We start from the raw sequence: 56,987 nt of genomic DNA, 5'->3' as shown, positions 1-56,987 counted from the left end.
AGATTCTGCAGCTGATTCGCGTGCTGCAAAAAGAGATGCAGATGGGCGTCATCTTTATCACGCACGATATGGGCGTGGTGGCGGAGATGGCCGATCGCGTGCAGGTGATGTATCGCGGCGATGTGGTTGAGCGCGCGCCGGTGCAGCAGTTGTTCGATGCGCCGCAGCAGCCGTATACCCGCGCGCTGCTGGCGGCCGTGCCAAAGCTCGGGGCGATGAGTGGCCAGCCGCTGCCGGCGAAGTTTCCGCTGCTGCATACCAACGGCCGCGAAGAAGCCAGCACGCCGCAGGATACCGTGCGTCACGATCGTCCGCCGATTTTACAGGTGCGCGATCTGGTTACGCGCTTTGATATTCGCGGCGGGCTGCTCAATCGGGTTAAGCGTCGCGTCCACGCGGTGGAAAAAGTCAGTTTCGATCTTTATGCAGGCGAAACCCTCGCGCTGGTGGGCGAGTCCGGCTGCGGCAAATCCACCACCGGACGCTCGCTGCTGCGGCTGGTCGCCAGCCAGGGCGGCAGCATCACCTTTGACGGCCAGCGCATTGATGCACTGCAGGGCAGGGCGCTGGCCACGCTGCGCCGCGATATTCAGTTTATCTTTCAGGATCCGTATGCGTCGCTCGATCCGCGCCTTACCGTCGGCTTTTCAATTATGGAGCCGCTGCTGGTGCATCGCAGCATGGGGCGCGCGCAGGCAGAGAAACGCGTCGCCTGGCTGCTGGAACGCGTTGGTCTGCTACCCGAACACGCGCAGCGCTACCCGCACGAATTTTCTGGCGGTCAGCGCCAGCGTATCTGCATCGCACGCGCGCTGGCGCTCAATCCTAAAGTGGTGATCGCCGACGAATCCGTCTCCGCGCTGGATGTGTCGATTCAGGCGCAGATCATCAATCTGATGCTGGATTTACAGCGTGAATTTGGCATCGCCTTCCTGTTTATTTCGCACGACATGGCGGTGGTGGAGCGCATCAGCCATCGCGTGGCGGTGATGTATCTCGGACAGATTGTGGAGATGGGACCGCGTCAGGCGGTGTTCGAACAGCCGCGCCATCCTTATACCAGAAAACTGATGGCCGCGGTGCCGGTGGCCGATCCGGCGCATCGGCACCGCGAGCGGGCGCTGATGGTGGATGAGATCCCCAGCCCGATTCGCCCGCTGGGTGATGAGCCGGAAGTGGCACCGTTACTGGAAGTGGCACCGGGCCATTTTGTCGCCCGCCATGCCATTAGCGGCGCCTGAGCAGCAACCAACCGCGCCCTCCGCGCAGGGCGCGCAAGACAGGGACTACAGGAGAACGATAACGATGCACCATATCATGCGAAAAGGGGTTATCACTGCCGGGTTGTTGAGTTCGGCGCTGGCGCTGCCCGCCTGGGCGGCCAAAGATGCGGTGATTGCCGTGGCGTCGACCTTCACCACGCTGGATCCGTACGACGCCAACGACACGCTGTCGCAGGCGGTGGCCAAGTCTTTCTATCAGGGCTTGTTCGGCTTCGATAAAGACATGAAGCTGGTCAACGTGCTGGCGGACAGCTACCAGGCCAGCAGCGATGGTTTGACTTACACCATCAAGCTGCGTCCGGGTGTGAAATTCCAGGATGGCACGGATTTCAATGCCGAAGCGGTGAAGGTCAACCTCGACCGCGCCAGCAATCCGGAAAATCATCTCAAGCGCTATAACCTGTTTAAATATGTCGCCACCACCGAAGTAGTCGATCCGTCCACGGTGAAAATTACCCTGAAGCAGCCGTTCTCAGCGTTTATCAACAATCTGGCACACCCGGCTGCGGTGATGATCTCGCCAACCGCGCTGAAAAAATATGGCAAGGACATCGGTTTCCATCCGGTAGGCACCGGACCTTATACCTTTGACACCTGGAACCAGACCGATTTTGTCAAAGTGAAAAAGTGGTCGGGCTACTGGAAACCGGGCTATCCAAAACTCGACAGCATTACCTGGCGTCCGGTGGTGGATAACAACACCCGCGCGGCGATGCTGCAAACCGGCGAGGCCAGCTTTGCCTTCCCGGTGCCGTTAGAGCAGGCCAAACTGTTGCAGGGCAATAGCAAGCTGGATGTGGTGACCACACCATCGATCATGCAGCGTTACATCAGCCTCAACGTGACGCAAAAGCCGTTCGATAACCCGAAAGTGCGTGAAGCGCTGGAGTACGCCATCAATCGCCAGGCGCTGGCGAAAGTGGCCTTTGCCGGTTACGCCACGCCAGCCACCGGCATCGTGCCGCCGCGCATTGATTTTGCCCAGAGCTATCCGGCCATCAAATACGATCCGGCCAAAGCGCGCGAGTTGCTGAAGGAAGCGGGCTACCCGAATGGTTTTGAAACCACGCTGTGGTCATCGCATAACCACAGCACCGCGCAGAAAGTGCTGCAGTTCACCCAGCAGCAGCTGGCGCAGGTAGGCGTGAAGGTAAAAGTCACGGCGATGGATGCCGGCCAGCGCGCGGCGGAAGTAGAGAGTAAAGGGCAGAAAGAGAGCGGGGTGCGCATGTTCTACACCGGCTGGTCAGCCTCCACCGGCGAAGCCGACTGGGCGCTGACGCCGCTGTTCGCCACCAGCTCGTGGCCACCGGCGATCTTCAACACCGCGTTCTACAGCAACCCGCAGGTGGATAAAGACCTGGCGGATGCGCTGAAGACCACCGATCGCGACCAGAAAGCCAGACTGTATAAAGACGCGCAGGACCGCATCTGGAACGATCACCCGTGGATTCCGCTGGTGGTGGAGCAGCTGCTGTCTGCGAACAATAAAAACCTGACCGGTTTTTACGTCATGCCCGATACCTCATTCAATTTTGATGAGGCGGATCTGAAGTAACAGACGCGGCCAGCCTTACGGGGCTGGCCGATGCTGCGCGGGATTTCGCATGCTCAACTATTTTCTTAAACGCCTGCTCGGGCTGATTCCCACGCTGCTGATTGTCGCAGTGCTGGTGTTCCTGTTCGTGCATCTGCTGCCGGGAGACCCGGCGCGCCTGATTGCCGGACCGGAAGCGGATGCCTCAGTGGTGGCGCTGGTGCGTCAGGAGCTGGGACTCGATCAGCCGCTGATTCAGCAGTTCTGGCACTTTATCCTCAATGCTTTGCAGGGTGATTTTGGTCAGTCGATGGTGTCAAAGCGGCCGGTCTCTGCCGAAATTGCCGCGCGCTTTTTTCCTACTCTGTGGCTGACGCTGAGCAGCATGGTGTGGGCGGTGGTGTTTGGCATGGCGATCGGCATCGTTTCGGCGGTATGGCGCAATCGCTGGCCGGACCGCATCGGCATGACGCTGGCGGTTTCCGGCATCTCCTTTCCGGCGTTTGCGCTGGGTATGCTGCTGATGCAGGTCTTTTCGGTCGAGCTCGGCTGGTTGCCAACGGTGGGCGCCGACAGCTGGCAGCACTACATTCTGCCGTCGATTACGCTCGGTGCCGCCGTGGCCGCGGTGATGGCGCGCTTTACCCGCGCTTCGTTCGTTGAGGTGATGCAGGAAGATTATATGCGCACCGCGCGGGCCAAAGGGGTGCGCGAATCGCTGGTGGTGGTCAAACACGGGCTGCGCAATGCCATGATTCCGGTGGTCACCATGATGGGGCTGCAGTTCGGCTTTCTGCTCGGTGGCTCGATTGTGGTGGAAGTGGTGTTTAACTGGCCCGGACTGGGCCGTCTGCTGGTGGATTCGGTGGAGATGCGCGATTACCCGGTGATTCAGGCCGAGGTGCTGCTGTTCTCGCTGGAGTTCATTCTGATTAACCTGATCGTCGATATGCTTTACGCGGCGATCAACCCGGCTATTCGCTACAGGTAAGGAGTCGCAATTGAAGAACTGGCGACGCGAGGCGGCACTGAAATCCCTGCCGCTGATGACGGAAAACCGGGTTCGCACGCCGTGGCGTGAATTCTGGCGGCGCTTTCGCCGTCAGCATGTGGCGCTGCTGGCGGGCGCATTTGTGCTGCTGCTGATTGTGGTGGCGTTTATCGCCCCGTGGATCGCCCCGTTTGATGCCGAAAACTATTTTGACTACGACCGGCTCAACGAAGGTCCGTCGTGGATGCATCTGTTTGGCGTCGATTCCCTTGGGCGCGATATCTTTAGCCGGGTGCTGGTCGGGACGCGCATTTCGCTGATCGCCGGCTTCTTCTCGGTGGCGATTGGCACGGTGATCGGCACCGTGCTGGGGCTGCTGGCGGGCTATTACGAAGGCTGGTGGGATCGCATCACCATGCGCATCTGCGATGTGTTGTTTGCGTTTCCCGGCATCCTGCTGGCGATCGCGGTGGTGGCGATCATGGGCAGCGGCATGAGCAACGTGATTGTGGCAGTGGCGATTTTCAGTATTCCGGCATTTGCCCGTCTGGTGCGTGGCAATACGCTGGTGCTGAAACATCAGACCTATATCGAGTCGGCGCGCAGTATTGGTGCCTCCGACTGGACTATTATCATGCGTCACATTTTGCCCGGTACGGTGTCGTCGATTGTGGTCTATTTCACCATGCGTATCGGTACTTCGATCATCACCGCCGCCAGCCTGTCCTTTCTCGGCCTGGGCGCACAGCCGCCGACGCCGGAGTGGGGCGCGATGCTCAACGAAGCGCGCGCCGATATGGTGATTGCGCCGCACGTGGCGATCTTCCCCAGCCTGGCGATTTTTCTCACCGTGCTGGCGTTCAATCTGCTGGGCGACGGCCTGCGCGACGCGCTGGACCCCAAATTGAAGAGCTGATTTTCGAGCTGGCAGGCGTGAACCGGAGCCACAGTGCCGCCATTCAGGGGAAATATTTGTCCGTGCAGTATTTGGGTCACCATAAATGGCGACCCTACAAGGTCATTGCGTAATATATTGTCGGCTGCACATTGAGATATGAGGGCATTGCGCGTTTTTTACCGCTCGCACATTAATGTCCAGCGGCATTACTTGTTGTAGGGTGCGCATTCATGCGCACCGGTATCCTTTTACGCCTCAGCGCATTAAAACGTTTCCCAGTTATCGTTACCGTGGCTCACCGCCGCGGGCAGGGCGCGGGTCGGGGCGGGCACCACCGGTTTCACCATCCGCTCGGTTACCGCAGCGGTCGGGCGTGCGCCGGTGTTGAAACGCGCCACCGCCGATGACAATCGGCTGGCCTGCTGCTCCAGCGATGCCGAGGCGCTGGCCGATTCCTGCACCAGCGTGGCGTTCTGCTGCGTCACGCGATCCATCTCATTCACCGCCTGGCCAATCTGGTCGATACCGCGGCTCTGCTCATCAGAGGCCGAGGCAATCTCGCCCATGATATCGGTGACGCGCGTCACCGCGCTGACAATCTCCTGCATGGTATCGCCAGCGCTGCTGACCTGCTGCGAACCGAGATCCACGCGCTGCACGGAGTTTTCAATCAGCAGTTTGATCTCTTTCGCCGCCTGCGCGCTGCGCTGGGCCAGGTTGCGCACTTCGCCCGCCACCACCGCAAAACCGCGCCCCTGCTCACCGGCACGCGCCGCTTCTACCGCGGCGTTAAGCGCCAGAATGTTGGTCTGGAAAGCGATACCGTCGATGACGCTGGTAATGTCGGCGATTTTTTTCGAGCTGTCCGCAATGTCACGCATGGTTTTCACCACGCCTTCCACCACGCTACCGCCTTTATCGGCGGTGTCCGACGCGGTTTTCGCCAGCTGCGTGGCCTGACGCGCGTTGTCAGCATTCTGCTTCACGGTCGCGGTCAGCTGTTCCATGCTGGCGGCGGTCTCTTCCAGTGAGGCAGCCTGCTGTTCGGTGCGCGCCGAGAGATCGTTATTACCGTTGGCGATGGCACTGGCGCTGCCAAAAATGGCATCCGCGCTGTCGCGCACGTTATTAATGGTACCAAGCAGCGCCTGCTGCATATGATTCAGGCTGGCGGCAATGGCCGCCATTTCACTGCGGCCTGCCACCTGCAGGCTGGCTGACAAATCGCCTTCGGCAAAGCGCTCGATCTGCTGCTGCACCTGCTGCATCGGTGCCAGCAGCACGCGGCGTACCAGCGTCCATACCGCCGCCACCATCAGCACCACCACCAGCGCGATGACGGCAATCATGATCAGCACCTGCTGATAGTTGCTGTCATTTTGCAGGCTGCGCTGATTAATCAGCTGCATGTTTTCATCGCGCCACTGCTGATAAGCCTGTTCCAGTTCATCCTGCGCCTGCTGCGCATCGAGGTTGCCGTAGGCCGCGTAGTTATTGGCTTTCAGAAACACGGCGGACTGCTGCAGCAGCGCGGCAAACGCTTTGAATTTATTGTCGATCAGATCGGCGGTCGACGCACTCTGGCCGTCGATGCGCGGATAGCTTCTATACTGATTGAAGTGCTGCTGCGCCGCTTCCAGCGAGGCACCGGCTGCCAGCAGCAGCTTGTTGATCGCCGCCAGCGACTGCTCGTCAGTCTGATTTTTCAGAATACGGATCGCCACGCGGTTGATGGTGACGCGGGTTTTCACCAGCGTTTGCCAGCCGTCGCCCAGCTCGCGCTGCTGATGAGACAACTGATTGCTGGCGGTGAAATTATGTTGTCCCGCGCGCAGCGAGGAGAAAAAGAGCGAGCCGGATATGGCCTGCATGGCTGTGAATACCACCAGAATAACCACAATGGCGGTCACAATTTTCATCTTGTTGAACATGTGAGCATCTCTTAGCAAATGAGCCGGTAGTTATGTTATCGGTGGAAAAAAGCATCACTAAAGTGCGGCAGCGAAATAATTCACCGCAGTAATGGTTACGGACAGGAGGCCAGGGGATGAAACCCTTCAATTACCAGCAGGATTTTAAACAGCTCGACTTCCGTCAGCATCCGGAGCTGTATCAGGTCGGGCGCGGCGAGCAGGGGGTGCTGATGGTGGAACCTTATAAGAGCGAAATTCTGCCGCACTGGCGCTTTCGCACCGTCGAGCTGGCGCAGCAGTCATCAGAAAAAATCATGCAGCTGTTCGAGGCGTATCGCGCGCAGGATGATTTTGTCGGTATGGATATGGCGCGCAAATTTATTCAGATGGGTTACACCCGCGCGCGCCGCTACAGCAATCATCAGGGCGGACGGAAATACGGTGCCGACGGCAAAGAGCTGCCGCGTACGGTAGAAAAAGAAAAGGCCGCTGCGGCGGCCGTGTTCAAAGCGTGCTGGGACCGGCTGCGCGCCGATAACGATTATCTGGCGCGCAAAAAAGCGCACCAGCAAAAGTACGGTTAAACGCGCGAGCCCCACAGGTCGTATTCGTCGGCGTGTTCGACTTTGACCCGCACCACCTCGCCGACCTTCACCTGGCGATCGCCATTCAGGTACACCGCACCGTCGATTTCCGGGGCGTCGGCCATGCTACGGCCGACCGCGCCTTCTTCATCCACTTCATCGATGATCACCAGAATCTCGCGACCGATTTTCTCCTGCAGACGCTCTGCGGAGATCTGCTGCTGCAGCTGCATGAAGCGGTCAAAACGCGCCTGCTTGACGTCGTCCGGGACCTGATCCGGCAGCTGGTTAGCCGTGGCGCCTTCAACCGGGCTGTACTGGAAGCAGCCAACGCGATCGAGGCGCGCTTCACGCAGGAAGTCGAGCAGCATCTGGAAATCTTCTTCGGTTTCGCCCGGGAAACCCACGATGAAGGTGGAACGCAGCGTCAGCTCCGGACAGATTTCACGCCAGCGTTTGATGCGCTCCAGCGTGCGCTCAACCGCGCCCGGACGCTTCATCAGCTTCAGGATGCGCGGGCTGGCGTGCTGCAGTGGAATATCGAGGTAAGGCAGGATTTTGCCTTCGGCCATCAGCGGGATCACGTCATCGACGTGCGGATACGGATAAACGTAGTGCAGACGCACCCAGACGCCGAGTTTCGCCAGCTGCTCACACAGGCTGACCATGCTGGTTTTCACCGGCGAACCGTTCCAGAAACCGGTACGGTGTTTAACATCGACGCCGTACGCGGAGGTGTCCTGCGAGATCACCAGCAGCTCTTTTACGCCGGCTTCCACCAGACGTTTAGCTTCATCAAGTACCGCGCCAATCGGACGGCTGTCCAGATCGCCACGCATTGACGGGATGATGCAGAAGGTGCAGCGATGGTTACAGCCTTCGGAAATTTTCAGGTAAGCGTAGTGGCGCGGCGTCAGTTTCACGCCCTGTTCCGGCACCAGGCTGAGGAACGGGTTATGCTCGGGTTTTGGCACGTAAGTGTGCACGTGCGACAGCACCTGCTCGTAGCTGTGCGGGCCGGTGATCTCCAGTACTTTCGGATGCACTTCGCGGATCTGATCCACTTTGGCGCCGAGGCAGCCGGTGACGATCACTTTGCCGTTCTCGTTCAGCGCTTCACCAATCGCTTCCAGTGATTCCTGTACGGCACTGTCAATAAATCCACAGGTGTTAACGATGACGATCTCCGCATCATCGTAGCGTGGCACCACGTCGTAGCCTTCTGTCCGCAGCTCCGTCAGGATGCGTTCAGAGTCGACGAGGTTTTTTGGGCAGCCGAGAGAGACGAAGCCTACACGCGGCGGATTTTTGACATGGCTCATAAGGATAAAAATTCATCATAATTAAGGTGGACAGGAGCGCGATTGTACAGAGGTTGACGGGGAAAATGTATAGGGAAGCGCTGTCGAAATCAGAGAAAAAGGCCACGCAAACGGTGGCCGGGGGAATTACAGCAATAATTGTTCCGGACGGCAGCTGTAGAGTCGGGCTAAGCGCTCGCGCGTTTTTTTCTGTGGTTTACTCTCTTTGCGTTCCAGTTGGGAAATTGCACTTTGCGTGGTCCCTAATTGTTCGGCAACATACTGCTGCGAGAGGTTACGGTAAACACGCCAGGCCGCCTGCAGACTGATATCCTGGCTGAGCATAATGCCAACCACGTCATGCGGCACGGTTTCATCATCATGTTCATCCGCTTCAATCGCGAGGGTTGTCCAGTTGCTTTCCGCATCTGAAAGCAGCTTTTCATACTCCGCGACAGGCAGAACCACGAATTGCGGTTCGCCTGCTTCATCATAAATATACTGTTTTGACATACGTTATCCGGGTAGCGTCAGGTCGCGGCCAATGTCATCAGGTGCATAGCTGCGGGGTTTCCCCCGCAGAGTATCAGTAAGTATGAGAGGTTCTGCGTGCAACTTCTACAATCTCAAGAACGACAGGCTCTCCCTCTATCAACGCAAAGATAACCCGATAATCGCCCACCCGCAGACGGTAACGATTATCACTCTGCTGCAGCTTCCTGATGTCCAGGGCGACGGCCGGAAAGGCGATCAGCTGGGATGTCTTTTCAAAGATGCTTTTTTGATAGCGTTTGTCGATCTTCATCAGGTGTTTCAGGGCACGTTTAGACCAGGATACTTCAACCACAATGCACCTCTTTTCACCTGCCATCCCTGCAAGGGATAATTAGAAAATAAAGAGTAAATCTAATATTGTCAATCTAATAATCTTATATGTCAGGGCAGGGCGGTTACCTGGCGCAACATTTTGTTTGGTGTACGCTTAGTGAGCATGGCGGACATCCGGGTTGTGCAAGCGGGTCGATTTTGCTTAAATATCGGGTTGGTAATTGTAAGTTATTATCGACATTACAGAATTTTAAAGCGCGCCAGCGGTGAGTTTCTCTCTGCCGGGGCTGAAGTGGATAATGTGAGAGCAGACAAATGCAAGAGATCGTCAAAGGTTTTCTGAATTTTCAACAGAATGTGTTTCCTGAAAGGAAGGATCTTTTCAAGAGTCTGGCGTCCAACCAGAATCCTAAAGCTTTATTCATCTCCTGTTCGGATAGCCGTCTGGTGCCAGAGCTGGTGACTCAGTCGGAGCCGGGCCAGCTGTTTGTGATCCGTAACGCCGGTAATATCGTCCCGCCGTTTGGTCCGGAGCCGGGTGGCGTGTCGGCAACCATTGAGTATGCGGTGGTCGCGCTGGGCGTAACCGAGATTATTATTTGTGGTCACTCCAACTGTGGTGCGATGAACGCGATTGCGTCCAACGCCGATCTCGAGAGCATGCCGGCGGTTGATCACTGGCTGCACTACGCCAATGCGGCAAAAGCGGTGGTGGAAGAGCGCAACTACGAATCGGTTGAGAAACGCCTCAACGAAATGGTGAAAGAGAACGTGATTGCCCAGCTCAACAATATCAAAACGCATCCTTCCGTTTCGGTCGCGCTGCGTAAAGGCAAGCTGCGCCTGCACGGCTGGGTTTATGATATTGAAAGCGGCGGCATTATTGCCCTGACCAAAGGCGGTGAATCCTTCATTTCACTGTCGGAAAACCCGGAAACCTGCTTCGAATAATCCTGCCTGCTATCCGCCCGGCCACTGCGCCGGGCTTAATGTTTTGTAAATCCTGCACATCCTTTCTTACTGGCTGACTACCCTTAACGGCAGACTGTGAAAAGGAGAATCCCATGCGTTTATGGCGTGTTGCGCTGCTGGCTGGCGCGCTCAGCGGTTCCTTTACCGCGCTGGCGGCCGATGTCCAGGTGCAGGTGTTACAGGACAAGCTCGATCATCCGTGGTCGGTGGCGTTTCTGCCCGACCAGCAAACCCTGCTTATTACCGAACGTTCCGGACAGCTGCGCAGCTGGCAGCCGGGCCGGGGGCTATCGCAGCCGATTAGTGGCGTACCCGACGTGTGGGCCAACCGCCAGGGCGGTCTGCTGGATGTGGTGCTGGCGCCGGACTTCGCGCAAAGCCGTCGGGTGTGGCTTAGTTATACCACCGCCGATGACACCGGCCGCGCGGGCGGCGTGGTGGGTTACGGCACGCTCAGCGCAGATCTCCGTCATCTGCAGGATTTTAAGGTGGTGCTGGAGCAAACGCCGAAACTGTCCGGCGGTGCCAACATCGGCACGCGACTGGCGTTTGATCGCCAGGGCTATCTGTACATCGCGTTCGGCGATAACTTTGCCAGCCGCAGCGCGCAGCAGCTGGACAAACTGTCGGGCAAAATTGTTCGCCTGACGCAGGACGGCAAGGTGCCGGCGGATAATCCGTTTAACCATCGTCAGGGCGCACGCGCGGAGATCTGGTCTTACGGCGTGCGCAACCCGCAGGGGCTGGCGCTCAATCCATGGACGCAGCAGATGTGGGAGAGTGAACACGGCCCGCGCGGCGGCGATGAGGTGAATCTGGCGGCGAAGGGCAAAAATTATGGCTGGCCGCTGGCGACATACGGCATTGATTACAGCGGGCAGAAAGTGCCGGAAGCGCAGGGCAGCGCCGTTGCCGGCACTGAGCAACCGCTGTTTTACTGGCAGCAATCGCCGGCCATCAGCGGCATGGCGTTTTACAATAGCGCGCGCTTTCCCCAGTGGAAAAACTCGCTGTTTATCGGTGCGCTGAAAGATAAAAGTCTGATCCGTCTGCGCGTTAACGGCGAGAAGGTCGAAGAGGCGCAGCGGCTGCTGGGCGACCGTGGCGAACGCATCCGCGATGTTCGTCAGGGGCCGGATGGTTATCTGTATGTGCTGACTGATGAGGCCAATGGCAAGCTGCTGAAAGTCGGGCTGGCGGATGCCGCCAGCGCCGCGCGCGGTTAATCAGCGCACCCAGTTACACACCTGCCAGCCGCGCTGCTGCGCTTCCTGCTGCAGCAGCGCGTCCGGGTTAATCACCCATGCATGATCGGCATGCGACAACAGCGGCAGATCGTTCATCGAATCGCTATACGCCCAGGTGCGCTCAAAACGTTGATCCTGCTGCAGCGCTCGCCAGTCGCTGAGGCGTGAAACTTTGCCTTCACGGTAAGTGGCGGTGCCGTAAATCTCACCGCTGTAGCGTTCATCGACCACTTCCACGCCAATCGCCAGCGCGCCGTGTACGCCCAGCCGTTCCGCAATCGGCACGGCGAGGTGATCGCCGCTGGCGGTAATAATCATTACCGTGTCGCCACGCTGCTGATGCCACTGAATGCGTTCGCGCGCGGCGGGAAAGACGCGCGGCAGGATATCGCGATGAATAAAGCGCCGCACCCAGCCTGCGACGGTGAGGGTCGCCATACCGGTGAGCGGTGAGAGCGTGGTGCGCATGTACTCTTCAATCGACAGGCTGCCGGCGTGGTATTGCGCCATCAGCGCCTGCTCCTGACGAATGATCTCTTCCGGTGCAAACCCCTGCGAAACCAGCCAGCGCAGCCAGAGGCTGGTGCTGTCTTCACAAATCAGGGTTTCATCCAGATCGAAAACGGCTAAGTCCATCATGATTCTCCTCGGGCTGACTGGCATCAGGTTAGCGGAATTTTGTGACTGGCTTAACTGTTCTGCGAAAATTCGGAATTTCTCGCAATTTTTCCTCTGCCCTGACGCCCGCGCACTGGCAGCGCAGCGGCCTTAATGCCAGGGTTACTCTAACAAACTCTAAAAAACTTTACGGTTTGGCGGTTTTTTTCACCGGCGTGAACCGTTAGCGTTTGGTAAGACATGTCTTACCTGCACAAATCCGTGATTTTACAAGGACAATTGGGTCACGCTCATGAGAAAAACTTCCCTGACTTCGGTCTGGCGGCCAGTGGCGGCCACTTCATTATTATTGCTTTTCGTTCCCGTCACCACTCAGGCCGAGCAGGCACCTCCGCCACCGCAGATTGAGGCCAAAGCGTGGATTCTGATGGACTACAGCAGCGGCAAAGTGCTGGCGGAGTCCAATGCCGATCAGCGTCTCGATCCCGCCAGTCTGACTAAAATGATGACCAGCTATGTAGTGGGTCAGGCGCTGAAATCCGGCAAAATTACTAACAACGATATGGTCACTATCGGCCAGGACGCGTGGGCCACCGGCAATCCGAAACTGCGCGGATCGTCGCTGATGTTCCTCAAGCCGGGCGATCGCATCCCGGTCTCGGAACTGAATAAGGGCGTGGTGATTCAGTCAGGGAATGATGCCTGTATCGCGCTGGCGGATTATGTCGCCGGCAGTCAGGATGCCTTCATCGGCCTGATGAACAATTACGTTAAAGCCTTTGGCCTGCAAAACACCCACTTCATGACGGTGCACGGTCTGGACGCCGAAGGCCAGTACAGCACCGCACGCGACATGGCGATCATCGGCCAGCGCCTGATTGGTGATGTGCCGGAAGAGTATGCGCTGAACAGCGAAAAAGAATTTACCTTTAATAATATCAAACAGATGAACCGCAACCGCCTGCTGTGGAGTAGCAACCTTAAGGTTGACGGCATCAAAACCGGGCATACCTCAGGGGCGGGCAACAATCTGGTTGCTTCAGCGGTCGATGGCGATATGCGCCTGATTTCGGTGGTACTGGGCGCGCAGACCGATGCCATTCGCTTTCGCGAGAGTGAAAAGCTGCTGACGTGGGGCTTCCGTTTCTATGAAACCGTTACGCCGATTAAAGCGGATAAACCGTTTGCCCAGCAGCGCGTGTGGTTTGGCGAAAACAGCCAGGTCAACCTCGGCGTGGCGAAGGATGCGGCGATCACTATCCCGAAAGGGCAGATGAAAAATCTCAAGGCCAGCTTTACCCTCAACACACCGCAGCTGGAAGCGCCGCTGAAAAAGAATCAGGTAGTGGGCACTATCGATTTCCAGCTGGATGGCAAAACCATTGAGCAGCGTCCGCTGGTGGCGATGGAGGATGTACCAGAAGCCGGCTTTATTGGCCGCATCTGGGATTTCATTATGATGAAATTCAACGGCTGGTTTGGTAAGTGGTTCAGTTAATCTCAGGACGGCGGGTCAGCCCGTGGCTAACCCGCCTGCCGGCTGAGTTTATCCGCGCACCCAGCCTTTTTTAATCGGCATCGCGAACAGGGCGCGGTAGAGTTGATGCGTCAGCGCCAGCATGCGCTGACCGTACAGCTGCCACGCCAGATGCGAAGCCAGACAGCCAAGCAACCCCACCAGAAAACCGCCCAGCATATCCAGCGGCCAGTGCACGCCGAGATACACGCGTGACCAGGCAATAGCGCTGCCAATCGCCAGCAAAACCACCCCGGACCACAGACGGTGCCAGAAAATAAACGCCAGCGCGAAGGTAAAAATCGTGGTGCCGTGATCGCTGGGATAGGAGTCATCAGCAGCGTGTGACAGGAACTGGTGACCAAAGCCAATGGCGAACGGGCGCGGGTGTGGCAGCAGCTGGCCCACGCACCAGGAGATGCTCAGCGCATAAATCAGCGCCATGCCGGTTTTCAGCACCAGCGCGCGCTGCGACTGCAGCTGATCGCGCGGTCCCCATAGCCACAGGGCGACAATCAGCAACGGTACAATCGCAATCACATCTTTGGCGATAAAGGTCGCCAGGCTGAGCAGCCACGCGGGTGAATCCGGCGTGGCGTTAATCCATAAAAAGAGGGTGTGGTTAAGAGCTTCCATCACGTTTCCTCGTCCTCGTCTTGTTTACCCAAAAAGAAATTGCGGCAAAAATCAGCAGCTGGCTGAGCCACACCCACCAGCCCGCCCACAAATTGTGGGAGAAAAAGTGCGCACCACGCATCACCTGGCCATAGCCCATCAGCAGGCCACAGGCGATTCCCACTGCCAGCGCCAGCAGCGCGCGGCGTGGACGCTCCGGCCACCACAAAAAAAACAGCGCCATCAACGCAAAGCCGCTGGAAGCATGGCCGCCCGGAAAGCACTGGCCGGGGCCACTGTTGGCCGGCACCGCCGCCAGCAGCGGAAAGCTCGCGGCATTGCCGCCGAACAGCGCCAGATCCCACGGACAGGAGTGCGCGCTGTGCGCCTTCAGCATGCCCACCACCAGCGGCCCCATACCAAACAGCAGGGCCACCAGCACACGCCGGGCGTCGCGCTGTTGCAGGCCGCGCAGTAACAGCAGCACCGCGCCAGCGATAATCACATCCTTCATCAGCCGATGGTTAATCAGGTCCAGCCAGCGGTTGTGCTGCCACGGAAAACGCCGGGTGAGCGGATCAAACCAGCGCTGGCTGATGGCGATGTCGAGGCTTTCGTGGCGCGACCACCACAGAAACGCCAGCGCCAGAATTGCCAGCAAAATAAGGTTGATAGCGTAGAAGCGCGCGGACAGAGAATAAATAGCCGCGCTCCGAATCTCACTGCGGGTTGTTGGAGTGTTTAACTTTGATGAAAGTTGCATGAATATTTGCAAATAGCGAAACCAGAGTCACAGGGTGGCAAATCACGCTTAGGGAAACCTTAAGGGGAGCGCGTAGCAGGCATAAAAAAACCCGCTAGCAGAAGGCTAACGGGCTCCTCAATTTGGGGATTTCAAAGAAAAGCAGTGGCACTTATTCAGACTGCATCGCGTCCGATTAGTTCTGACGCGTGTAAAAATATTTTTAAACAGGCAAAAGCGGCCAGATGATGACGATCAGCGTCCCCGCCAGCGTCAGCAAGACGTTGGCAATGGCGTAGGTGCCGGCATAGCCGAGCGCCGGAATGCTGCTGCGCGCGGTATCGCTGATGATCTCCATGGCCGGTGCGCAGGTGCGCGCGCCCATGATGGCACCAAACAGCAGCGCGCGGTTCATGCGCAGCACGTAAGCGCCGAACAGATAGCAAATCACCACCGGCAACAGACTCACCAGCAGGCCGCTCAGCAGCATCAGCGCGCCCGCACTGCCGAGACCGTGCTGCAGCCCGCTGCCGGCGCTCAGACCAACCCCGGCCATAAACACCATCAGGCCAAACTCTTTCACCATGGTCAGTGCGCCCTGCGGGATGTAGCCGAACGTCGGGTGGTTGGCGCGCAGGAAGCCGAGCATGATGCCTGCGAACAGCAGCCCGGCGGCGTTGCCCAGGCCAAAGCTGAAGTTGCTGAACTGGAAGGTGATCATGCCGATCATCAGGCCGATGATAAAGAAGGCGCAGAACGCCAGCAGATCGGTCATCTGGCTGTGAATAGCAATGAAGCCGATGCGATCGGCCAGGCTTTTCACCCGGCGCGCTTCGCCGCTCACCTGCAGCACATCACCTTTGTTAAGCATAATGCTGTCGTCGATCGGCATCTCAATCTGGCTGCGAATTACCCGGTTAAGGAAGCAGCCGTGATCGGTCAGTTTTAAATGGCTCAGGCGTTTATTCACCGCGTTGTGGTTTTTCACCACGATCTCTTCGGTGACGATGCGCATGTCGAGCAGATCGCGATCGAACACCTCTTTACCATTACGGAAACTGGCGTCGAGACGCGCATGCGCATCCGGATAGCCCACCAGGGAAATCTCGTCGCCGAGCTGCAGCACGGCATCACCGTCCGGGCTGGCGAGAATGCCGTTACGCCGCAGGCGCTCAATGTAGCAGCCGGTCTGACGGTGAATCCCCAGCTCGCGCAGGTTTTTGCCGCCGCTCCACTCAACCAGCTCCGGACCAACGCGATAAGCACGAATTACCGGCAGGAACACTTTACGCTGGCTGTCCGCATCCAGACCGCGCTCGCGCGCGATTTGCTGGGCGCAGGTCGGCAAATCCTGATGCTGCAGGCGCGGCAGGTAGCGTGCGCCGAAAATCAGGCTGACCAGCCCAATCAGATAGGTGAGGGCGTAACCCAGGCTGAGGTTATCCTGCATGCGACCCAGCAGCTGCGTGTCGCTGATGCTTTGCCGCAGCGTATCGCCTGCGCCCACCAGCACCGGCGTTGAGGTCATCGAGCCGGCCAGCATGCCGGCGGTGAGGCCGATATCCCAGCCAAAAAGTTTGCCGAGCGTCAGCGCAATCAGCAGGGCGCTGACCACCATGACGATCGCCAGAAAGAAATAGTTCTTACCGTCGCGGAAAAAGATGGAGAAAAAGTTGGGACCGGCTTCCACCCCGACACAAAAAATAAACAGCATAAAGCCCAGACTTAAGGCGTCAGTATTTATCGCGAAGTGTTGCTGACCCAGAATCAGCGAAACCACCAGCACACCAATAGAATTACCGAGTTGTACGGAGCCAAGGCGTAATTTACCCAGGCACAGGCCGAGGGCTAATACGACAAATAATAACAGAACGTCATTTCCGCTTAACAATTCTGCGACGTTAATGTTCACGGTTTAACTTCTTATTTACCTGTAACGGGTTGATGGAAGGGGATTTTTTCGCTATCTTGTGACGGCAGCGCACGGCCCGGTCACCGAATGTTCTTAATCTGTGACCCACATAAAGCGGCGCCATTCTAATCATAATTAACACCCTCAGCTATCAGCAGTTTTCATTCCTTCTGCCTTCAGCTGTTTCTTTTTATTTCCACGTAAGCGCATCAGGGCAGTTAAAAGTTTCAATATTGTTAACGTCAAAGTTGAGGAGAGGTATGTTGCAGCGCAATAATCGCTGGCCAGCATCGGTTCTGGGCGTGATGCTTTATACGCTGGTGTTTATTTTTGCACATCATTTTTGGTCCGCCGCCGCGACGCAGGCGGTGCGTGGACAGCCGGAACTGCTGCTGTTTCTGCTGCCGGGCATCGTGATGGCGCTGCTGCAGCCGGACAGTCCGCTGATCGGCACACTGTGGATCGCGCTGGGCGGGACGCTGCTGGGCATGATGTGGGTGTGGCTGGTGATGCCGATGACGCACAGCTTGCTGCTGGTGACGGCGTGGAGCCTGAGTGCACTATTCTGGGCGGGGTGCGGTGCGCTGCTGGTGCGCCTGTTGCGCATTATGCTGGCGATGCGGACCAGCTGAGTGAAGCGAAGACGGGCCCGCAGGCCCGTCAGGTCAGGCTTCGATGCCGAGGTTTTCTTTGGTCCACGCAGCAAATTCGGTGTAACCACCGATGTGCTGGTCGTCGAGGAAGATCTGCGGCACGGTAGAAACCGGTTTGCCGGCACGCGCTTCCAGGTCGGCTTTGGTGATGCCGGTCGCCTGGATATCGACGTACTGATAATTAAAATCGTCGCGCTCGCTGGTTAACTTCGTGGCTAACTCTTTTGCTCGTACGCAGTAAGGGCAGCTGGAACGGCCAAAAATCACTGCAATCATTGCTTCTCTCCTTCCGCTGCTGTTTTGTGACTTGTCTCACATCACAGCGTGAATAATGCGTCACATCATGCCCGCCCATCCTGCTTAAGAAAAGCAGAAATTGCCTGTTACTCTAATGCGCGCTGTCTATACCCGGTCACAATGCCGTACTACAGTATTCGGGTATCACCTGCAGCAGAAACAGATGAACACTGAGGAGCTCTGAACCATGCGTAATCTGGCGACGTTGCCCAAACCCGTGCTACTGCTGGAAGCGCTGGGCGTGCTGGCAGTGATTGGCGCGCTGCTGCTGGTCAACGACTGGCTGGCGGCACCGGCATTCATGGCGAAAAAACCGCTGGCAACGCTGCTGTTTTTCCTAGGCATTGCGCTGATGTTGCCGGCAGCGTGGCTGATGATGTGGCGCACCGCAAAGGCGATGGCACCGCAGTTGTTCAATCACAACCACAAAAAGAAGTAACCGGAGAGGATTATGACGCCGACTATTGATTTGCTTTGCAGCCACCGTTCCATTCGCGCCTTTACTGAGCAGGGGATTGATGACGCCCAGCGCAGCGCGATTATCGCTGCGGCGCAGGCGGCCTCGACCTCCAGTTTTTTACAATGTTCTTCCATTGTCCGTATCACCGACCGCGCCCTGCGCGAGCAGCTGGTGCAGCTCACCGGCGGGCAGCCGTGGGTCAGCGCCGCAGCGGAGTTTTGGGTGTTCTGCGCCGACTTCAACCGCCACCAGCAAATCTGCCCTGAGGCTCAGCTGGGCCGTGCCGAACAGCTGCTGCTGGGTTGTGTCGATACCGCGCTGATGGCGCAGAACGCCATGGTGGCTGCGGAATCGCTCGGTTTAGGCGGCGTGTTTATTGGCGGCATTCGCAACAGCATCGCGCAGGTGACGGAGCTGCTGGGGCTGCCGAAGTTTGTGCTGCCGCTGTTTGGCTTCTGCATCGGCCATCCCGACGCGTCACCGGACGTCAAGCCGCGCATGCCGCAGGCGATGCTGGTGCATGAAAACCGCTACCAGCCACTGGATAAAGCGGTGCTGGCGCAATATGACCAGCAGATCACCGCTTACTATCAGCAGCGCGACAGCAATCAGCGCTCGGAAAACTGGAGCGAACTGATTCAGCGTTTGATCATTAAAGAAACGCGACCGTTCATGCTGGACTACCTGCATCAGCAGGGCTGGGCAACGCGCTAAGCACAGGGACCGCTGCAATGAAGATGGCCATTCTCACCCGTGACGGCGCGCTCTACTCCTGTAAACGCCTGCGTGAAGCCGCGGAAGCGCGTGGCCATCAGGTGCAGATGATCGATCCGCTCTCCTGCTACATGAACATCAACTCCGACTCGCCGGCGGTGCACTATCGCGGTGAGGCGCTCGGCCATTTCGACGCGGTGATCCCGCGCATCGGCACCGCCACCACCTTTTACGGTACGGCGGTGCTGCGTCAGTTCGAGATGCTCGGCAGCTATCCGCTCAACGAGTCGGTGGCCATTACCCGTGCACGCGACAAGCTGCGCTCGCTGCAGTTGCTGGCGCGCGAGGGCATCGACATGCCGGTTACCGGCTTTGCCTCGTCGCCGGATGATACACAGGATGTTATCGCCATGGTCGGCGGCGCGCCGCTGGTGGTGAAACTGGTGGAGGGGACGCAGGGGATCGGCGTGGTGCTGGCGGAAACCCGCCAGGCGGCAGAGAGCGTGATCGATGCGTTTCGCGGTCTCAATGCGCATATTCTGGTGCAGGAGTTCATCAAAGAGGCGCGCGGGCGCGACATCCGCTGCCTGGTGATTGGCGACGAAGTGGTGGCGGCGATTGAGCGGGAAGCGAAAGAGGGCGATTTCCGCTCTAATCTGCACCGCGGCGGCAGCGCCCGCGCCGTCACCATTACCGATCAGGAGCGCGAGATCGCGGTCAAAGCGGCCACGACGCTGGGATTAGCCGTGGCGGGCGTGGATATTCTGCGCGCCAACCGGGGTCCGCTGGTGATGGAGGTCAATGCTTCTCCGGGGCTGGAGGGCATCGAAGGCAGCACCGGTTTAGACATTGCCGCCATGATGATCCGCTGGATTGAGCAGCACGCCTGTCCCGGCTATCGTCCGAAAACCGGGGGCTGAACCGCGCTTTTGCGCGGTTTTCGTGGCATCCGCGACTGTTTTTCCGTAAGCTAAGGCGCTTATTTATTCACCCCACAGGATACAACGATGGATTCACTGGTCGTTCCTGACATCGACATGCTGCGTCGCTGGCTGGATCAACAAAATATCACCTGGTTCGAATGCGATGCCTGTCAGGCTTTGCATCTGCCGCATATGCAGAATTTTGACGGGGTGTTTGACGCGAAAATCGACCTGGTGGATAACGTTATCCTCTTCTCGGCGCTGGCAGAAGTAAAGCCCACCGCGCTGATCCCGCTGGTTGGTGAACTGTCGCAAATCAATGCCAGTTCGCTGACGGTGAAAGCCTTTATCGATATACAGGATGACAACCTGCCGAAGCTGATCGTCTGCCAGTCAATCAGCGTAAGCGCCGGCATCACCTTTGGTCAGTTCACCCACTTCATGAAGCAGAGCGAAGAGGGGATTTCGATGGTGATCATGGAAGCGTTCGCTAATCATCTGCTGATGATGGGCGAAGACGAGGAGCGTCCGCCGAGCGTCAGTAGCCACAGCATGCTGCACTGATTTTTCCCCTCCTGCTAACTGCCGCTTTTTGCGGCAGTTTTCATTTCAGGCCCACCACTTTTTATTCTGCATTTTGCCCTTTATTGCCAGATATTAGTCGTGCTTTATGCCGCTAGTGCCAGAGTGCATAGCAGAAACATGCATAACTTATCGCAAAAAGGCGTTTTTTAAGCTGGGATCTGGCACGCAGGAATCAGGGGGGCTATTCTTGCGGGGCTGTCTGATACGTGCAACTACGGCGCAGCTATAGGTTTTTGCTATTAAACTCCCGCTGAATATTGATTCATTGTGTGGCTGTAATTTAACAGACAACGCAACGACCGGATCGCGTGTATGCAGCGTTGTGATGACCCGCTCAGGAGGAAGAAAAACATGATCAACCAGTCAAAAAAATGGTTGCCAGGTGTGGTTGCAGGTGTGCTGATGGCTGCGGCCGTGGGCGCTCAGGCAGAGGATAAAACGCTGCACGTTTATAACTGGTCCGATTATATTTCGGCCGACACCGTGCCCAATTTTGAAAAGCAGACCGGCATCAAAGTGGTCTACGACGTGTTTGACTCCAACGAAGTGCTGGAAGGCAAACTGATGGCCGGCAGCACCGGTTATGACGTGGTGGTACCGTCGTCGAGCTTCCTCGCGCGTCAGCTGCAGTCTGGTGTGTTCCAGGAGCTGGATAAGAGCAAGCTGCCTAACTATAAAAACCTCGATCCCGATCTGATGGCGAAAGTGGCCCAGCACGATCCGGGTAACAAATACGCCATTCCTTACCTGTGGGGCACCACCGGTATTGGCTATAACATCGATAAAGTCAAAGCGGCACTGGGCGCCGATGCGCCGGTGAACAGCTGGGATCTGGTGCTGAAGCCGGAAAACCTGGAAAAACTGAAGAGCTGCGGCGTTTCGTTCCTCGATGCGCCAGAAGAGATTTTTGCCACCGTGCTGAACTACCTCGGCAAAGATCCGAACAGCTCTGACGCGAAAGATTACACCGGTGCGGCAACCGACCTGCTGCTGAAGCTGCGGCCGAATATCCGCTACTTCCACTCTTCGCAGTACATCAATGACCTCGCCAACGGCAACATTTGCGTTGCCATCGGCTGGTCTGGCGATATTCTGCAGGCGAAAGATCGCGCGGTGAAAGCCAACAACGGTGTCCATCTCGGTTACAGCGTACCGAAAGAGGGCGCGCTGGCGTTCTTCGACATGATGGCCATTCCAAAAGACGCGAAAAACCTGGATGCGGCTTATCAGTGGCTGAACTACATCATGGATCCGAAAGTGATTGCCGACGTCTCCAACAAGATGAACTACGCCAACGGCAACAAAGCGTCGCTGCCGCTGATCAATGCGGATGTGCGCAACAATCCGGGTATCTTCCCGACGCCGGAAGCGATGGCCAAACTGTTTGTGCTCAAGGTCCAGGATCCGAAACTGGATCGTGCGCGTACCCGTGCATGGACTAAAGTAAAAAGTGGTAAGTAATTCGTTCTGAACGGATTCCCTTATCGGTAAACGACAACAGAGGCGCGGTGCTGGCCTCTGTTGTGTCATTTAGCGGCTGGCTGTGCCGCGCTATCCCGCTTAGCGCCGGAGACATGTGAGTGAACGACGCGATTCCCCGCCCCCAAAATAAAACGGCTAAGGCGTTAACGCCGCTGCTGGAAATCCGCAACCTGACGAAATCGTTTGACGGCCAGCACGCCGTGGATGATGTCAGCCTGACCATTTACAAAGGCGAAATTTTCGCACTGCTGGGCGCTTCCGGCTGTGGCAAGTCCACGCTGCTGCGGATGCTGGCCGGCTTTGAAATTCCCAGCAGTGGCCAGATTGTGCTGGATGGTCAGGATCTGTCCCACGTGCCGCCGTATCAGCGGCCCATCAACATGATGTTCCAGTCGTACGCGCTGTTTCCGCACATGACGGTGGAACAGAACATCGCTTTTGGCCTGAAGCAGGACAAACTGCCGAAAGGCGAAATCAGCAGCCGCGTGGCAGAGATGCTGGCGCTGGTGCATATGGAAGAGTACGCCAAACGTAAGCCGCACCAGCTTTCTGGCGGCCAGCGTCAGCGCGTGGCGCTGGCGCGTAGCCTGGCGAAACGTCCCAAGCTGCTGCTGCTCGACGAACCGATGGGCGCGCTGGATAAAAAACTGCGCGACCGCATGCAGCACGAAGTGGTGGATATTCTGGAGCGCGTAGGCGCTACCTGCGTGATGGTGACCCACGATCAGGAAGAGGCCATGACCATGGCGGGCCGCATCGCCATCATGAACCGCGGTAAATTTGTGCAGATCGGCGAGCCGGAAGAGATTTACGAGCACCCGACCAGCCGCTACAGCGCCGAGTTTATCGGCTCGGTGAATGTGTTTGATGGCCTGCTGCGCGAACGCCGCGACGAGGGCGTGGTGATCGACAGTCCGGGACTGATGCATCCGCTCAAGGTGCAGACCGATGTGTCGATTGTGGACAATGTGCCGGTGCACGTGGCGCTGCGGCCGGAAAAAGTCATGCTGTGCGACGAGGTGCCGGCCGACGGCTGCAACTTTGCTGTGGGCGAAGTGGTGCATATCGCCTATCTCGGCGATCTGTCGATTTACCACGTACGGCTGCGCAGCGGCCAGATGATCAGCGCCCAGCTGCAGAATGCGCATCGCTACCGGAAAGGCGCGCCCACCTGGGGCGATGAAGTGCGCCTGTGCTGGGATGCCGACAGCTGTGTGGTCCTGACGGTTTAAGGAGGCGCTATGAGCCAGATTTCTCAACGCAGCGAGCCGGAGGTAGCGGGCACACCGCTGCAGCGCTGGGGCACGCGCATGAAAATGCAGCACGGTCGCAAGCTGGTGATCGCGCTGCCTTATCTGTGGCTAATCCTGCTGTTTATGCTGCCGTTCCTCATCGTGCTGAAGATCAGTTTCGCCGATATTGCGCGCGCCATTCCGCCCTACACCGATTTGGTGACCTGGGCGGACGACCAGCTCAACCTGGTGCTCAATCTGGGCAACTACCTGACGCTAACCGACGATCCGCTGTACGCCGAAGCGTATCTCACCTCGCTGAAGGTGGCGGCGATCTCAACGGTGATCTGTCTGCTGATCGGTTATCCGCTGGCGTGGGCGGTGGCGCACAGCAAGCCCTCCATGCGCACCATCCTGCTGCTGCTGGTGATCCTGCCGTCGTGGACCTCGTTCCTGGTGCGCGTCTATGCGTGGATGGGACTGCTGAACAACAACGGGATCCTCAACCGCTTCCTGATGTGGCTTGGCGTGATCGATCATCCGCTGATCATCCTGTACACCAACACGGCGGTGTATATCGGTATCGTTTACTGCTACCTGCCATTTATGGTGCTGCCAATCTACACCGCGCTGACGCGCATTGATTATTCGCTGGTGGAAGCGTCGCTCGACCTCGGCGCGCGCCCGCTGAAAACCTTCTTCAGCGTCATCGTGCCGCTGACCAAAGGCGGCATTATTGCTGGTTCAATGCTGGTATTTATCCCGGCGGTGGGCGAGTACGTGATCCCGGAACTGCTCGGCGGACCGGACAGCATCATGATTGGGCGCATTTTGTGGCAGGAGTTCTTCAACAACCGCGACTGGCCGGTAGCTTCGGCGCTGGCGGTGATCATCCTGCTGATCCTGATTCTGCCTATCGTCTGGTTCCACAAACATCAAAACCGTGAAATGGGGGAGAAGGGATGAATCAGCTACCGGTAATCCGCTCTCCGTGGCGCACCGCGATTCTGGCGCTGTGCTTCCTGTTCCTGTACGCGCCGATGCTGCTGCTGGTGGTTTACTCCTTCAACAGCTCGCAGCTGGTGACAGTATGGGAGAGCTTCTCGTTTCACTGGTATCGCGTGCTGTTCCAGGATGATGCGATGCTGGATGCGGTTGGCCTGAGCCTGACCATCGCGGCGCTGTCGGCCACCATGGCGGTGGTGCTCGGCACCATGGCGGCGGTGATTATCGTGCGCTTCGGGCGTTTTCGCGGCCACAGCGGCTTTGCTTTCATGCTCACCGCGCCGCTGGTGATGCCCGACGTGATCACCGGTCTGTCGCTGCTGCTGCTGTTCGTGGCGATGGGTAACACCTTTGGCTGGCCGGGCGATCGCGGCATGCTGACCATCTGGCTGGCGCACGTCACGTTCTGTACCGCCTACGTGGCGGTGGTGATCAACTCGCGGCTGCGCGAGCTGGATCGCTCAATTGAAGAAGCGGCGATGGACCTCGGCGCTACGCCGCTGAAGGTGTTCTTCGTGATTACCGTGCCGATGATTGCCCCGGCGATCATTACCGGCTGGCTGCTGGCGTTTACTCTGTCGCTGGACGACCTGGTGATCGCCAGCTTCGTCACCGGGCCGGGCGCTACCACGCTGCCGATGGCGATCTTTGCCACGGTGCGGCGCGGCGTCAATCCGGAGATCAACGCGCTGGCCTCGCTGATTCTGTTTGTGGTCGGGCTGGTCGGCTTTATCGCCTGGCGCTTTATGGCGCACGAAGAAAAACAGCGATTGCGCGATATTCAGAAAGCAAAACGTGGCTGAGTGACGCAACATTTGCCAATATAAGCAAGGCTGACTCTGTCAGCCTTTTCTTATGGAGCGCGCGCAATGTCGGAAACGTTGAAAAACCTGGTGTTAACCTCCACGCCCGTGCCGGTGACCATTGCCGGCAGCGCCATTATCGCCACGCGCTGTATCAGCGTGCTGATGCTGGCCAATGAGCTGGGCTATGACGAAATCGCCAATTTCGTGCACCGTAGCGCGCAGGCGTGGGACTCCACGCTGATTTTTATCGCCAGCCAGCTGATTTTCCTGTTTGAACTGCGCTGTGCCTTTACCCTGATGCGCGGCAGTAATGCCGGGCGCTGGGGCTACGTGGCCACACAGATCGTGGTGCTGCTGTACATGCTGATGGCGTCGGTGGGCTGGATCTATCCGGAGATTTTCAGCATTCCCGGCGAGAATAACGCGCAGATTATCCACCACACGCTGCTGCAGAAACTGCCGGATGTGCTGGTGCTGCTGCTGCTGTTTGTGCCGGCCAGCAGTCGCGCATTTTTCCGCAGCCGGTGATACAATCGGCCCCCGTTTTTGCTCCCGATTCTCAATACAGGCCTTTCCATGCATTGCGCGCTTTATCAGGCCGGTCGCTGTCGCTCATGTCAGTGGCTGGAAAAACCCTATCCGCAACAGCTCAGCGACAAGCAGACGCAGCTGACGCAGCTGCTGGACGGCATGCCGGTCGCCGACTGGCGGCCGCCGATCACCTCGGCGCAGCAGGGGTTTCGCAATAAAGCCAAGATGGTGGTGAGCGGCAGCGTGGAAAAACCGCTGTTCGGCATGGTGGCGCGTGACGGCGAGCCGGTGGATCTCTGCGCCTGTCCGCTCTATCCCGCCAGCTTCGTGGCGGTATTCGACGTGCTGAAACCGTTTATCGCCCGTGCCGGTCTGACGCCGTACAACGTGGCGCGCAAACGCGGCGAGCTGAAGTTTTTGCTGCTGACGGAGAGTACCCAGGGCGGCATGATGCTGCGTTTTGTCCTGCGCTCGCACAGCAAACTGGCGCAGCTGCGCGCCGCGCTGCCATGGCTGCAACAGCAGCTGCCGCAGCTGCAGGTGATCTCCGCCAATATTCAGCCGGTGCACATGGCGATACTGGAGGGCGAGGAGGAGATGGCGCTGACGCCTGAGCAGGCGCTGCCGGAACGCTTTAACGACGTGCCGCTGTATATCCGTCCGCAAAGTTTCTTTCAGACTAACCCGCAGGTGGCGGCTGCGCTGTACGCAACGGCACGCGACTGGGTGGCGGAGCTGCCGGTGCACAGCATGTGGGATCTGTTCTGTGGCGTTGGCGGCTTTGGCTTGCACTGCGCCACGCCGCAGATGCAGCTGACCGGCATTGAAATCAGTGCGGAAGCCATCGCCTGCGCGCAGCAGTCGGCGCAGCAGCTGGGGTTAGAGCAGGTGAGTTTTGCCGCGCTGGATTCCACGCAGTTTGCCACCGGGCATACTAGCGTGCCGCAGCTGGTGCTGGTCAATCCGCCGCGTCGCGGTATTGGTGCAGAACTGTGCGCCTGGCTGAGCCGCATGGCGCCGGACTACATCCTGTATTCCAGCTGCAATCCCGCCAGCATGGCGCAGGACATTGCGCGCCTGGCCGACTATGACATCAGCCGCGTGCAGCTGTTCGATATGTTCCCGCACACCGCACATTTCGAGGTGCTGACGTTACTGCGTCGTAAGGGTGGAATCGCGTAGCGCCCGGCTGCGCTGAGGACGTGCAGAACCTGGCAGGCCCGGCGCCACGCAACTCCATAATGCTTATTCCGGGAACCACTTCTGATTGATCTGCTGCCAGCGACCGTTGGCTTTCAGCGCCGCCAGCGCGCTGTTCAGCTGTTGCAGCAGCGCGCTGTTGCCCTTGCGCACCGCAATGCCGAGCCCGGTGCCGAAGTAGTCGCTGTCGGTAATGTGCTCGCCGACCGTGCTCAAATCCGCATTGGCCTTCAGCCACTGATTGACGACTGCGCTGTCACCAAATACGCCGTTGAGCCGGCCATTTTTCAGGTCGAGGATCGCGTTCTGGTAGCTGTCGTAGGCCACCGCAATCACTTCCGGATGCTTCTCCAGCAGGTATTTTTGATGGGTGGTGCCGTTTTCCACGCCGATGCGTTTGCCTTTCAGCTGGCTAAAGTCGCTATATTCACCTTGGTGGGCGATGACGATTGCCGAATTGGCGTAGTAGGGCTGGGTGAAATCGACCTGCTTACTGCGCTCGGCGGTGATATCCATGCCGGAAATGACCGCGTCATAGCGACGGAATTTCAGCGAAGGAATCAGGCTATCAAAGGCATTGTTGGTGAAAGTGCACTCGGCCTGCATCTGCTGACATAGCGCTTTAGCGAGGTCGATATCAAAACCGACAATCTGGTTATTTTGATCGAGTGATTCGAACGGGGGATAGGTGGCTGAGGCAGCAAAGCGAATTTTCTCTGCCGCATAAGCATTCATTGCCAGCGTTGCCATCACTGCCGCAACAATCCATTTTTTCATTATAAGGCTCCTGTAAACCATGCCAGAGGCGAAACGATTTACACGATGCCAGTTAATGCATTTGTATGCAATAATTATGATTAAAAATTTATTTGGCTACGATCAGATACAGTGAGGAAGGGCGCGGCGCTTTCCTTCGCACCGCGTCAGACGATCAGTTGCGGCGCTCAAACGCCAGCGCGCGCTTCTCGACCAGGCGCATCAGCAGCGTCAGCAGGCCGTTAACCACCAGATAAATCAGACCGGCGGCAGCATACACGGTGACGTCGTAGGTGCGGCCATACAGCAGTTGGCCGTGGCCCATCACCTCCATCAGCGTAATGGTATAGGCCAGCGAAGTACTCTTGAACACCAGCACCACTTCGTTGGAGTAAGAGGAGAGGGCGCGCTTAAACGCGTACGGCAGCAGAATACGCAGCGTATCGCGGCGGCGCATGCCCAGCGCGGCGCAGGACTGCCACTGACCGGCTGGTATGGCGCGCACCGCGCCGTAGAACAGCTGTGTGGTGTAGGCTGCGCTATTAAGCGACAGCGCCAGCATGGCACACAGCCACGGCTGCGACAGTAAATGCCAGAGCCACGGCACGTTCTGAATGCTGGGGAACTGGCCGGGACCGTAATAGATCAGGAAAATCTGCACCAGCAGCGGCGTGCCGGTAAACAGGGTGATATAGCCTTTGACCAGCCAGTTGAGCAGCGGCAGCTTCAGCGCCAGCACAATGGTGCACAGCAGCGCCAGCAGCAGCGCGGCGACCAGTGAAGCGGCCGTCAGCGTCAGGCTGGTATGCAGGCCTTTCAGTAGCTCAGGTAAATACGCCAGCATGCGTCAGGCCCCCCGCTCGAAGCGCGTGGTACGTGATTCAATACGGCGCAGCACCGCCTGACTGAATAGCGTAATCACTAAATAGATTGCGGCAGCCACCAGATACCAGGTAAACGGCTCCTGGGTGCGCGTCGCAATGCTTTTGGTCTGCAGCATAAGATCGTTGACGCTAATCAGCGACACCAGCGCCGTATCCTTGAGCAGCACCAGCCACTGATTGCCGAGTCCGGGCAGCGCATGGCGCCACATCTGCGGCATAATCAGGCGGAAGAAAATCGCTGACTTTTTCATGCCCAGCGCCTGGCCTGATTCCCACTGGCCGGACGGCACCGCTTTCAGCGCACCGCGCAGCGTCTGAGAGGCGTAAGCCGAATAGAGCATCGCCAGCGCAATCACGCCGCACAGGAACGGGCTGACATCAAAGTTCTCAATCTGCATCTGCACCGGCAGGGTGAACAGGCCCAGATTGAGCTGGAAGCCGTCCGACAGCGTCAGCAGCAGCTGCGAGGCACCGAAATAGATAAACAGCACCACCAGAATTTCCGGCAGGCCGCGAATCAGCGTCACCAGCCCGGTACCGATCCACGCCAGCGGTTTCCAGCGCAGCGATTCCCAGCCAGCAAAAATCATCGCCAGCGCGAGGCCGGCGATCAGGGCACAAACGGCAAGGCCGACGGTCATGCCGGCGGCGCTTGCGAGTGGAATCATTTCATTCATCAGAAATTACTGCTGAAACCATTTGTTGTAGATGGTTTTGTAGGTGCCGTCGGCTTTGATCTTATCCAGCGCGCCGTTGAACTTCTGCTGCAGTTCGCTGTTGCCCTGACGCACGGCGATGCCGAGGCCGGTGCCGAAGTAGGCTTTGTCGGTCACTTTCTCACCCAGCGCGGCGAGGTTGGCGTTCTGCTTCAGCCACTCGTTAACCACGGCGGTATCCCCGAACACTGCATCAATACGGCCATTCTTCAGGTCGAGCACCGCATTCTGGTAGCTGTCGTAAGGCACGATGGTGATGTCGCTGTGCTTGTCAGAGAGGTATTTCTGGTGCGTGGTGCCGTTCTGCACGCCCACACGCTTGCCTTTCAGCGCCGCAACGTCCGCCAGCTTGCCTTTCTGCGCGATGAAGGTCGCAGAGTTGTCGTAGTAAGGTTTGGTGAACAGCACCTGCTTTTCACGCTCTGGCGTGATATCCATGCCGGCCATCACCGCGTCAAAACGGCGGAATTTCAGGCTGGGGATCAGGCTGTCGAAGGCCTGGTTGGTAAAGGTGCAGGTCGCATCGATCTCTTTGCACAGCGCATTGGCCAGATCGACATCAAAGCCCTGGATTTTGTTGTCGGAGTCGACAAATTCAAACGGCGGATAAGACGCCTCGGTCGCGAAACGCAGGGTCTGCGCGGCAGAAGCGCTCAGGCTCAGGCTGGCAAGCAGTGCAGCAAGTACAACTTTTTTCATTAGAAGCATCCTGACTTAGTGCGAAAGATAATGAGCAAACGCGTCGGTTTGCGGCTGTGTAAAGTGGCTGGCATCGCCCTGTTCAATGATGCGACCGTTCTCCATGTAGACCACGCGGCTGGCGGTTTTGCGCGCCACCTCGACTTCGTGGGTCACAATCACCTGGGTGATCTGCGTCTGCGCCAGCTCACGAATGATGCTGACGATCTGCGCCGTGATTTCCGGGTCGAGCGCCGCGGTCGGTTCATCAAACAGCAACACCTGCGGCTCCATCATCAGCGCGCGCGCAATTGCCACGCGCTGCTGCTGGCCACCGGAAAGGTGCAGGGGAAAACGATCGGCGTACGGCGTCAGACGCAGGCGTTCCAGTAGTTTATCGGCGCGCGCGCGCGCCGCATCTTTGCTGAGCCCGAGCACACGACAGGGTGCTTCAATCAGGTTCTGCATCACGCTGAGGTGCGGCCACAGATTGTACTGCTGGAACACCATGCCGACATTCTGGCGCAGTTCGCGAATCGCGTTGTCGGACGGCGTCTGGCTAAAATCGAAGTGGTTGCCGGCAATCTGCAGGCTACCGGAACGCGGCAGCTCCAGCAGGTTGAGTACGCGCAGGAGTGAACTTTTACCCGCGCCACTCGGGCCGAGCAACACCAGCGTTTCGCCCTGCGGGCAGGCCAGGTTGATATCGAACAGCGCCTGATGGGCACCGTAAAAACAGTTGATGGCGTTTAGTTGAATACTCATGCGCAAAAAATGAATAGCAATTAGTGTCGCAAATCTTAACGTCACCAGAATAGTTATGCAATTGAGGTGGGTTAAAATTTATTAAAGAGCAATTAAACAGCAAAAGCGTAGCACAAAATCGGGCAGGGCAGTGGGGAAAGGGGCTGACGGGTAAGCGTTGGCTGTTGCGCGGAAGCTTAGCGGCGCCGCAATGGTGCGGCGCGCTAATGGTTGCGGCTGAGTGCGGAAAAAATGCGCGACTATTTTTTCTCTTCCAGCAGCTGGCTGAGCGAGCCGCCACCGGCGTGTGGCCAGTCGCCGACGTAGCGCACATCATCCACCACCCAGCAGGTGCCTTCGTGGATCATCAGCACTTCATCGCGCCAGCTTTTATCGCCGCGGCTCAGCGTCACGCGCAGCGGAATATTACGCGCGTCGCGGTTAGGAATGCTGGAGGCGCTGGCCACGTCAGCGGCGGTGGGTCCCTGTGCCAGGCTGGAGAACAGATCGCCCTGCCGCCACGCTGCCGGTGGGTTGCTCTGGCTGCTGGCATGCAGCAGTTTCTGATACAGGTTGTCGCTCAGGTATGGGCGATATTTTGCCAGCGTGGTGCTGTCCGGCAATCCCTGAGTTGGCTGGCTGACACGTAAATCGTAGAACTGCTGCGCCACGCTGTCCGGACCGCCGTCAACGCAGGGTGCGGTACGCGGCCCGTTGTCCTTGATCACCGGCTCAACGGTGGTACAGGCACTCAGCAGCAATGCAGCGGGAACAAGCAGCGCAAAGGCTTTGTTTCTCATCTCGATTTCCTTATTGTTCACTGGCAAAGCGCCATTTTTAGCATAGAGTATAGCCGTGCTTTTACGCCGTACGAGCTATCGCCTCATGAATCACCACAGGAGAGAACGATGAAATTTTCGACTACGCCAACCCTGGAAGGGCACAGCATCACTGAATATTGCGGCGTTGTGACCGGCGAAGCGATTCTCGGTGCCAACATTTTCCGCGACTTCTTTGCCGGCATCCGCGATATCGTCGGCGGCCGCTCCGGTGCCTATGAGAAAGAGCTGCGTAAAGCGCGGCAGATCGCCTTCGAAGAGCTGGAAGAACAGGCAAAAGCGCTGGGCGCCAATGCGGTGGTTGGCATTGATATTGACTACGAAACCGTGGGCAAAGACAACAGCATGCTGATGGTGAGCGTTACCGGTACTGCGGTGATCGTGCGCTAATGCGCGCGGTGTTACTGCTGGCGATGGCGCTGCTGCTCAGCGCCTGCCAGTCGACGCTGGAAGCGCGCAACGGCTATTGGGTCGATAGCGCGCACCCGGCGCAGGGAGCCAGACCGCGCATCAAAGTGGTGGTAATCCACTACACGGCGGAGGACTTTCCCTCGTCGCTGGCGACCCTGACGGACCGCAACGTCAGCGCGCACTATCTGATTCCGCAGCAGCCGCCGCAGAAAAACGGCGCCGGGGTGATCTGGCAGCTGGTGGCTGAAAACCAGCTGGCGTGGCATGCCGGACCGAGCTTCTGGCGCGGTGCAACGCGCATTAATGACACCTCAATTGGCATCGAAATCGTCAATGACGGCTATCGCCGCACGCTGACCGGCCGGCAGTGGCAGCCGTTCACCGCCGCGCAAATCACGGCCCTGATCGCACTGGTGCGCGATATCAGCCAGCGTTACGGCATCAGTCCGGAAAATATTGTCGGGCACAGTGATATCGCGCCGCAGCGCAAGCAGGATCCCGGTCCGCTGTTTCCGTGGCAACAGCTGGCCCGGCAGGGGCTGGGAGCGTGGCCGGATGCCGCCACGGTACAGCGCTATCTGGCTAACCAGCCGCCGGATGCGCCGGTGGAGTGCGCAGCGCTGCTGGCTGCGCTGCAGCGCTATGGTTATGACGTTGCCGCTGCGCAAACGCCGCAGATGCAGCGCAAACTGATTGCGGCGTTTCAAATGCATTTCCGCCCGCGCGATTACCGTGGCGAAGCCGATGCCGAGACGCTGGCCATCGCCCGTGCGCTGCTGGCGAAATACGGCGCGGCACCGTAGCCGCGCGTAGCGGCGTTACGGCTGGAGAAAGGCCTGCCAGCGCGCCACCAGCTGCTGTAATTGCTGGCGGCTGACATCCAGATGGGTGACGATGCGGGTCTGCGGTCCTACGCTGAGCAGCACGTCGCCCGCCTGCATCCAGCGCTGTAGCGGTGCGACCTGCTCCGCCGGCACTTTCACGAACAGCATGTTAGTGTGCTGGCTCACCACTTCCACACCAATAGCGCTGAGCTGCGCACCGAGCCACGCGGCGTTGTCATGATCCTCCTGCAGACGCGCCACGTTGTGCTGCAGCGCGTAGAGACCGGCTGCCGCCAGAATGCCGGCCTGGCGCATGCCGCCGCCGGTCATTTTGCGCCAGCGCCGCGCCTGCTCAATATAAGCTTCATCACCACACAGCAGGGAGCCGACCGGCGTGCCCAGTCCTTTCGACAGGCAGATGGTCAGGCTATCGCAGTAGCGGGCGATATCGATCAGCTGCACACCCTGCGCCACCACGGCATTAAAGATGCGCGCGCCGTCAATGTGCAGCGCCAGCTGGCGCTCGCGGGTAAATTGCCACGCCTGTTCAAGGTAGCTCAGCGGCAGCACTTTGCCGTGATGGGTATTTTCCAGGCTCAGCAGGCGGGTGCGGGCAAAATGCATGTCGTCCGGCTTGATGGCGGCCGCCACGTCGTGCAGCGGCAGCGTGCCGTCGGCAGCCGCGAGGATCGGCTGCGGCTGGATGCTGCCGAGCACCGCGGCACCGCCAGCCTCATATTTGTAGTTATGCGCCTGCTGGCCGACGATGTACTCATCGCCGCGCTGGCAGTGGCACAGCAGCGCCACCAGGTTGGCCTGGGTGCCGGTAGGGAAGAACAGCGCAGCCGCTTTACCGCTCAGGCGCGCCGCTTCAGCCTCCAGCGCATTGACGGTGGGATCATCGCGATAGACATCATCGCCGGTTTCGGCCGCCATCATCGCATCCAGCATCGCGGCACTCGGGCGGGTCACGGTATCACTGCGTAAATCGATCACGTTGCTCTCCTGACATAAAAAAGCGGGCTAAGCGCCCGCATGATGATTAATCCGGCAAGTCTCTTCGTTTTACCGCAGCCAGTTGGTTTTCGCCAGCTCGACGATTTCATCACCGCGACCATTCAGGATCGCGCGCAGCATGTACAGGCTGAAACCTTTAGCCTGCTCGGCTTTGATTTGCGGTGGCATCGACAACTCTTCCTTGGCGGTGATCACGTCTACCAGCACCGGACCGTCATGGGCGAACGCCTGTTGCAGCGCGCCATCCAGCTCCGAGGCTTTTTCCACGCGGATCCCTTTGATGCCGCAGGCGGTGGCGATGGCGGCGAAGTCCGGGTTCTCCAGATCGGTGCCGTCGGTGAGATAGCCACCGGCTTTCATCTCCATTGCCACAAAGCCCAGCACGCTGTTATTGAAGATCACCAGCTTCACCGGCAGCTTAAGCTGCGCCAGCGAGATGAAATCGCCCATCAGCATGCTGAAGCCGCCATCGCCGCACAGCGCAACCACCTGACGCTGTTTATCAATGGCCTGTGCGCCAAGCGCCTGCGGCATGGCGTTGGCCATCGAACCGTGGTTAAACGAGCCGAGCAGACGGCGCTTGCCGTTCATTTTCAGATAGCGCGCTGCCCACACCGTTGGCGTGCCGACATCACAGGTAAAGATAGCGTCATCGGCCGCATAGTGGCTGATCTGCTGGGCCAGATACTGCGGGTGAATCGCCTGCTTATCGTTGGCGGTCGCCAGATCGTCCAGCCCTTTGCGCGCATCCGCGTAGTGCTCCAGTGCGCGATCGAGGTGATGACGGTCGCTGTGGCTGGTGAGCTGCGGCTGCAGCGCCTGCAGCGTGGCTTTGATGTCACCCACCAGCGCCATGTCGACGTGACTGTGCGCGCCGAGGCTGGCCGGATTGATATCAATCTGAATAATGCGCGCGTCCGCCGGGTAGAACGGGCGATAAGGGAACTGGGTGCCGAGCAGCACCAGCGTGTCGGCGTTCATCATGGCGTGATAGCCGGATGAGAAGCCGATCAGCCCGGTCATGCCGACATCATACGGGTTGTCGTACTCGAGGTGCTCTTTGCCGCGCATGGCGTGTACCACGGGTGCTTTCAGCGTTTCGGCCAGCTTTACCACTTCCGCATGGGCACCGGCGCAGCCGCTGCCGCACATCAGGGTGATATTTTTCGCTTCATTGAGCGTTTCTGCGAGGCGCGTCAGTTCACTGACCGACGGCACCACCTGCGGCAGCTGCGGCGGATACCATTCGCTGCGCGCATTCTCCGGCGCCGCCTGCAGCGCCACGTCACCCGGCAGCACAATCACCGACACGCCGCGATTGAGGATGGCCTTACGCATCGCAATGCCGAGCACCTGCGGCAGCTGTTCCGGATTGGAGACCAGCTCGCAGTAATGGCTGCACTCGCGGAATAACTCCTGCGGATGGGTTTCCTGAAAATAGCCGCTGCCTATTTCGCTGGAAGGAATGTGCGCGGCAATTGCCAGCACCGGTACATGGTTGCGATGGCAGTCAAACAGGCCGTTGATCAGATGCAGGTTGCCAGGGCCGCAGGAGCCGGCGCACACCGCCAGCTCACCGCTGATTTGTGCTTCCGCCCCGGCGGCAAAAGCGGCCACTTCTTCATGGCGCGTTGGCATCCATTCAATGGTGCCCATGCGGTTGAGGCTGTCGTTCAGCCCGTTGAGGGAGTCACCGGTTACGCCCCAAATGCGTTTTATGCCGGCGCTCTCCAGCGTTTTGGCCAGCAGGGCCGCCACTGTTTGCTTCATCGTTCGCTCCTTTCTGGTGTTGGCCATCCAGTCGGATGGCAAAAAACGTGTCAGAGAGAAAGCGTAGACGAAGCCGCAGCGCAGCGGGCGTGAAAAAATGCGCTGCGCGTCAGGCCGAAAACAGGGCGATGAGGATCGGCGCCAGCAGGTTCATGATAAAACCGTGCACGATGGCCGCAGGCACAATCTCCATTCCGCCGGCACGCTGCAGAATCGGCAGGGTGAAATCCATCGACGTGGCACCGCTTAGCCCGAGTGCCATACTGCGGTAGCGGTTGACCAGCACCGGAATCAGCAGCACCGCAGCCAGCTCGCGCAGCAGATCGTTAAAGAAGGCGGCGCTGCCGATCACCGGGCCGTACGCTTCGGTCATCAGAATGCCGGACAGCGAATACCAGCCGAAGCCGCTGGCCAGCGCCAGTCCGGTTGACAGCGAAACGCCGAGCAGCCACGCCGCCAGCACGCCGCCGCCCAGCGAGCCGCACAGGGATACCAGCGCTACCGTCATGCCACGTCGGTTCAGGGTGATCTGGCGCAGCGTCATGCCGCTGCCGCGCAGCTGCACGCCAACCAGGAACAGCAGCACGATGAGCGCGATTTCGCTGAGGGTCGATGCATGGCGCAGCGGCGCCCACTGGGTTAATCCCAGCAGGAAACCGGCCAGCACCGCCACGCACAGCTTGAGCGATTCCAGCACCATGTGCCAGCGCGATGGCAGATCCTGCTGACGATGCTGCTGACGCCACGGCCAGCGGCGATCCAGCAGCCACAGCGCCAGCAGTGAGCAGCTGAGAATGGCACCTGCAGCAATCAGCGCGGTTTTAAATACAATCAGCAAATTACTGCCGAGGTTGTCGAGAAAGGCGAGGCTGGTACCCATAAAAAACAGAATGGCGTAAATCAGCAAACTCAGCAGGCGGTTCACGCGCTTTAACAGCGCGGGCTGATGCCACGGTAGCAGATAGCCCACCATCAGTGGCACCAGGATGATAAGCAGTCCGGTATACATGAAAAATGACGTCCTTTTTTGCGAGACGCCACGCTAATGGAAAATGCCTGAAGTGTAAACCTTTTCTCCCGCTGCCGACTTGACCAACGCAGCGCGGCGGACCATGCTCTGGCAAAGCACGGAGGGACTGCGCGATGATTCTGGAACATATCGATATACACGGCTTTCGCGGCATTAACCGGTTGTCGCTGCCGCTGACCGACACCAACCTGCTGATTGGGGAAAACGCGTGGGGTAAATCCAGTTTGCTGGATGCGCTAACGCTGCTGCTGGCTCCGGCCGCTGAGCCCTATATGTTCACCGAACAGGACTTCCATTTCCCGCCCGGTGAGGTGGAGGCCCGGCGGCATAAGTTGCAGCTGGTGTTTCGCTTTCGCGCGCAGGGCGATGAGCATGAAGCGCTGTTTGCGCCGTTCTGGCAGCAGGATGACGCGGGGCGCTATCTGCGCTTCAGTACGCTGGCGACGCGCCAGGGCAGCGAAGTCAAAACCCGCTGGCGCTTTATTGACGCGCGTGGCGAGGTGCTGCCGCTGGCGGGCACCGACGTCGCGCTGGCGCAGTTGCGCGCGTACTATCCGGTGCTGCGCCTGCGTGATGCGCGTTTTGGCCGGCGGTCGCGCCATAGCGACAACGACACGCAGCGACGCGCTGATACGCTGAGCGCGCTGGCGCAGGAGATGCATAGCCTGACGCGCGATCTGGTGGCGCGGCCGCAAACCCTGAGCGACGAGCTGTTGCGCCAGGGATTACACACCATGCAGCAGCTGATGGCGCACTATTTTCTGGTACAGCAACCGGACACGGGCGCCGCGCGGGTTGCGCCGGAGCTGCGTGACGGCAGTCAGGGCTGGCGTTCGCTCGATCAGCTCAATCAGCTGATCGCCGGTACCGAATCGCGCAGTCGCCAGGTGATTCTGCTGCGCATGTTCTCGCTCCTGCTGCAGGCGCACGGCAGCGATGCGCTGCCCACAGGCGCGCGCCCCTTGCTGCTGGTGGAGGATCCGGAAACGCGGCTGCATCCCATCATGCTGTCGGTGGCGTGGAATCTGCTGGCGCTGATGCCGCTGCAAAAAATCGCCACCACTAACTCCGGTGAGCTGCTGTCACAGGTGGCGCTGGAGCAAATCTGCCGACTGGTGCGCGAACCCGATCGCGTGGCGGCGTGGCGTATCGGGCCGGAAGGATTAAGTGCCGAAGAGGCGCGCCGTATCGGCTTTCACATCCGCGTCAACCGTCCGTCGGCGCTGTTTGCCCGCTGCTGGTTGCTGGTTGAGGGTGAAACCGAAGTGTGGATCATCAATGAGCTGGCGCGGCAGCGCGGCTACCATTTTGCCGCGGAAGGCGTGAAAGTAATTGAGTTTGCGCAGTCCGGGCTTAAGCCGCTGCTGAAATATGCGCGCCGCATGGGCATTGCCTGGCACGTGCTGACTGACGGCGACGAGGCCGGAAAAAAATATGCCGCCACCGCGCGCAGCCAGCTACAGCCGCATGAGCAGGAGAGCGACCATCTCACGCAGTTCCCGGCGCCCGACATCGAACACTTCCTTTATAAGCAGGGCTTTAGTGATGTCTATCACCAGATGGCGCACCTGCCGTTAAACGTGCCGATGAACGCGCGGCGTATTATTACCAAAGCCATTCATCACAGCTCGAAGCCGGAACTGGCGATTGCGGTGGCGATGGCAGCGGCCGAACGCGGGCCGCAGGCGATTCCGCCGTTGCTCGATCAGCTGTTTGGCCACGTCATGTGGCTGGCGCGCGGTCGGGCAGAGTAAAACTGACGCGGGACGCCAAAGAAAAATGCCAGCGTCTGTGGCTGGCATTTTTTTTCGGGAGTGGTCAGAATGAGAGCAGACGCGCGCCCGTCAGGAGAGTGACGATGCTTCACAGGGCACAATCAGACTGGCATGGTTGCCTTTCGGCCCTTCATGGACATCGAACTGAACGTGCTGGCCCGCTTTCAGCGTTCTGTATCCCTCCATCTGAATCGTGGAGTAGTGTGCGAAGATATCGTCGCCGCCGCCAATCGGACAGATAAAGCCGAAGCCTTTGGCGTTGTTGAACCATTTAACAGTACCCGTCTCCATGCTTTTACTTCCCTCGCAAGACATTTTGATAAGTAGGTGAGGTCATTGAAGCTGTGAGTCGAGTTTGTTTAAAACTCAATCAGCTTGTGTAAGTAGAATGTAGAGAAACGGACCTTATCGTCAAGCAAACGGCCCTGGCGCACGGGGAGAAATTCATCAAAATTTGAGGCAGTTAACGCTATTGCAAATTTTGTGATACAGGTCGCGCATGCGCTTTCAGGACCGATTTTTGCCACAGGAAAAGCGGCTTGACAGGCGTGTTAAACTTGAGGTGAGAGCACAGAAATGTGCGCTACCGTAACGCAGAATTTCAACGGAACATTATGGCAAACACAAACGACTGGCTTAACTTTGAACATCTGGCCGAAGACAAAGTACGCGAAGGGTTAAAGCCGCCTTCAATGTATAAAGTCATTCTGAATAATGACGATTATACACCTATGGAATTTGTTATTGACGTTCTGCAAAAGTTCTTTTCTTATGATGTTGAACGTGCAACGCAACTGATGCTGAAAGTTCACTACCATGGAAAGGCAATCTGTGGTGTATTCACTGCAGAAGTGGCGGAGACCAAAGTCGCCCAGGTGAACAATTACGCGCGGGAAAATCAACATCCGTTGCTGTGTACGCTGGAAAAAGCCTGAAGCTGTCTCCATATAGGATTCAGTCCGTCAGAGCGATAATTGGGGGAGGTGCCAAATGCTCAATCAAGAACTGGAACTCAGTTTAAACATGGCTTTCGCCAGAGCGCGCGAGCACCGTCACGAGTTTATGACCGTCGAACATCTGTTGCTGGCGCTGCTCAGCAACCCGTCGGCCAGAGAGGCACTGGAAGCCTGTACGGTGGATATTGCGGCTCTGCGTCAGGAACTCGAAGCCTTCATCGAACAAACCACGCCGGTGCTGCCTGCCAGCGAAGAGGAGCGCGACACTCAGCCGACGCTCAGCTTCCAGCGTGTGCTGCAGCGTGCGGTCTTCCATGTCCAGTCATCCGGTCGCAGTGAAGTTTCCGGTGCGAACGTGCTGGTCGCCATTTTCAGCGAGCAGGAGTCGCAAGCGGCTTACCTGCTGCGCAAACACGAAGTAAGCCGCCTTGATGTGGTGAACTTCATCTCCCATGGTACGCGTAAAGACGAACCGGGCCAGCCGCAGAACAGCGCGGAAAATCCGGTTAACGAAGAGCAAGCAGGCGGGGAGGAACGTATGGAAAACTTCACCACCAATCTTAATCAGCTTGCTCGCGTCGGCGGAATTGACCCGCTGATCGGCCGCGATAAAGAGCTGGAACGGGCCATTCAGGTGCTGTGCCGTCGTCGTAAGAATAACCCGCTGCTGGTGGGCGAATCGGGCGTCGGTAAAACTGCGATTGCGGAAGGGCTCGCCTGGCGCATTGTGCAGGGCGACGTGCCGGAAGTGATGAAAGAGTGCACCATCTACTCGCTGGATATCGGTTCGCTGCTGGCCGGTACCAAATACCGCGGTGATTTTGAAAAACGTTTTAAAGCGCTGCTGAAACAGCTGGAACAGGATAACAACAGCATTCTGTTCATCGACGAGATCCACACCATTATCGGTGCCGGTGCGGCATCGGGCGGCCAGGTGGATGCGGCGAACCTGATCAAGCCGCTGCTTTCCAGCGGTAAAATCCGCGTGATGGGTTCCACGACCTATCAGGAGTTCAGCAATATCTTTGAGAAGGATCGTGCGCTGGCGCGCCGTTTCCAGAAAATTGATATCACTGAGCCATCGGTTGAAGAGACGGTACAAATTCTTAACGGGCTGAAGCCGAAGTACGAAGCGCATCACGATGTGCGCTACACCGCCAAAGCGGTACGTGCGGCGGTTGAGCTGGCGGTGAAATACATCAATGACCGTCATCTGCCGGACAAGGCGATTGACGTGATCGATGAAGCTGGCGCGCGTGCGCGTCTGGTGCCGGTCAGCAAGCGCAAGAAAACCGTCAACGTGTCGGACATCGAATCCGTGGTGGCGCGCATCGCGCGTATTCCGGAGCAGAGCGTTTCGGCCACCGATCGCGATACGCTGAAAAATCTCGGCGACCGTCTGAAAATGCTGGTATTTGGTCAGGACAACGCGATTGAAGCGTTGACTGAAGCCATCAAAATGAGCCGCGCGGGTCTGGGGCAGGAGCGTAAGCCAGTCGGATCGTTCCTGTTTGCGGGTCCGACCGGGGTCGGTAAAACCGAGGTCACCGTGCAGCTGGCGAAGGCGCTGGGCATTGAGCTGCTGCGCTTTGATATGTCCGAGTATATGGAGCGTCACACCGTCAGTCGTTTGATTGGTGCGCCTCCGGGCTACGTCGGCTTTGATCAGGGCGGTCTGCTGACTGACGCCGTCATCAAGCATCCGCACGCGGTGGTGCTGCTGGATGAGATCGAGAAAGCCCATCCGGATGTCTTCAACCTGCTGCTGCAGGTGATGGATAACGGAATGCTGACCGATAACAACGGCCGCAAAGCGGACTTCCGCAACGTGGTGCTGGTGATGACCACCAACGCCGGGGTGCGCGAGACCGAGCGTAAATCCATCGGCCTGATTCAGCAGGACAACAGCACCGACGCGATGGAAGAGATCAAAAAGATCTTTACGCCGGAGTTCCGTAACCGTCTCGACAACATTATCTGGTTCCGTCACCTCGATACTCAGGTGATCCATCAGGTGGTGGATAAATTTATTGTTGAGCTGCAGGCACAGCTGGATGCGAAAGGTGTGTCGCTGGAAGTCAGCGATGATGCGCGCGACTGGCTGGCCGAAAAAGGTTACGACAAAGCGATGGGCGCGCGTCCGATGGCGCGTACCGTGCAGGAAAACCTGAAGAAACCGCTGGCTAACGAGCTGCTGTTTGGCTCTCTGGTAGATGGCGGATCGGTATCGGTTGGACTGGATAAAGAGAAAAACCAGCTCACCTACCACTTCATGAGTGCGGAAAAACGTAAAACCGAGGGCACCGTGCATTAAGCGGGTGCGCAGATAAGAAAAAGGCCGGATTAAAATCCGGCCTTTTTTTTCGCGCTTAGTTTACATCAGCAAACGCGAGGCGAGTGCAACAACTTAGCGACTACGGAAGACAATGCGGCCTTTGCTCAGGTCGTACGGGGTCAACTCGACAGTCACTTTGTCGCCCGTCAGGATGCGGATGTAGTTTTTACGCATTTTACCGGAGATATGAGCGGTAACCACGTGCCCGTTTTCAAGCTCTACGCGGAACATGGTGTTAGGTAACGTATCCAGTACGGTACCTTGCATTTCAATATTGTCTTCTTTGGCCATCGAATCCTCTGGGTGAACTACCAAACTGTTGAACCGGCAAGATAATGCCGAATTCCATGATTTATGTAAAGAAACGTTGGCTGTTTTTGCCAACGCTTCGCCGTGCGTCGCGCCGCTGCGCGTGCATTACGGATAAATTCGGGTGTTTTTGACGTCTGCGGGGGATTAGCGGGCTAAGAATCTGCAGCAATCGGCATCGGGTGCGCAACTGAAACAGCTTCGGGAACAGGGTGAGATTCCCAGCCTGGCAATTCCGGCTCGCCACAGCGAAGCGCGGACGACATACCAAACTCGCTTATTGTATCACTTTTGTCGGGAATTGTGTGCAAAACATCTGCGGGGACAGTCAAAAAAGGGTTTGTGTTTGCCAGCAGCCAGCCTGCACCGGTTGCCAGGCCAGCGTTTGCACGTATTGCAGATAATCAACGCGCGGAATTTCAACTGCGCCCAGCGAGGCGGTATGCGGATTCAGCACCTGACAATCGATCAGCCGTCCCTGATGCGCAATAAAGTGCTGTGAGAAAACCCACAGCGCGGTTTTAGAGGCGTTTTCCGCCCGGCTGAACATCGACTCACCGCAAAAAATCTGTCCGAGCGCCAGGCCATACATGCCGCCAACCAGGCGTTGATCCTGCCAGACTTCAATTGAGTGCGCATGGCCCAGCTCATACAGGCGCAGCCAGGCGCGTTTCACTTCAAAGGTGATCCAGGTGCCTTCCTGACGCCCGCTGGCGCAACCTTCCACCACCTGAGCAAAGGCGTGATTCATGGTGACGCGATAGGGCGAACGGCGATGGAAGCGCGCCATGCTGTGGCTGAGATGAAACGACTCCGGCAGCAGGACCGCGCGTGGATCTGGCGACCACCATAAAATCGGATCGCCGGGCGAAAACCACGGAAAAATACCGCGCTGATAGGCATTCATCAGGCGGGCAGGGGAGAGATCGCCGCCCATGGCCAGCAGGCCGTTTGGCTCACGCAGCGCCATCTCCGGCGGCGGGAAATTGAGCGAATCCCGGGAAAGTTGTACCAGTCTCATGGCGTCGGTCACCCTCAGGCTAAACGCATAGACTATAGCGCAAAGCGCTGCTGGAAACGCCAGTAGCGTCCCGCTTTTGAGATTAATTCGTCATGGCTGCCGGATTCGATAATCTGCCCACCGTCAAGCACACAGATGCGATCCATTTTTTCCAGTCCGCTCAGGCGATGCGTCACCATGATCAGCGTTTTTCCCTGGCTAACCTGCTGTAGCAACGTGAGAATCTGCTGCTCGGTCGCAGCATCCAGACCTTCGGTCGGCTCATCCAGCAGCCACAGATCGCCATCGTGCAGCAGCGCACGGGCAATCGCCAGCCGGCGCAGTTCACCGCCAGACAGCGGCCGGCCACCTTCACCCATCCACGCATTCAGTCCTTCATTGTGCTGCGTCAGATGCGCCAGCCCAACCCGCTGCAATACGTCAATCAGCTGGGCATCGCTGGCCTGTGGTGCTGCCAGCAGCAGGTTAGCGCGCAGCGTCTGGCTGAACAGATGGACGCGCTGCGTGACAACGCTGATGCGTTGACGCAGGCTGGCTTCGTCCCACGCCGCCAGATCAATCCCGTTCAGGCGAATCGTGCCGCGCTGCGCTTCCCAGCCGCGCGTGATCAGCGCCAGCAGGCTGGATTTTCCGCAGCCGGTCGGGCCCAGCAGCGCCAGATGTTCACCGGCTGCTAACGTCAGGGAGAAATTGTGCAGCACCGCTTCTGGCCGCTGCGGATAGCTGAAATCGATCTGTTCCAGCGTCAGGCTGAGGCCGCGCGGCGTCGCAACCGGTTGTGTCGGGAAGTGAATGGCTGGCGGTTGATCGATGATCTCCTGCACGCGCTGCGCCGCGTGCGTCACCTGCGCCAGTGGCAGAAATGCGCCGGCCACCGGTGCCAGCGCTTCAAACGCGGCCAGCGCGCAAAACACAAACAGGGCAATCAGTGCACCCGGCGTGCTATTGGCGCCGACGCCGCTGGCGGCCAGCCACAGCAGCAGCGTAACGGTACTGCCGGCGATCAACGTAAGCAGGCTCTGCGCCAGCGCCTGCAGCCGGTGTTGCTGCTGCTGCGCCTGTTGCCACGCACGTTCTTCCTGATCCAGCCGCTGTCGCCACAGCGCCGCCGCGCCGTAAATCTGCAGCTCGGCCAGTCCACTGAACCAGTGCGTCAGTTGCAGGCGCCAGCAAGCCTGGTAACGGGCAATATGCGCGCCGGTGCGCGCGCCGAGTCGCCAGAACAGCGGGGGCATCAGCAGCAGCGTCAGCAACATAATCGCCCCGAGCAGCAGCGCCAGTCGCATATCGAGTAGCGCCAGGCCACAGGTCACCACCACAACCACCACCGCCGCACCCAGCAGTGGAGAAATAACGCGTAAATAGAGATGGTCGAGAGTATCGACATCGCTGACAAAGCGGTTCAGCAGTTCGCCGTGACGAAAGCGCGCCAGCTGCGCCGGTGCCAGCGCCATCAGCCGGCTGAAGGTAAAGACGCGCAGGTGTTGCAGCACGCGGAAAGTGGCGTCGTGGCTGACCAGCCGTTCAAAATAGCGCGCGGCGGTGCGGGTGATTGCCGCGCCACGCACGCCGGCTGCGGGCAGCATGTAATTGAAGCTGTACAGACCGGCGACGCCAGCCAGCGAGGAGGCAGCAAGAAACCAGCCGGACAGCGTCAGCAAGCCGATGCTGGCGAGCAGCGTGACAATCGCCAGCACCACGCCAAGACCTAATCGCCACGGATGGCGGCGATACAGGCGCAGGAAAGGCAGTAACGTGCGCATCAGGCAATCTCCTTCTGACGATGCTGCGCCAGCTCGCGCAGCGGGCCGGCTTCTGCGATCAGCTGTTGCCAGTGGCCCTGCTGCACCAGTTGTCCGGCCTGCATCACCCACACTTCATCCCACTGGTCGAGAGCGTGCAGCTGATGGGTAATCATTAACGTAGTTTGCTGCTGTGCGGCCTGCTGTAGTGCGCCCATCACGTGCTGCTCGCTCTGGCTGTCGAGCCCGGATCCCGGTTCGTCCAGCAGCAGCAGGCGAGCCGGTTTCAGCAGCGCCCGCGCAACGGCGATGCGCTGTGCCTGCCCAACGGACAGGCCGATGCCGCCATCGCCAACTGGCGTATCCAGCCCCTGCGGCAGACGCGATAAAAATTCGCTGACGCCAGCGCGCTGCAGCACGGCGGTCAGCGTGGCCTCGTCCACCGGCGTGTCAGTGAGCTGGAGATTGTCACGCAGCGTCGCCGCCGGCAGCTGCGGATTTTGTCCTACCCAGGCCAGCTGCTGCTGCCAGCTGCTGCGGCTGATGTCGCGCAGTTCCTGGCCGTTAATGCACAGTGAACCCTGATAGGGCAGAAAACCGAGCAGGACATTCATCAGCGCACTTTTTCCGGCCCCGCTTTGTCCGACCAGCGCCACGCGCTGACCGGGAGTAAGGCTGAAATTCAGCGGCTGTGACAGCGCCTCGCCGTTGGCGGTCATGATCACCAGATCCTGCGCCCGTAGGGAGAGTGGCGCGTCAGCATCCAGCGTCTGCGTGGCCGCCTGCGGCGCGCGCTGGGGCGTTTCGCGCAGGAAGGTATCCAGCGCGTCTGCGCCGCCCACCGCCTGCGCTTTGGCATGGTAAAAGGTGCCAAGATCGCGCAGCGGCTGGAAAAATTCGGGGGCAAGAATCAGCGCGAGGAAACCGGCGAACAGCGTCACGCCGGTGTCGTAGTGGCCAAAATTGAGTTCACCCAGGTACGAGAAGCCGAAATAGACCGCGACCACGGCAATCGCCAGCGAGGCGAAAAACTCCAGCACCGCAGAGGAGAGAAAGGCGAGGCGCAGCACTTCCATGGTGCGCTGACGAAAATCCTGCGTAGTGGCGGCAATCGCCTGCTGCTCAGCGTCCGCGCGGTGAAACAGGCGCAGCGTTTCGCGTCCGCGCAGCCGGTCATAGAAATCGCCGCTCAGACGCGCCAGCGCGAGAAAATTACGCCGATTGGCATCGGCCGCTCCCATGCCGACCAGCGCCATAAACAGCGGAATCAGCGGTGCGGTCGCCAGCAGAATCAGTCCGGCGGCCCAGTTAATCGGGAAAATGGCGATCAGGATGGCGCAGGGCACAAAAACCGCCAGCGACATCTGCGGCAGATAGCGCGCGTAATATTCCTGCATCTCTTCGATCTGTTCCAGCAGCAGCGTCGCCCAGCTCCCGGCCGGTTTGCCCTGAATCCAGGCCGGACCGAGCGCGTTCAGCCGGTCCAGCACCTGTTGCCGCAGCGCACGGCGAATCGCCACGCCGGCCCTGAAGCCGGCCATCTCACGACCGTAGTGCAGCGCGGCGCGCAGTGCGAAGCACAGCAGTAGTAACAGGAAATCACTCACCAGTTCAGCGCGGGGTTGCTGTTCCACCAGCAGTTTTTGCAGCAGGGAGGCCAGTAGCCAGGCCTGGGCGATGAGAATTAACGCCGCAGCAAAACCTGCCAGCGAGGCCAGTCGCAGGCTGCGTGCGCCATGATGACGTTGCTGGCGTAACCAGCGCAGCAGTTCGTGTTGCCGTGATTTGTTCATGCGAAGCCGTTTGATCACCGTGACGAGAGGCAAAATCCGACGCTAAATGCCGGACAGACGGGTGGCAGAACTGTAGCACGCAGGCGATAAAAAAGGCGACCAAAAGTGGCCGCCTCAGTGCAATTATGATCAGATAATTAACAACTTACTTATCGTTTTTAACCAGACCATCCAGATAACGTTCCGCATCCAGCGCGGCCATACAGCCGGTACCGGCAGAGGTAATGGCCTGACGATAGATGTGGTCCATCACGTCACCGGCAGCGAACACGCCCGGCACGCTGGTCTGCGTCGCGTTGCCCTGCAGGCCGGACTGCACTTTGATATAGCCGTTTTCCAGATCCAGCTGCCCATCAAAAATCGCCGTGTTCGGACTATGACCGATGGCGACAAACAGGCCCGCCACTTCCAGCGAGACCGGGGCTTCACCTTTGGTTGACGAAAGTTTCAACCCGGTGACACCCATCTGATCGCCTACCACCTCGTCCAGCGCGCGGTCAGTGTGCAGCACGATGTTGCCGTTACGCACTTTCTCCATCAGGCGGTCAATCAGGATTTTCTCAGCGCGGAAGCTGTCACGACGGTGAATCAGGTGCACTTCGGAAGCGATGTTGGCCAGATAGAGCGCCTCTTCAACGGCCGTGTTACCGCCGCCAATAACCGCGACTTTTTGGTTACGATAGAAGAAACCATCACAGGTGGCGCAGGCCGAAACCCCTTTGCCTTTGAATGCCTCTTCTGACGGCAGGCCAAGGTAGCGCGCTGAAGCACCGGTCGCGATGATCAGCGCATCCGCCGTGTATTCGCCGCTGTCGCCGGTCAGGCGGAACGGACGGTTCTGCAAATCAACCGTGTGAATATGGTCAAAGATGATTTCGGTGTTGAACTTCTCAGCATGCTCCTGCATGCGTTCCATCAGCGCAGGGCCGGTCAGATCGTGCGGGTCGCCCGGCCAGTTTTCGACTTCAGTCGTGGTGGTGAGCTGGCCGCCTTTTTCCAGTCCGGTAATCAATACCGGGTTCAGGTTAGCGCGGGCGGCATAAACCGCTGCGGTGTAACCGGCAGGGCCGGAGCCCAGAATGAGCAGCTTACTGTGTTTGGCCGTACTCATGCGTTCCTCAGTGTGTGTCTGACAACATAGTTTTCGATTGTAGGGAAATTACGGTCGCAAAAAAAGGTTTCAGCAATTTTGTTAACAATCACTGCAAGCGGCGTAGACGATGAATGGCAATTCTGCACGCGCGCTGCGCCAAAAGGGGGCATTGCTCGGCAATTTGTGGTGCAGCTGTATAAAAATTCTCATTTAAAAACAGCAACCCAGTACGCTGTCTGGCATCTTGTACTGAATTTGGATGTTTTACTTTGACAATCGCCTGCGCTTTTGCGAAAACATTGTCAGAAGCAGAGAAAATTTAGCGGTTCGAAACAGAATTTCAGCTCTGTTTTGCGCAATTTCGCCAAATAAACTCAGCCTGACATTGGTAATGACGCATGATGTGGACAGACAGCATGCGTCATACGGATGGTCGCGTTACTGCACAGGCTTAAAGACTTCACTTCAGTAAGGCCCTGAACATTGAACGTTTTCAGGGTTTGGCAGGTAAAGGGAAGGAATTAAGAGAGACAATAATAATGGTAGACAACAAGAAACGCCCCGGAAAAGATCTGGATCGGATCGACAGAAATATTCTGAATGAACTGCAGAAAGACGGTCGTATTTCCAACGTTGAGCTTTCAAAACGTGTCGGCCTCTCGCCAACACCTTGTCTTGAACGCGTACGTCGCCTGGAACGTCAGGGTTTCATTCTGGGCTACACCGCGCAGCTGAACCCGCACTATCTCGATGCTTCACTGCTGGTATTCGTTGAGATTACTCTGAATCGCGGCGCGCCAGATGTGTTTGAACAATTTAACGCCGCTGTACAAAAACTTGAGGAAACTCAAGAATGTCACCTCGTTTCCGGTGACTTTGACTACCTGTTGAAAACCCGCGTGCCGGATATGTCCGCCTACCGTAAACTACTGGGTGAGACCTTGCTGCGCCTGCCGGGCGTCAACGACACCCGTACCTACGTGGTGATGGAAGAGGTCAAACAGAGCAATCGTCTGGTGATTAAGACCCGGTAACGCAGGGCAGGTGCAAAGCTTGCAGGATTTCGGTACACTCCTGTGAATTCATACAGGACCAGCGTCAGGCAAGCCTGGCGCTGTTGCCTTCTTAATTTACAGGCACCTGGAGAGTTCTCTTGAGCCAGGAATATACAGAAGACAAAGACGTTTCATTACAACCACTGAGCAGCGGACGTCGGCTGCTGGAAGCGTTGCTCATCCTGGTGGCCTTGTTTGCCATCTATCTGATGGTGTCGCTGGTTAGCTTTAATCCCTCCGATCCCAGCTGGTCACAAACCGCCTGGCACGAGCCGATCCACAATCTGGGCGGCAGCGTGGGCGCATGGCTGGCTGATACCCTGCTGTTTATTTTTGGTGTGATGGCCTACGCCATTCCGCCAGTGATTATTGGTCTGTGCTGGATCACCTTCCGTCAGCGCGATCGCCAGGATTACATCGACTATTTTGCGGTGGGCCTGCGGCTGATTGGCGTGCTGGCGCTGGTGGTGACCACCTGCGGACTGGCTGCGCTGAACGTGGACGATATCTGGTATTTTGCCTCCGGCGGCGTAATTGGCAGCCTGGTGAGCAATGCGATGGCGCCGTGGTTCAGCGGTGCCGGTGGCACGCTGACGCTGCTGTGCGTCTGGGCGGCGGGTATCACGCTTTATACCGGCTGGTCCTGGCTGGCGATTGCCGAGAAGATCGGCAGCGTGGTGATGGGCGTGCTGACCTTTGCCAGCAACCGCTCGCGCCATGATGAACCCTGGCAGGAAGAAGACGACTACGACGAGGCGCACCCCGACGAAGCGGTTCCGCCACTGCGCGCTGCGCCGGCTCAGGACGACGAAGATGACGTACTGCTGGCTAAGCCCCGACAGGTAGCGGAACCTGTGGCTGAAGTCGCCAGCGACGATCCCCTGCTGGCGAAAGCCAGTGCGGCTACCGCGGCTGCGCTGGCCGCCACCAGTGACGCCGCACGTCAGGCGCCGGCCGTCGCTGCGCCTGAGCCATCCGCACCGGCGGTAAACGTAGCTCCACAACCTGCGCCGTCACAGCTGGCTGCGGCTGTCCCGGCATCGGCAGCCGTTGCCAGTGCGCCTGCGGCGCCAGCTATTCCGCCAGCAGAACCCACGCCAGCTGCTCCCCCGTTATATCGCTTCGAAGTGCCTGCGTCACCGGCCGCCGACGCCTTCTCGCTTGCTGAAGAAGACGATGGCCCGCGCATGGGTAACTGGCAGAGTGCCGATCAGGCCGCCACACCGCTGAATACGGCAGCCGCTGCCGCACTCGGTTCAGCGACGGCCGCCGCTGCTGCCCGCTCTGCGGCTTACACGCCAGCCTTTGATGTGGTGCCGGAGCGCGATTACAACCCGCAGGTGAAACAGGGCATCGGCCCGGAACTGCCGCGTCCTAACAAGGTTAAGCTGCCAACCCGGCGTGAGCTGGCCTCATACGGTATCAAACTGCCATCGCAACGCATGGCAGAAGAGAAGGCCCGTGAAGAGGCCGACCAGCAGCAGCCAGAAATCAGCGCCAGCTGGCAAGTGCCACAGCCGCACGATGATGATAACGCTGCGCTGCAGGAAGCCCAGTTGCGCGAAGCGTTCCATTCGCAGCAGCAGCAGCGGTACGGCGACAGCTGGCAGCAGCAGCCGGCAGAGGAAGAAGATGAAGAGGCGCTGCAGCAGGCCCAGCTGGCGCAGCAGTTTGCTCAGCAGCAGCAACAGCGTTACAGCCAGCCTGAGCAGGAGAGCGCGGCGGTATTTAATCTGGATACCTCAGCCGCGTTTGATTTCTCTCCGATGAAAGATCTGGTTGATGACACGCCGAGCGAACCGCTGTTTACCATTGCCGCCACGCCAGAGCCGGACGCTCCGGCCCAGTGGCAGCAGCCAGCGGCACCTGAGCCGGCGGTACCCGCATCGCTGAGTGAGGAAACCAGCCCGTGGTCAACGCCAGACGACGAGGTTTACGCCGCGCCGGCTGAAACGCCGAAGCCTGTCGCCCCTGCGCAGGACAGCCTGTTCCACCCCTTCCTGGTACGTCACGAACAGCCGCTGGAGAAACCTTCCACGCCGCTGCCGACGCTGGATCTGCTGACGTCGCCGCCGGCGGAAGAGGAGCCGGTGGATATGTTCGCACTGGAACAGACCGCGCGTCTGGTTGAAGCGCGTCTGGCGGATTACCGCGTGAAAGCCGAAGTGGTGGGTATCTCTCCGGGGCCGGTAATCACCCGCTTTGAGCTGGATCTGGCGCCGGGCGTCAAGGCGGCACGTATTTCTAACCTGTCGCGTGACCTGGCACGTTCGCTCTCTGCCGTTGCGGTGCGTGTGGTTGAGGTGATTCCGGGCAAGCCTTATGTCGGCCTCGAACTCCCCAATAAACATCGTCAGACCGTCTATCTGCGTGAGGTGCTGGACTGCGATAAGTTCCGCGACAACCCTTCGCCGCTGTCGGTGGTGCTGGGTAAAGATATTTCTGGTCAGCCCGTGGTGGCCGATCTGGCGAAGATGCCGCACCTGCTGGTGGCCGGTACCACCGGTTCCGGTAAGTCGGTTGGCGTCAACACCATGATCATCAGCATGCTGTATAAAGCCACGCCGGAAGAAGTGCGCTTTATCATGATCGACCCGAAAATGCTCGAGCTGTCAGTGTATGAGGGCATTCCCCATCTGCTGACGGAAGTGGTCACCGACATGAAAGACGCGGCCAACGCGCTGCGCTGGAGTGTGGTCGAAATGGAGCGCCGCTATAAGCTGATGTCTGCGCTGGGCGTGCGTAATCTGGCTGGCTATAACGAGAAGATCGAGCAGGCGGCCGCTATGGGCCGGCCAATTCCGGACCCGTTCTGGAAACCGGGCGACAGCATGGACACCACCCCGCCGGTGCTGGAAAAACTGCCGTACATTGTGGTGTTGGTTGATGAGTTCGCTGACCTGATGATGGCGGTGGGCAAGAAGGTCGAAGAGCTAATCGCGCGCCTGGCACAGAAAGCCCGTGCGGCAGGTATTCACCTGGTGCTGGCTACCCAGCGTCCGTCGGTGGATGTGATTACCGGCCTGATTAAAGCCAACATTCCGACGCGTATCGCCTTTACCGTATCCAGTAAAATTGACTCGCGTACCATTCTCGATCAGGGCGGTGCGGAATCCCTGCTGGGTATGGGTGACATGCTTTACATGCCACCTAACTCCTCCATGCCGGTACGTGTTCACGGCGCCTTTGTGCGTGACCAGGAAGTGCATGCAGTCGTGCAGGACTGGAAAGCGCGTGGGCGACCGCAGTACATCGACAGCATTACCGCCGGTGAAGAGAGTGAAAGCGGTGCTGGCGGCCTAGACGGCGATGAAGAGCTGGATCCGCTGTTTGACCAGGCGGTGGCGTTCGTGGTGGAGAAACGCCGCGCGTCGATCTCCGGCGTGCAGCGCCAGTTCCGTATTGGCTACAACCGCGCGGCGCGGATTATCGAACAGATGGAGGCGCAGGGCATTGTCTCGGAGCCAGGCCACAACGGTAACCGTGAAGTGCTGTCACCGCCACCTCACGAAATGTAAGACTTTTCTCCGCAGTGTTATGCCGGGCCAGTGTAAACTGGCCCGTTGTTTATCTGTGGTCCGATCCCCATATCATTGGGAGCTTTCGGCTTTTTCTCCTGTCGAACTGACGGAGCGGCGACTACGGTTAATGCAGTAAGTGTCAGGAAACCATGAATAAGGAATCGTATCAGATGAAATTTCGCGTTATTGCCTGTGGCCTGCTGGCCGGTTTTGTTGCTTCTTCTGCCCTGGCGGATGCTTCCAGCGATCTGCAGCAGCGCCTTAATAAAGTGAACAGCTTCCATGCCAGCTTCAGTCAGAAGGTGACTGACGGTAGCGGCGCAAATGTGCAGGACGGCGAAGGCGAACTGTGGGTAAAACGTCCGAGCCTGTTTAACTGGCACATGACTGCACCGGACGAAAGCGTGATTATCTCCGACGGTAAAAATCTGTGGTTCTATAATCCTTTTGTGGAACAGGCGAGCGTAAGCCTGCTGCAGAATGCCACCAGCAACACGCCGTTTATGCTGATTGCGCGTAACCAGCCCTCTGACTGGCAGCAGTACAACATTAAGCAGCAGGGTGATAATTTTGAGCTGACGCCTAAAAGCAGCGATGGCAACCTGAAACAGTTCACCATCAATGTCACTTCCGCAGGCACCATCAATCAGTTCAGCGCGATCGAGCAGGATGGACAGCGCAGCAACTATCAGCTGAAGAGCCAGAAAAACGGCGCTATCAGCCCGGATAAATTCACCTTTACGCCGCCAAAAGGGGTAACGGTGGACGATCAACGTCAGTGAGGTGAGGGTGAGTAACCTGTCGCTGGATTTTGCACCGTCAAATGAGTTCAGACCGCTGGCTGCGCGTATGCGGCCAGCGACGCTGCAGCAATATATTGGTCAGCAGCATCTGCTCGCGGCCGGTAAGCCGTTGCCGCGCGCTATTGAGGCGGGTCAGCTGCACTCCATGATCTTATGGGGACCGCCGGGGACCGGTAAAACCACGCTGGCGGAGATTATCGCGCATTACGGCAAAGCCGACGTCGAACGCATTTCAGCGGTGACTTCCGGCGTTAAAGAGATCCGCGAGGCCATTGAGCGCGCGCGGCAGAATCGCCAGGTGGGGCGTCGCACTATTCTGTTTGTTGATGAGGTGCATCGTTTCAATAAGAGCCAGCAGGATGCGTTTTTGCCACACATTGAAGACGGCACCATCACCTTCATTGGCGCAACCACGGAAAATCCCTCCTTTGAACTGAACTCGGCACTGCTGTCGCGCGCCCGCGTTTATCTGCTTAAATCGCTGACCAGCGCGGATATCGAACAGGTGCTGGATCAGGCGATGCAGGATAAAACGCGCGGTTACGGCGACAGCGATATTCTGTTACCGGACAATACCCGGCGCATGATCGCTGAACTGGTCAATGGTGATGCACGACGCGCACTGAATACGCTGGAAATGATGGCCGATATGGCTGAGCTCAATGCGCAGGGACAGCGGGAGCTAACGCCTCAGCTGCTGAATGAAGTGTCGGGTGAACGCGCGGCGCGTTTCGATAACAAAGGCGACCGCTTTTACGATCTCATCTCGGCACTGCACAAATCGGTTCGTGGTTCAGCCCCGGATGCGGCGCTTTACTGGTACGCGCGCATCATCACTGCCGGTGGCGATCCGCTCTACGTGGCGCGGCGGCTGCTGGCGATTGCTTCGGAAGATGTCGGTAATGCCGATCCGCGCGCCATGCAGGTAGCAATTGCCGCGTGGGACTGTTTTACCCGCGTCGGGCCTGCGGAAGGGGAACGTGCAATTGCCCAGGCAATTGTTTATCTGGCCTGTGCGCCAAAAAGCAATGCTGTTTATACCGCCTTCAAAGCGGCGATGCGTGATGCGCGTGAGTTCCCGGATTACGATGTGCCGGAACATCTGCGTAATGCACCGACGAAGCTGATGAAAGAGATGGGCCTCGGCAAAGAGTACCGTTACGCGCATGACGAACCCAATGCCTATGCGGCCGGCGAGGTGTTTTTCCCGCCGGAAATGGCGCAGACGCGCTACTATCAACCCACCAATCGTGGCCTTGAAAGCAAGATCGGTGAAAAACTCGCCTGGCTTGCTGAACAGGATCAAAATAGCCCGATAAAACGCTACCGCTGATAAACGCGTTACGGTAAGGTGAGCAAGGATTTCAATGCATTCCGGTGGAATGCATCCCTCCATTCGTTCAATCAACCTTTTATTACACAGGATAAGCATGCTCGATCCCAATCTGCTGCGTAATGAGCCAGACGCAGTCGCAGAAAAACTGGCACGCCGGGGATTTAAACTGGATGTGGATACGCTGCGCTCCCTCGAAGAGCGTCGTAAGGTTTTGCAGGTAGAAACTGAAAACCTGCAGGCTGAGCGTAACTCCCGCTCCAAATCCATCGGTCAGGCCAAAGCACGTGGGGAAGATATCGAGCCGCTGCGTCAGGAAGTGAACGCGCTGGGCGAACGCCTGGATGCGGCGAAAGCAGAGCTGGATACCCTGCAGAACGAAATTCGTGACTTTGCGCTTGCGCTGCCTAACCTGCCGGCCGACGAAGTGCCGCTGGGTAAAGATGATAGCGAAAACCAGGAAGTGAGCCGCTGGGGCCAGCCGCGCCAGTTCGATTTCCCGGTGAAAGATCATGTTGAGCTGGGTGAAGCGGTCAAAGGGCTGGATTTCGCCTCGGCGGTGAAACTGACCGGTTCGCGCTTTATCGTGATGCAGGGCCAGATTGCCTGTCTGCATCGCGCGCTGAGCCAGTTCATGATCGATCTGCACAGCCAGCAGCACGGTTATCTGGAAACTTACGTGCCGTATCTGGTGAACCACGAGACGCTGTACGGTACCGGTCAGTTACCAAAATTTGGTGAGGATCTGTTCCATACCAAACCGCTGGGCGAAGAAGCAGGCAGCAGCAACTATGCGCTGATCCCGACCGCCGAAGTGCCGCTGACTAACCTGGTGCGCGATGAGATCGTTGAAGAGGAATCTCTGCCGATCAAACTCACTGCCCACACGCCTTGCTTCCGTTCCGAAGCCGGTTCTTACGGCCGCGACACGCGCGGTTTGATCCGTATGCACCAGTTCGACAAAGTGGAGATGGTCCAGATCGTCGCACCGGAAAACTCCATGGACGCGCTGGAAGAGCTGGTCGGCCATGCAGAAAAAGTGCTGCAGTTGCTGAACCTGCCGTACCGTAAAGTGCTGCTGTGCACGGGTGACATGGGCTTCGGCTCAGCCAAAACCTATGACCTAGAAGTCTGGCTGCCGGCGCAGGACACCTACCGTGAAATCTCCTCCTGCTCGAATATGTGGGATTTCCAGGCGCGCCGCATGCAGGCTCGCTGCCGCAGCAAAACGGACAAAAAACCGCGTCTGGTGCACACGCTGAATGGTTCAGGCCTGGCGGTGGGGCGTACGCTGGTGGCCGTGCTGGAAAACTATCAGCAGGCGGATGGTCGCATTACAGTGCCGGACGTGCTGCGCCCGTATATGGGCGGGCTGGAATATATCGGCTAACTGGCATTCATGCACTAACCCGGCTCAGGCCGGGTTTTTTTATTTCTTAAGCGCGTCAGCCATTATTTTTTAACCAGAATTAATCAGAAATAAACGTTATCGTCATCGTTGCGCGTCAAACCATCAAAAATGTATAAATTCATGTAGATAGATTCAGATATAAGACCTTTCTCAAGCCCTGTAACCCGCTGAAGATAAAAATAATAAATTGTTCAGCAGCAAAATGTGCGGCGCTGTTTTTTTGCACATTGACTTTGCCATCGCCAATGGCAAACTGCGCGCAAATCTGTTCATTTCTTTTGGTTTTATTCCCTATGTCAACCTGGTCGCGCCCCGTCCTGCTGCTGCTTTGCGGCTTAATGCTGATGACGGTGTCTATTGCTGTGCTTAATACGCTGGTGCCGCTGTGGCTCACTCACGATCAACTGCCGACCTGGCAGGTGGGCATGGCGAGCTCTGCTTATTACACCGGCAACTTACTGGGCACTTTGCTGGCGGGCTGGTTGATTAATCGCTATGGCTTTAATCGCTGCTTTTACCTTGCCAGCGTACTGTTTGCGCTGGCAACCATGGGCATGGTGCTGCTGGACGGCTTTTACAGCTGGACGCTGCTGCGCTTCACCGCGGGCGTAGGCTGTGCACTGATTTGGGTGGTGGTTGAGAGTGCACTATTGTGCAGCGGTACCGTGCGCAATCGCGGTCAGCTGCTGGCCGCTTACATGATCATCTACTATCTTGGCACCGTTGCCGGTCAGCTGCTGGTGAGCCGTGTCTCGACAGAACTGCTGCACGTCATTCCCTGGGTGAGCGCGCTGATCGTCTGTGCCGTGCTGCCCGTGGTGTTTGTGCAGGTCAACGCCGGTGCGGCTACTGAAGAAGCCTCAACCGGGCGTATCTGGAGCATGCTGCGCCGCCGCAGTTCGCGTTTGGGTATCAACGGCTGCATTATTTCCGGTATCGTGCTCGGTTCGCTCTACGGCCTGATGCCGCTTTATCTTTCGCATCAGGGTATGAGCGATGCCACCGTGGGTTACTGGATGGCGCTGCTGGTCAGTGCCGGGATTGTCGGTCAGTGGCCGGTAGGACGTCTTGCCGACCGCTTTGGTCGCCTGATGGTGCTGCGCGTGCAGGTGTTCGTGGTGATTCTGGGTGCGATTGCTATGCTGAGCGGAACGGCAATGGCACCGGCACTGTTTGTGCTGGGGCTGGCTGGCTTTACGCTTTATCCGGTGGCCATGTCCTGGGCGTGTGAAACGGTGGCGCATCATGAACTGGTGGCGATGAATCAGGCGCTGCTGTTCAGTTATACCGTTGGCAGTCTGGTCGGGCCGGGGATGACCGCGATGC

Annotated in this window: 54 protein-coding genes (2 of these 54 cut by a window edge); 30 read left to right on the top strand and 24 right to left on the bottom strand. The window is 58.2% G+C overall.

What is annotated here, in order from left to right:
• From gsiA to gsiD, 4 genes are all read left to right on the top strand, one after another.
• A protein-coding gene (gsiA, locus tag C1N56_RS12840; protein ID WP_215480153.1) for a glutathione ABC transporter ATP-binding protein GsiA crosses the window boundary here: on the top strand, positions 1–1,241 show its 3' portion. Its footprint begins 616 nt before the window's first position; the window shows 1,241 of its 1,857 coding nt (coding positions 617–1,857); its start codon lies beyond the left edge, outside the window; its stop codon occupies positions 1,239–1,241.
• Between the two features lie 64 nt (positions 1,242–1,305).
• Positions 1,306–2,841 (top strand): glutathione ABC transporter substrate-binding protein GsiB, encoded by a 1,536-nt coding sequence (gene gsiB, locus C1N56_RS12835; protein ID WP_021508401.1) that lies wholly within the window; start codon positions 1,306–1,308, stop codon positions 2,839–2,841.
• A gap of 49 nt (positions 2,842–2,890) precedes the next feature.
• Complete coding sequence (gene gsiC, locus C1N56_RS12830) at positions 2,891–3,811, top strand: glutathione ABC transporter permease GsiC (RefSeq protein ID WP_021508400.1); 921 nt, start codon at positions 2,891–2,893, stop codon at positions 3,809–3,811.
• Positions 3,812–3,821: 10 nt separating this feature from the next.
• Entirely contained in the window at positions 3,822–4,727 is a 906-nt protein-coding gene (gene gsiD, locus C1N56_RS12825) for a glutathione ABC transporter permease GsiD (RefSeq protein WP_058757796.1), read from the top strand.
• A 245-nt stretch (positions 4,728–4,972) separates the two neighbouring features.
• Here gsiD and C1N56_RS12820 read toward each other — a convergent pair whose 3' ends face one another.
• Positions 4,973–6,640, bottom strand: coding sequence for a methyl-accepting chemotaxis protein (locus tag C1N56_RS12820; protein ID WP_394516733.1), 1,668 nt, complete (start codon positions 6,638–6,640; stop codon positions 4,973–4,975).
• A 116-nt stretch (positions 6,641–6,756) separates the two neighbouring features.
• On the opposite strand from C1N56_RS12820, the gene C1N56_RS12815 reads away from it, so the two are divergent.
• Entirely contained in the window at positions 6,757–7,206 is a 450-nt protein-coding gene (locus C1N56_RS12815; RefSeq protein ID WP_021508397.1) for a DUF4385 domain-containing protein, read from the top strand.
• On the opposite strand, the gene rimO is transcribed toward C1N56_RS12815, so the two are convergent.
• The 3 genes from rimO to C1N56_RS12800 form a co-directional block, all read right to left on the bottom strand.
• Positions 7,203–8,528, bottom strand: a complete 1,326-nt coding sequence (rimO, locus tag C1N56_RS12810) for a 30S ribosomal protein S12 methylthiotransferase RimO (RefSeq protein ID WP_104187018.1) — start codon at positions 8,526–8,528, stop codon at positions 7,203–7,205. The genes C1N56_RS12815 and rimO overlap by 4 nt on opposite strands.
• Positions 8,529–8,654: 126 nt before the next feature.
• Positions 8,655–9,020, bottom strand: coding sequence for a helix-turn-helix domain-containing protein (locus C1N56_RS12805; RefSeq protein WP_021508395.1), 366 nt, complete (start codon positions 9,018–9,020; stop codon positions 8,655–8,657).
• Positions 9,021–9,093: 73 nt separating this feature from the next.
• Positions 9,094–9,354: a type II toxin-antitoxin system RelE family toxin gene (locus C1N56_RS12800; RefSeq protein WP_031279864.1), complete on the bottom strand. Its 261-nt coding sequence runs from the start codon at positions 9,352–9,354 to the stop codon at positions 9,094–9,096.
• A gap of 296 nt (positions 9,355–9,650) precedes the next feature.
• On the opposite strand from C1N56_RS12800, the gene C1N56_RS12795 reads away from it, so the two are divergent.
• On the top strand, positions 9,651–10,286 hold the full coding sequence (locus tag C1N56_RS12795; RefSeq protein WP_021508393.1) for a carbonic anhydrase: 636 nt from the start codon (positions 9,651–9,653) through the stop codon (positions 10,284–10,286).
• A 113-nt stretch (positions 10,287–10,399) separates the two neighbouring features.
• Entirely contained in the window at positions 10,400–11,533 is a 1,134-nt protein-coding gene (locus C1N56_RS12790) for a PQQ-dependent sugar dehydrogenase (RefSeq protein ID WP_127833855.1), read from the top strand.
• Here C1N56_RS12790 and C1N56_RS12785 read toward each other — a convergent pair whose 3' ends face one another.
• Positions 11,534–12,190, bottom strand: a complete 657-nt coding sequence (locus C1N56_RS12785; RefSeq protein ID WP_058780827.1) for an HAD family hydrolase — start codon at positions 12,188–12,190, stop codon at positions 11,534–11,536. It lies immediately after the preceding gene.
• Positions 12,191–12,464: 274 nt separating this feature from the next.
• Between C1N56_RS12785 and C1N56_RS12780 the strand changes: the two genes are divergently transcribed.
• Positions 12,465–13,670: a serine hydrolase gene (locus C1N56_RS12780; protein WP_058780826.1), complete on the top strand. Its 1,206-nt coding sequence runs from the start codon at positions 12,465–12,467 to the stop codon at positions 13,668–13,670.
• A gap of 48 nt (positions 13,671–13,718) precedes the next feature.
• Here C1N56_RS12780 and ybjG read toward each other — a convergent pair whose 3' ends face one another.
• The 3 genes from ybjG to C1N56_RS12765 all read right to left on the bottom strand — a co-directional run bounded on the left by ybjG (position 13,719) and on the right by C1N56_RS12765 (position 16,957).
• The gene (gene ybjG, locus C1N56_RS12775) at positions 13,719–14,324 is read right to left on the bottom strand and encodes an undecaprenyl-diphosphate phosphatase (RefSeq protein WP_021508389.1); all 606 of its coding nucleotides are present in this window, start codon (positions 14,322–14,324) and stop codon (positions 13,719–13,721) included.
• Positions 14,311–15,066, bottom strand: a complete 756-nt coding sequence (locus C1N56_RS12770; protein ID WP_072209945.1) for a phosphatase PAP2 family protein — start codon at positions 15,064–15,066, stop codon at positions 14,311–14,313. Before C1N56_RS12770 ends, ybjG begins: the two co-directional genes overlap by 14 nt.
• A gap of 202 nt (positions 15,067–15,268) precedes the next feature.
• Positions 15,269–16,957: an aspartate:alanine antiporter gene (locus tag C1N56_RS12765; RefSeq protein ID WP_021508387.1), complete on the bottom strand. Its 1,689-nt coding sequence runs from the start codon at positions 16,955–16,957 to the stop codon at positions 15,269–15,271.
• 260 nt (positions 16,958–17,217) lie between these two features.
• Between C1N56_RS12765 and ybjM the strand changes: the two genes are divergently transcribed.
• Positions 17,218–17,589, top strand: coding sequence for an inner membrane protein YbjM (ybjM, locus tag C1N56_RS12760; RefSeq protein WP_021508386.1), 372 nt, complete (start codon positions 17,218–17,220; stop codon positions 17,587–17,589).
• 33 nt (positions 17,590–17,622) lie between these two features.
• On the opposite strand, the gene C1N56_RS12755 is transcribed toward ybjM, so the two are convergent.
• Positions 17,623–17,886 (bottom strand): GrxA family glutaredoxin, encoded by a 264-nt coding sequence (locus C1N56_RS12755; protein WP_010618314.1) that lies wholly within the window; start codon positions 17,884–17,886, stop codon positions 17,623–17,625.
• Positions 17,887–18,094: 208 nt separating this feature from the next.
• Here C1N56_RS12755 and C1N56_RS12750 point away from each other — a divergent pair, with 208 nt between their 5' ends.
• The 10 genes from C1N56_RS12750 (at position 18,095) to rlmC (ending at position 26,827) form a co-directional block, all read left to right on the top strand.
• A complete protein-coding gene (locus C1N56_RS12750) occupies positions 18,095–18,346 on the top strand; it encodes a DUF1418 family protein (RefSeq protein ID WP_021508385.1) in 252 nt (83 codons plus the stop codon).
• A 12-nt stretch (positions 18,347–18,358) separates the two neighbouring features.
• Positions 18,359–19,081: an oxygen-insensitive NADPH nitroreductase gene (nfsA, locus tag C1N56_RS12745; protein WP_021508384.1), complete on the top strand. Its 723-nt coding sequence runs from the start codon at positions 18,359–18,361 to the stop codon at positions 19,079–19,081.
• Between the two features lie 17 nt (positions 19,082–19,098).
• On the top strand, positions 19,099–20,001 hold the full coding sequence (rimK, locus tag C1N56_RS12740; RefSeq protein ID WP_021508383.1) for a 30S ribosomal protein S6--L-glutamate ligase: 903 nt from the start codon (positions 19,099–19,101) through the stop codon (positions 19,999–20,001).
• 87 nt (positions 20,002–20,088) lie between these two features.
• Positions 20,089–20,568, top strand: coding sequence for a type III secretion system chaperone family protein (locus C1N56_RS12735; protein ID WP_021508382.1), 480 nt, complete (start codon positions 20,089–20,091; stop codon positions 20,566–20,568).
• A 372-nt stretch (positions 20,569–20,940) separates the two neighbouring features.
• Positions 20,941–22,050, top strand: coding sequence for a spermidine/putrescine ABC transporter substrate-binding protein PotF (gene potF / locus C1N56_RS12730; protein ID WP_021508381.1), 1,110 nt, complete (start codon positions 20,941–20,943; stop codon positions 22,048–22,050).
• A 119-nt stretch (positions 22,051–22,169) separates the two neighbouring features.
• Complete coding sequence (potG, locus tag C1N56_RS12725) at positions 22,170–23,303, top strand: putrescine ABC transporter ATP-binding subunit PotG (RefSeq protein ID WP_021508380.1); 1,134 nt, start codon at positions 22,170–22,172, stop codon at positions 23,301–23,303.
• A 9-nt stretch (positions 23,304–23,312) separates the two neighbouring features.
• Positions 23,313–24,269, top strand: a complete 957-nt coding sequence (gene potH, locus C1N56_RS12720) for a putrescine ABC transporter permease PotH (protein WP_021508379.1) — start codon at positions 23,313–23,315, stop codon at positions 24,267–24,269.
• A complete protein-coding gene (gene potI / locus C1N56_RS12715) occupies positions 24,266–25,111 on the top strand; it encodes a putrescine ABC transporter permease PotI (protein WP_058757786.1) in 846 nt (281 codons plus the stop codon). Before potH ends, potI begins: the two co-directional genes overlap by 4 nt.
• 66 nt (positions 25,112–25,177) lie before the next feature.
• Positions 25,178–25,642, top strand: a complete 465-nt coding sequence (locus C1N56_RS12710; RefSeq protein WP_021508377.1) for a YbjO family protein — start codon at positions 25,178–25,180, stop codon at positions 25,640–25,642.
• A 48-nt stretch (positions 25,643–25,690) separates the two neighbouring features.
• The gene (rlmC, locus tag C1N56_RS12705; protein WP_394516732.1) at positions 25,691–26,827 is read left to right on the top strand and encodes a 23S rRNA (uracil(747)-C(5))-methyltransferase RlmC; all 1,137 of its coding nucleotides are present in this window, start codon (positions 25,691–25,693) and stop codon (positions 26,825–26,827) included.
• Positions 26,828–26,890: 63 nt separating this feature from the next.
• Here rlmC and artJ (C1N56_RS12700) read toward each other — a convergent pair whose 3' ends face one another.
• The 6 genes from artJ (C1N56_RS12700) to C1N56_RS12675 all read right to left on the bottom strand — a co-directional run bounded on the left by artJ (C1N56_RS12700) (position 26,891) and on the right by C1N56_RS12675 (position 31,423).
• The gene (gene artJ / locus C1N56_RS12700) at positions 26,891–27,622 is read right to left on the bottom strand and encodes an arginine ABC transporter substrate-binding protein (protein WP_215786235.1); all 732 of its coding nucleotides are present in this window, start codon (positions 27,620–27,622) and stop codon (positions 26,891–26,893) included.
• Positions 27,623–27,776: 154 nt separating this feature from the next.
• Complete coding sequence (artM, locus tag C1N56_RS12695) at positions 27,777–28,445, bottom strand: arginine ABC transporter permease ArtM (protein WP_021508374.1); 669 nt, start codon at positions 28,443–28,445, stop codon at positions 27,777–27,779.
• A gap of 3 nt (positions 28,446–28,448) precedes the next feature.
• Positions 28,449–29,162: an arginine ABC transporter permease ArtQ gene (gene artQ, locus C1N56_RS12690; protein WP_021508373.1), complete on the bottom strand. Its 714-nt coding sequence runs from the start codon at positions 29,160–29,162 to the stop codon at positions 28,449–28,451.
• Positions 29,163–29,168: 6 nt separating this feature from the next.
• The gene (gene artJ / locus C1N56_RS12685; protein WP_021508372.1) at positions 29,169–29,900 is read right to left on the bottom strand and encodes an arginine ABC transporter substrate-binding protein; all 732 of its coding nucleotides are present in this window, start codon (positions 29,898–29,900) and stop codon (positions 29,169–29,171) included.
• A gap of 15 nt (positions 29,901–29,915) precedes the next feature.
• Complete coding sequence (artP, locus tag C1N56_RS12680) at positions 29,916–30,644, bottom strand: arginine ABC transporter ATP-binding protein ArtP (RefSeq protein ID WP_058775358.1); 729 nt, start codon at positions 30,642–30,644, stop codon at positions 29,916–29,918.
• Positions 30,645–30,883: 239 nt separating this feature from the next.
• Positions 30,884–31,423, bottom strand: coding sequence for a lipoprotein (locus C1N56_RS12675; RefSeq protein WP_021508370.1), 540 nt, complete (start codon positions 31,421–31,423; stop codon positions 30,884–30,886).
• A gap of 108 nt (positions 31,424–31,531) precedes the next feature.
• Between C1N56_RS12675 and C1N56_RS12670 the strand changes: the two genes are divergently transcribed.
• Positions 31,532–31,852, top strand: coding sequence for a heavy metal-binding domain-containing protein (locus C1N56_RS12670; protein WP_394516731.1), 321 nt, complete (start codon positions 31,532–31,534; stop codon positions 31,850–31,852).
• Positions 31,852–32,676, top strand: a complete 825-nt coding sequence (locus C1N56_RS12665; protein WP_394516730.1) for an N-acetylmuramoyl-L-alanine amidase — start codon at positions 31,852–31,854, stop codon at positions 32,674–32,676. Before C1N56_RS12670 ends, C1N56_RS12665 begins: the two co-directional genes overlap by 1 nt.
• 15 nt (positions 32,677–32,691) lie before the next feature.
• On the opposite strand, the gene ltaE is transcribed toward C1N56_RS12665, so the two are convergent.
• The 3 genes from ltaE to C1N56_RS12650 all read right to left on the bottom strand — a co-directional run bounded on the left by ltaE (position 32,692) and on the right by C1N56_RS12650 (position 36,493).
• A complete protein-coding gene (ltaE, locus tag C1N56_RS12660) occupies positions 32,692–33,693 on the bottom strand; it encodes a low-specificity L-threonine aldolase (protein ID WP_021508367.1) in 1,002 nt (333 codons plus the stop codon).
• Between the two features lie 69 nt (positions 33,694–33,762).
• Complete coding sequence (gene poxB, locus C1N56_RS12655) at positions 33,763–35,484, bottom strand: ubiquinone-dependent pyruvate dehydrogenase (RefSeq protein WP_241797765.1); 1,722 nt, start codon at positions 35,482–35,484, stop codon at positions 33,763–33,765.
• A 109-nt stretch (positions 35,485–35,593) separates the two neighbouring features.
• Entirely contained in the window at positions 35,594–36,493 is a 900-nt protein-coding gene (locus tag C1N56_RS12650; protein ID WP_394516729.1) for a lysine exporter LysO family protein, read from the bottom strand.
• A 134-nt stretch (positions 36,494–36,627) separates the two neighbouring features.
• Here C1N56_RS12650 and C1N56_RS12645 point away from each other — a divergent pair, with 134 nt between their 5' ends.
• Positions 36,628–38,268 (top strand): DUF2813 domain-containing protein, encoded by a 1,641-nt coding sequence (locus tag C1N56_RS12645; RefSeq protein ID WP_394516728.1) that lies wholly within the window; start codon positions 36,628–36,630, stop codon positions 38,266–38,268.
• A 90-nt stretch (positions 38,269–38,358) separates the two neighbouring features.
• On the opposite strand, the gene cspD is transcribed toward C1N56_RS12645, so the two are convergent.
• Positions 38,359–38,580 (bottom strand): cold shock-like protein CspD, encoded by a 222-nt coding sequence (cspD, locus tag C1N56_RS12640; RefSeq protein WP_058757774.1) that lies wholly within the window; start codon positions 38,578–38,580, stop codon positions 38,359–38,361.
• 323 nt (positions 38,581–38,903) lie between these two features.
• Between cspD and clpS the strand changes: the two genes are divergently transcribed.
• Together clpS and clpA are read left to right on the top strand one after the other, a co-directional pair.
• Positions 38,904–39,224, top strand: a complete 321-nt coding sequence (clpS, locus tag C1N56_RS12635) for an ATP-dependent Clp protease adapter ClpS (RefSeq protein ID WP_021508363.1) — start codon at positions 38,904–38,906, stop codon at positions 39,222–39,224.
• Between the two features lie 55 nt (positions 39,225–39,279).
• Positions 39,280–41,559, top strand: a complete 2,280-nt coding sequence (gene clpA, locus C1N56_RS12630) for an ATP-dependent Clp protease ATP-binding subunit ClpA (protein ID WP_021508362.1) — start codon at positions 39,280–39,282, stop codon at positions 41,557–41,559.
• A 93-nt stretch (positions 41,560–41,652) separates the two neighbouring features.
• Here the strand turns inward: clpA and infA are convergent, their stop codons facing one another.
• From infA to trxB, 5 genes are all read right to left on the bottom strand, one after another.
• The gene (infA, locus tag C1N56_RS12625; protein ID WP_002211347.1) at positions 41,653–41,871 is read right to left on the bottom strand and encodes a translation initiation factor IF-1; all 219 of its coding nucleotides are present in this window, start codon (positions 41,869–41,871) and stop codon (positions 41,653–41,655) included.
• Positions 41,872–42,217: 346 nt separating this feature from the next.
• On the bottom strand, positions 42,218–42,910 hold the full coding sequence (gene aat, locus C1N56_RS12620; RefSeq protein WP_058780817.1) for a leucyl/phenylalanyl-tRNA--protein transferase: 693 nt from the start codon (positions 42,908–42,910) through the stop codon (positions 42,218–42,220).
• Positions 42,911–42,942: 32 nt separating this feature from the next.
• Positions 42,943–44,673, bottom strand: a complete 1,731-nt coding sequence (gene cydC, locus C1N56_RS12615) for a heme ABC transporter ATP-binding protein/permease CydC (protein WP_394516727.1) — start codon at positions 44,671–44,673, stop codon at positions 42,943–42,945.
• Complete coding sequence (gene cydD / locus C1N56_RS12610; protein ID WP_104187001.1) at positions 44,673–46,445, bottom strand: heme ABC transporter permease/ATP-binding protein CydD; 1,773 nt, start codon at positions 46,443–46,445, stop codon at positions 44,673–44,675. Before cydD ends, cydC begins: the two co-directional genes overlap by 1 nt.
• A gap of 145 nt (positions 46,446–46,590) precedes the next feature.
• Positions 46,591–47,556, bottom strand: a complete 966-nt coding sequence (gene trxB, locus C1N56_RS12605; RefSeq protein WP_021508358.1) for a thioredoxin-disulfide reductase — start codon at positions 47,554–47,556, stop codon at positions 46,591–46,593.
• 521 nt (positions 47,557–48,077) lie between these two features.
• Here trxB and lrp point away from each other — a divergent pair.
• The 6 genes from lrp to C1N56_RS12575 all read left to right on the top strand — a co-directional run.
• A complete protein-coding gene (gene lrp / locus C1N56_RS12600) occupies positions 48,078–48,572 on the top strand; it encodes a leucine-responsive transcriptional regulator Lrp (protein ID WP_006118610.1) in 495 nt (164 codons plus the stop codon).
• 119 nt (positions 48,573–48,691) lie between these two features.
• Positions 48,692–52,111 carry a DNA translocase FtsK 4TM domain-containing protein gene (locus C1N56_RS12595; protein WP_264248816.1) on the top strand — a complete coding sequence of 1,140 codons (3,420 nt, stop codon included), beginning with the start codon at positions 48,692–48,694 and terminating at the stop codon, positions 52,109–52,111.
• A 173-nt stretch (positions 52,112–52,284) separates the two neighbouring features.
• Positions 52,285–52,896, top strand: a complete 612-nt coding sequence (gene lolA / locus C1N56_RS12590) for an outer membrane lipoprotein chaperone LolA (protein ID WP_150360628.1) — start codon at positions 52,285–52,287, stop codon at positions 52,894–52,896.
• 7 nt (positions 52,897–52,903) lie between these two features.
• Positions 52,904–54,250 carry a replication-associated recombination protein A gene (locus C1N56_RS12585; protein WP_021508355.1) on the top strand — a complete coding sequence of 449 codons (1,347 nt, stop codon included), beginning with the start codon at positions 52,904–52,906 and terminating at the stop codon, positions 54,248–54,250.
• Positions 54,251–54,347: 97 nt separating this feature from the next.
• The gene (gene serS / locus C1N56_RS12580; protein WP_264248814.1) at positions 54,348–55,640 is read left to right on the top strand and encodes a serine--tRNA ligase; all 1,293 of its coding nucleotides are present in this window, start codon (positions 54,348–54,350) and stop codon (positions 55,638–55,640) included.
• Positions 55,641–55,954: 314 nt separating this feature from the next.
• Positions 55,955–56,987: the 5' portion of an MFS transporter gene (locus tag C1N56_RS12575; RefSeq protein WP_058769542.1), read on the top strand. 119 nt of this gene lie beyond the right edge of the window; only the first 1,033 of its 1,152 coding nucleotides appear in the window; the start codon lies at positions 55,955–55,957; its stop codon lies beyond the right edge, outside the window.

Source organism: Pantoea sp. SGAir0175, from assembly GCF_043547855.1.
Note: the sequence above shows the minus strand (reverse complement) of the source record. Positions and strands in the feature narration are given on the sequence as shown.

What these genes read in the sequence shown, in the direction of transcription:
- gsiB (WP_021508401.1), top strand. Translation starts at nt 1,306, where the DNA reads ATGCACCATATCATGCGAAAAGGGGTTATCACTGCCGGGTTGTTGAGT.
- gsiC (WP_021508400.1), top strand. Translation starts at nt 2,891, where the DNA reads ATGCTCAACTATTTTCTTAAACGCCTGCTCGGGCTGATTCCCACGCTG.
- C1N56_RS12820 (WP_394516733.1), bottom strand. Translation starts at nt 6,640, where the DNA reads ATGTTCAACAAGATGAAAATTGTGACCGCCATTGTGGTTATTCTGGTG.
- C1N56_RS12815 (WP_021508397.1), top strand. Translation starts at nt 6,757, where the DNA reads ATGAAACCCTTCAATTACCAGCAGGATTTTAAACAGCTCGACTTCCGT.
- rimO (WP_104187018.1), bottom strand. Translation starts at nt 8,528, where the DNA reads ATGAGCCATGTCAAAAATCCGCCGCGTGTAGGCTTCGTCTCTCTCGGC.
- C1N56_RS12805 (WP_021508395.1), bottom strand. Translation starts at nt 9,020, where the DNA reads ATGTCAAAACAGTATATTTATGATGAAGCAGGCGAACCGCAATTCGTG.
- C1N56_RS12795 (WP_021508393.1), top strand. Translation starts at nt 9,651, where the DNA reads ATGCAAGAGATCGTCAAAGGTTTTCTGAATTTTCAACAGAATGTGTTT.
- C1N56_RS12790 (WP_127833855.1), top strand. Translation starts at nt 10,400, where the DNA reads ATGCGTTTATGGCGTGTTGCGCTGCTGGCTGGCGCGCTCAGCGGTTCC.
- C1N56_RS12785 (WP_058780827.1), bottom strand. Translation starts at nt 12,190, where the DNA reads ATGGACTTAGCCGTTTTCGATCTGGATGAAACCCTGATTTGTGAAGAC.
- C1N56_RS12780 (WP_058780826.1), top strand. Translation starts at nt 12,465, where the DNA reads ATGAGAAAAACTTCCCTGACTTCGGTCTGGCGGCCAGTGGCGGCCACT.
- ybjG (WP_021508389.1), bottom strand. Translation starts at nt 14,324, where the DNA reads ATGGAAGCTCTTAACCACACCCTCTTTTTATGGATTAACGCCACGCCG.
- C1N56_RS12770 (WP_072209945.1), bottom strand. Translation starts at nt 15,066, where the DNA reads ATGCAACTTTCATCAAAGTTAAACACTCCAACAACCCGCAGTGAGATT.
- ybjM (WP_021508386.1), top strand. Translation starts at nt 17,218, where the DNA reads ATGTTGCAGCGCAATAATCGCTGGCCAGCATCGGTTCTGGGCGTGATG.
- C1N56_RS12755 (WP_010618314.1), bottom strand. Translation starts at nt 17,886, where the DNA reads ATGATTGCAGTGATTTTTGGCCGTTCCAGCTGCCCTTACTGCGTACGA.
- C1N56_RS12750 (WP_021508385.1), top strand. Translation starts at nt 18,095, where the DNA reads ATGCGTAATCTGGCGACGTTGCCCAAACCCGTGCTACTGCTGGAAGCG.
- nfsA (WP_021508384.1), top strand. Translation starts at nt 18,359, where the DNA reads ATGACGCCGACTATTGATTTGCTTTGCAGCCACCGTTCCATTCGCGCC.
- rimK (WP_021508383.1), top strand. Translation starts at nt 19,099, where the DNA reads ATGAAGATGGCCATTCTCACCCGTGACGGCGCGCTCTACTCCTGTAAA.
- C1N56_RS12735 (WP_021508382.1), top strand. Translation starts at nt 20,089, where the DNA reads ATGGATTCACTGGTCGTTCCTGACATCGACATGCTGCGTCGCTGGCTG.
- potF (WP_021508381.1), top strand. Translation starts at nt 20,941, where the DNA reads ATGATCAACCAGTCAAAAAAATGGTTGCCAGGTGTGGTTGCAGGTGTG.
- potH (WP_021508379.1), top strand. Translation starts at nt 23,313, where the DNA reads ATGAGCCAGATTTCTCAACGCAGCGAGCCGGAGGTAGCGGGCACACCG.
- potI (WP_058757786.1), top strand. Translation starts at nt 24,266, where the DNA reads ATGAATCAGCTACCGGTAATCCGCTCTCCGTGGCGCACCGCGATTCTG.
- C1N56_RS12710 (WP_021508377.1), top strand. Translation starts at nt 25,178, where the DNA reads ATGTCGGAAACGTTGAAAAACCTGGTGTTAACCTCCACGCCCGTGCCG.
- rlmC (WP_394516732.1), top strand. Translation starts at nt 25,691, where the DNA reads ATGCATTGCGCGCTTTATCAGGCCGGTCGCTGTCGCTCATGTCAGTGG.
- artJ (WP_215786235.1), bottom strand. Translation starts at nt 27,622, where the DNA reads ATGAAAAAATGGATTGTTGCGGCAGTGATGGCAACGCTGGCAATGAAT.
- artM (WP_021508374.1), bottom strand. Translation starts at nt 28,445, where the DNA reads ATGCTGGCGTATTTACCTGAGCTACTGAAAGGCCTGCATACCAGCCTG.
- artQ (WP_021508373.1), bottom strand. Translation starts at nt 29,162, where the DNA reads ATGAATGAAATGATTCCACTCGCAAGCGCCGCCGGCATGACCGTCGGC.
- artJ (WP_021508372.1), bottom strand. Translation starts at nt 29,900, where the DNA reads ATGAAAAAAGTTGTACTTGCTGCACTGCTTGCCAGCCTGAGCCTGAGC.
- artP (WP_058775358.1), bottom strand. Translation starts at nt 30,644, where the DNA reads ATGAGTATTCAACTAAACGCCATCAACTGTTTTTACGGTGCCCATCAG.
- C1N56_RS12675 (WP_021508370.1), bottom strand. Translation starts at nt 31,423, where the DNA reads ATGAGAAACAAAGCCTTTGCGCTGCTTGTTCCCGCTGCATTGCTGCTG.
- C1N56_RS12670 (WP_394516731.1), top strand. Translation starts at nt 31,532, where the DNA reads ATGAAATTTTCGACTACGCCAACCCTGGAAGGGCACAGCATCACTGAA.
- C1N56_RS12665 (WP_394516730.1), top strand. Translation starts at nt 31,852, where the DNA reads ATGCGCGCGGTGTTACTGCTGGCGATGGCGCTGCTGCTCAGCGCCTGC.
- poxB (WP_241797765.1), bottom strand. Translation starts at nt 35,484, where the DNA reads ATGAAGCAAACAGTGGCGGCCCTGCTGGCCAAAACGCTGGAGAGCGCC.
- C1N56_RS12650 (WP_394516729.1), bottom strand. Translation starts at nt 36,493, where the DNA reads ATGTATACCGGACTGCTTATCATCCTGGTGCCACTGATGGTGGGCTAT.
- C1N56_RS12645 (WP_394516728.1), top strand. Translation starts at nt 36,628, where the DNA reads ATGATTCTGGAACATATCGATATACACGGCTTTCGCGGCATTAACCGG.
- cspD (WP_058757774.1), bottom strand. Translation starts at nt 38,580, where the DNA reads ATGGAGACGGGTACTGTTAAATGGTTCAACAACGCCAAAGGCTTCGGC.
- clpS (WP_021508363.1), top strand. Translation starts at nt 38,904, where the DNA reads ATGGCAAACACAAACGACTGGCTTAACTTTGAACATCTGGCCGAAGAC.
- clpA (WP_021508362.1), top strand. Translation starts at nt 39,280, where the DNA reads ATGCTCAATCAAGAACTGGAACTCAGTTTAAACATGGCTTTCGCCAGA.
- infA (WP_002211347.1), bottom strand. Translation starts at nt 41,871, where the DNA reads ATGGCCAAAGAAGACAATATTGAAATGCAAGGTACCGTACTGGATACG.
- aat (WP_058780817.1), bottom strand. Translation starts at nt 42,910, where the DNA reads ATGAGACTGGTACAACTTTCCCGGGATTCGCTCAATTTCCCGCCGCCG.
- cydC (WP_394516727.1), bottom strand. Translation starts at nt 44,673, where the DNA reads ATGCGCACGTTACTGCCTTTCCTGCGCCTGTATCGCCGCCATCCGTGG.
- cydD (WP_104187001.1), bottom strand. Translation starts at nt 46,445, where the DNA reads ATGAACAAATCACGGCAACACGAACTGCTGCGCTGGTTACGCCAGCAA.
- trxB (WP_021508358.1), bottom strand. Translation starts at nt 47,556, where the DNA reads ATGAGTACGGCCAAACACAGTAAGCTGCTCATTCTGGGCTCCGGCCCT.
- lrp (WP_006118610.1), top strand. Translation starts at nt 48,078, where the DNA reads ATGGTAGACAACAAGAAACGCCCCGGAAAAGATCTGGATCGGATCGAC.
- lolA (WP_150360628.1), top strand. Translation starts at nt 52,285, where the DNA reads ATGAAATTTCGCGTTATTGCCTGTGGCCTGCTGGCCGGTTTTGTTGCT.
- serS (WP_264248814.1), top strand. Translation starts at nt 54,348, where the DNA reads ATGCTCGATCCCAATCTGCTGCGTAATGAGCCAGACGCAGTCGCAGAA.